General features: G+C 60.8%; 56 protein-coding genes and 11 pseudogenes (2 of these 67 running past the window's edge). 28 read left to right on the forward strand and 39 right to left on the reverse strand.

The window, feature by feature from the left end:
- Positions 1–198: the final stretch of an anti-sigma factor gene (locus tag PAF20_RS12710; RefSeq protein ID WP_271070996.1), read on the forward strand. Its footprint begins 495 nt before the window's first position; 198 of the gene's 693 nt are visible here — the last part of the coding sequence; its start codon lies beyond the left edge, outside the window; it ends in the stop codon at positions 196–198.
- A 2-nt stretch (positions 199–200) separates the two neighbouring features.
- Here the strand turns inward: PAF20_RS12710 and PAF20_RS18865 are convergent, their stop codons facing one another.
- The 6 genes from PAF20_RS18865 to PAF20_RS12735 all read right to left on the reverse strand — a co-directional run bounded on the left by PAF20_RS18865 (position 201) and on the right by PAF20_RS12735 (position 5962).
- Positions 201–434 carry an integrase core domain-containing protein gene (locus PAF20_RS18865; protein ID WP_353620591.1) on the reverse strand — a complete coding sequence of 78 codons (234 nt, stop codon included), beginning with the start codon at positions 432–434 and terminating at the stop codon, positions 201–203.
- Between the two features lie 112 nt (positions 435–546).
- Positions 547–972, reverse strand: a complete 426-nt coding sequence (locus tag PAF20_RS12715) for a hypothetical protein (RefSeq protein ID WP_271070997.1) — start codon at positions 970–972, stop codon at positions 547–549.
- Between the two features lie 93 nt (positions 973–1065).
- Positions 1066–1662 carry a hypothetical protein gene (locus PAF20_RS12720; RefSeq protein WP_271070998.1) on the reverse strand — a complete coding sequence of 199 codons (597 nt, stop codon included), beginning with the start codon at positions 1660–1662 and terminating at the stop codon, positions 1066–1068.
- Between the two features lie 482 nt (positions 1663–2144).
- Positions 2145–3377 (reverse strand): NAD(P)/FAD-dependent oxidoreductase, encoded by a 1233-nt coding sequence (locus PAF20_RS12725; RefSeq protein ID WP_271070999.1) that lies wholly within the window; start codon positions 3375–3377, stop codon positions 2145–2147.
- Between the two features lie 50 nt (positions 3378–3427).
- A complete protein-coding gene (locus tag PAF20_RS12730; protein WP_271070621.1) occupies positions 3428–5488 on the reverse strand; it encodes a catalase in 2061 nt (686 codons plus the stop codon).
- 159 nt (positions 5489–5647) lie between these two features.
- Positions 5648–5962 carry a pyridoxamine 5'-phosphate oxidase family protein gene (locus tag PAF20_RS12735; protein ID WP_271071000.1) on the reverse strand — a complete coding sequence of 105 codons (315 nt, stop codon included), beginning with the start codon at positions 5960–5962 and terminating at the stop codon, positions 5648–5650.
- Between the two features lie 346 nt (positions 5963–6308).
- Between PAF20_RS12735 and PAF20_RS12740 the strand changes: the two are divergent.
- The 4 pseudogenes from PAF20_RS12740 to PAF20_RS12755 all read left to right on the forward strand — a co-directional run.
- A pseudogene (locus tag PAF20_RS12740) lies at positions 6309–6751 on the forward strand (IS5 family transposase); the annotation flags it as partial.
- A gap of 88 nt (positions 6752–6839) precedes the next feature.
- A pseudogene (locus PAF20_RS12745) lies at positions 6840–7869 on the forward strand (IS110 family RNA-guided transposase).
- Positions 7870–8139: 270 nt separating this feature from the next.
- Positions 8140–8454: pseudogene (locus PAF20_RS12750) on the forward strand (transposase); the annotation flags it as partial.
- Between the two features lie 122 nt (positions 8455–8576).
- Positions 8577–9847 (forward strand): annotated as a pseudogene (locus PAF20_RS12755) (tyrosine-type recombinase/integrase).
- 27 nt (positions 9848–9874) lie between these two features.
- Here PAF20_RS12755 and PAF20_RS12760 read toward each other — a convergent pair.
- Positions 9875–10039 carry a hypothetical protein gene (locus PAF20_RS12760; RefSeq protein WP_271071001.1) on the reverse strand — a complete coding sequence of 55 codons (165 nt, stop codon included), beginning with the start codon at positions 10037–10039 and terminating at the stop codon, positions 9875–9877.
- A 207-nt stretch (positions 10040–10246) separates the two neighbouring features.
- On the opposite strand from PAF20_RS12760, the gene PAF20_RS12765 reads away from it, so the two are divergent.
- Positions 10247–10483 carry an SDR family oxidoreductase gene (locus PAF20_RS12765; RefSeq protein WP_271071002.1) on the forward strand — a complete coding sequence of 79 codons (237 nt, stop codon included), beginning with the start codon at positions 10247–10249 and terminating at the stop codon, positions 10481–10483.
- 93 nt (positions 10484–10576) lie between these two features.
- On the opposite strand, the gene PAF20_RS12770 is transcribed toward PAF20_RS12765, so the two are convergent.
- The 21 genes and pseudogenes from PAF20_RS12770 to PAF20_RS12870 all read right to left on the reverse strand — a co-directional run bounded on the left by PAF20_RS12770 (position 10577) and on the right by PAF20_RS12870 (position 28447).
- The gene (locus tag PAF20_RS12770) at positions 10577–11527 is read right to left on the reverse strand and encodes a YihY/virulence factor BrkB family protein (protein ID WP_271071003.1); all 951 of its coding nucleotides are present in this window, start codon (positions 11525–11527) and stop codon (positions 10577–10579) included.
- A gap of 53 nt (positions 11528–11580) precedes the next feature.
- Positions 11581–12825 carry a DUF3618 domain-containing protein gene (locus tag PAF20_RS12775; RefSeq protein WP_271071004.1) on the reverse strand — a complete coding sequence of 415 codons (1245 nt, stop codon included), beginning with the start codon at positions 12823–12825 and terminating at the stop codon, positions 11581–11583.
- Positions 12815–13213, reverse strand: a complete 399-nt coding sequence (locus PAF20_RS12780) for a phage holin family protein (RefSeq protein WP_271071005.1) — start codon at positions 13211–13213, stop codon at positions 12815–12817. The genes PAF20_RS12775 and PAF20_RS12780 overlap by 11 nt, the downstream gene beginning before the upstream one ends.
- Entirely contained in the window at positions 13210–13773 is a 564-nt protein-coding gene (locus PAF20_RS12785; RefSeq protein ID WP_271071006.1) for a hypothetical protein, read from the reverse strand. Before PAF20_RS12785 ends, PAF20_RS12780 begins: the two co-directional genes overlap by 4 nt.
- A gap of 202 nt (positions 13774–13975) precedes the next feature.
- Positions 13976–14461 carry a YciE/YciF ferroxidase family protein gene (locus PAF20_RS12790; RefSeq protein WP_271071007.1) on the reverse strand — a complete coding sequence of 162 codons (486 nt, stop codon included), beginning with the start codon at positions 14459–14461 and terminating at the stop codon, positions 13976–13978.
- A gap of 40 nt (positions 14462–14501) precedes the next feature.
- Positions 14502–15527 carry a glycosyltransferase family 2 protein gene (locus PAF20_RS12795; protein ID WP_271071008.1) on the reverse strand — a complete coding sequence of 342 codons (1026 nt, stop codon included), beginning with the start codon at positions 15525–15527 and terminating at the stop codon, positions 14502–14504.
- The gene (locus PAF20_RS12800) at positions 15524–16087 is read right to left on the reverse strand and encodes an SAM-dependent methyltransferase (RefSeq protein ID WP_271071009.1); all 564 of its coding nucleotides are present in this window, start codon (positions 16085–16087) and stop codon (positions 15524–15526) included. The genes PAF20_RS12795 and PAF20_RS12800 overlap by 4 nt, the downstream gene beginning before the upstream one ends.
- Entirely contained in the window at positions 16087–16803 is a 717-nt protein-coding gene (locus PAF20_RS12805; RefSeq protein ID WP_271071010.1) for a PIG-L deacetylase family protein, read from the reverse strand. The genes PAF20_RS12800 and PAF20_RS12805 overlap by 1 nt, the downstream gene beginning before the upstream one ends.
- Complete coding sequence (locus PAF20_RS12810) at positions 16785–17810, reverse strand: acyl-CoA dehydrogenase family protein (RefSeq protein ID WP_271071011.1); 1026 nt, start codon at positions 17808–17810, stop codon at positions 16785–16787. The genes PAF20_RS12805 and PAF20_RS12810 overlap by 19 nt, the downstream gene beginning before the upstream one ends.
- Before the next feature lie 62 nt (positions 17811–17872).
- Positions 17873–18925 carry a glycosyltransferase gene (locus tag PAF20_RS12815; protein WP_271071012.1) on the reverse strand — a complete coding sequence of 351 codons (1053 nt, stop codon included), beginning with the start codon at positions 18923–18925 and terminating at the stop codon, positions 17873–17875.
- The gene (locus PAF20_RS12820) at positions 18922–19887 is read right to left on the reverse strand and encodes a glycosyltransferase family 2 protein (RefSeq protein ID WP_271071013.1); all 966 of its coding nucleotides are present in this window, start codon (positions 19885–19887) and stop codon (positions 18922–18924) included. The genes PAF20_RS12815 and PAF20_RS12820 overlap by 4 nt, the downstream gene beginning before the upstream one ends.
- Complete coding sequence (locus PAF20_RS12825; RefSeq protein ID WP_271071014.1) at positions 19884–21347, reverse strand: glycosyltransferase family 2 protein; 1464 nt, start codon at positions 21345–21347, stop codon at positions 19884–19886. The genes PAF20_RS12820 and PAF20_RS12825 overlap by 4 nt, the downstream gene beginning before the upstream one ends.
- A 194-nt stretch (positions 21348–21541) precedes the next feature.
- Entirely contained in the window at positions 21542–22279 is a 738-nt protein-coding gene (locus PAF20_RS12830; RefSeq protein ID WP_271071015.1) for a Crp/Fnr family transcriptional regulator, read from the reverse strand.
- Between the two features lie 10 nt (positions 22280–22289).
- Positions 22290–22733, reverse strand: coding sequence for an MgtC/SapB family protein (locus PAF20_RS12835; protein ID WP_271071016.1), 444 nt, complete (start codon positions 22731–22733; stop codon positions 22290–22292).
- A gap of 82 nt (positions 22734–22815) precedes the next feature.
- Positions 22816–23046, reverse strand: a pseudogene (locus tag PAF20_RS12840) (integrase core domain-containing protein); the annotation flags it as partial.
- Positions 23047–23547: 501 nt separating this feature from the next.
- Positions 23548–24498 (reverse strand): annotated as a pseudogene (locus PAF20_RS12845) (IS1595 family transposase); the annotation flags it as partial.
- Between the two features lie 112 nt (positions 24499–24610).
- Complete coding sequence (gene tnpC, locus PAF20_RS12850; protein ID WP_271071017.1) at positions 24611–26167, reverse strand: IS66 family transposase; 1557 nt, start codon at positions 26165–26167, stop codon at positions 24611–24613.
- 54 nt (positions 26168–26221) lie between these two features.
- Entirely contained in the window at positions 26222–26575 is a 354-nt protein-coding gene (gene tnpB / locus PAF20_RS12855) for an IS66 family insertion sequence element accessory protein TnpB (protein ID WP_271071018.1), read from the reverse strand.
- Entirely contained in the window at positions 26572–27003 is a 432-nt protein-coding gene (gene tnpA / locus PAF20_RS12860) for an IS66-like element accessory protein TnpA (protein WP_271071019.1), read from the reverse strand. Before tnpA (PAF20_RS12860) ends, tnpB (PAF20_RS12855) begins: the two co-directional genes overlap by 4 nt.
- A gap of 478 nt (positions 27004–27481) precedes the next feature.
- Entirely contained in the window at positions 27482–28042 is a 561-nt protein-coding gene (locus tag PAF20_RS12865; protein WP_271071020.1) for a type 1 glutamine amidotransferase domain-containing protein, read from the reverse strand.
- Between the two features lie 138 nt (positions 28043–28180).
- Positions 28181–28447 carry a hypothetical protein gene (locus tag PAF20_RS12870; RefSeq protein WP_271071021.1) on the reverse strand — a complete coding sequence of 89 codons (267 nt, stop codon included), beginning with the start codon at positions 28445–28447 and terminating at the stop codon, positions 28181–28183.
- Between the two features lie 993 nt (positions 28448–29440).
- On the opposite strand from PAF20_RS12870, the gene PAF20_RS12875 reads away from it, so the two are divergent.
- The 3 genes from PAF20_RS12875 (at position 29441) to PAF20_RS12885 (ending at position 32334) form a co-directional block, all read left to right on the forward strand.
- A complete protein-coding gene (locus PAF20_RS12875) occupies positions 29441–30964 on the forward strand; it encodes a sodium:solute symporter family transporter (protein WP_271071022.1) in 1524 nt (507 codons plus the stop codon).
- Between the two features lie 12 nt (positions 30965–30976).
- Positions 30977–31108, forward strand: a complete 132-nt coding sequence (locus PAF20_RS12880; protein ID WP_271071023.1) for a putative transporter small subunit — start codon at positions 30977–30979, stop codon at positions 31106–31108.
- A 263-nt stretch (positions 31109–31371) separates the two neighbouring features.
- A complete protein-coding gene (locus PAF20_RS12885) occupies positions 31372–32334 on the forward strand; it encodes a DMT family transporter (protein ID WP_271071024.1) in 963 nt (320 codons plus the stop codon).
- Here PAF20_RS12885 and tnpC (PAF20_RS12890) read toward each other — a convergent pair.
- Positions 32297–33286 (reverse strand): annotated as a pseudogene (gene tnpC / locus PAF20_RS12890) (IS66 family transposase); the annotation flags it as partial. The gene PAF20_RS12885 and the pseudogene tnpC (PAF20_RS12890) overlap by 38 nt on opposite strands.
- Before the next feature lie 119 nt (positions 33287–33405).
- On the opposite strand from tnpC (PAF20_RS12890), the gene PAF20_RS12895 reads away from it, so the two are divergent.
- Complete coding sequence (locus PAF20_RS12895) at positions 33406–33771, forward strand: DUF983 domain-containing protein (RefSeq protein WP_271071025.1); 366 nt, start codon at positions 33406–33408, stop codon at positions 33769–33771.
- 105 nt (positions 33772–33876) lie between these two features.
- Here PAF20_RS12895 and PAF20_RS12900 read toward each other — a convergent pair.
- Positions 33877–34002, reverse strand: a pseudogene (locus tag PAF20_RS12900) (transposase); the annotation flags it as partial.
- A 284-nt stretch (positions 34003–34286) separates the two neighbouring features.
- On the opposite strand from PAF20_RS12900, the gene tnpA (PAF20_RS12905) reads away from it, so the two are divergent.
- From tnpA (PAF20_RS12905) to PAF20_RS12930, 6 genes and pseudogenes are all read left to right on the forward strand, one after another.
- The gene (tnpA, locus tag PAF20_RS12905) at positions 34287–34748 is read left to right on the forward strand and encodes an IS66-like element accessory protein TnpA (RefSeq protein WP_271071026.1); all 462 of its coding nucleotides are present in this window, start codon (positions 34287–34289) and stop codon (positions 34746–34748) included.
- The gene (gene tnpB, locus PAF20_RS12910) at positions 34745–35098 is read left to right on the forward strand and encodes an IS66 family insertion sequence element accessory protein TnpB (RefSeq protein WP_271071027.1); all 354 of its coding nucleotides are present in this window, start codon (positions 34745–34747) and stop codon (positions 35096–35098) included. The genes tnpA (PAF20_RS12905) and tnpB (PAF20_RS12910) overlap by 4 nt, the downstream gene beginning before the upstream one ends.
- Before the next feature lie 64 nt (positions 35099–35162).
- Positions 35163–36812 carry an IS66 family transposase gene (gene tnpC, locus PAF20_RS12915; RefSeq protein ID WP_271071028.1) on the forward strand — a complete coding sequence of 550 codons (1650 nt, stop codon included), beginning with the start codon at positions 35163–35165 and terminating at the stop codon, positions 36810–36812.
- Between the two features lie 899 nt (positions 36813–37711).
- Entirely contained in the window at positions 37712–37978 is a 267-nt protein-coding gene (locus PAF20_RS12920; RefSeq protein WP_271071021.1) for a hypothetical protein, read from the forward strand.
- A 138-nt stretch (positions 37979–38116) separates the two neighbouring features.
- Entirely contained in the window at positions 38117–38677 is a 561-nt protein-coding gene (locus tag PAF20_RS12925) for a type 1 glutamine amidotransferase domain-containing protein (protein ID WP_271071020.1), read from the forward strand.
- Between the two features lie 178 nt (positions 38678–38855).
- Positions 38856–39823: pseudogene (locus PAF20_RS12930) on the forward strand (IS5 family transposase).
- A gap of 57 nt (positions 39824–39880) precedes the next feature.
- Here PAF20_RS12930 and PAF20_RS12935 read toward each other — a convergent pair.
- Together PAF20_RS12935 and PAF20_RS12940 are read right to left on the reverse strand one after the other, a co-directional pair.
- Entirely contained in the window at positions 39881–40642 is a 762-nt protein-coding gene (locus tag PAF20_RS12935) for a glutaredoxin family protein (protein WP_271071029.1), read from the reverse strand.
- A gap of 11 nt (positions 40643–40653) precedes the next feature.
- The gene (locus PAF20_RS12940) at positions 40654–41478 is read right to left on the reverse strand and encodes a DUF305 domain-containing protein (protein ID WP_271071030.1); all 825 of its coding nucleotides are present in this window, start codon (positions 41476–41478) and stop codon (positions 40654–40656) included.
- Between the two features lie 170 nt (positions 41479–41648).
- Here PAF20_RS12940 and PAF20_RS12945 point away from each other — a divergent pair, with 170 nt between their 5' ends.
- Positions 41649–41957, forward strand: a complete 309-nt coding sequence (locus PAF20_RS12945) for a transposase (RefSeq protein WP_271071031.1) — start codon at positions 41649–41651, stop codon at positions 41955–41957.
- Complete coding sequence (locus tag PAF20_RS12950; RefSeq protein WP_271071032.1) at positions 41954–42163, forward strand: hypothetical protein; 210 nt, start codon at positions 41954–41956, stop codon at positions 42161–42163. Before PAF20_RS12945 ends, PAF20_RS12950 begins: the two co-directional genes overlap by 4 nt.
- Positions 42164–42268: 105 nt before the next feature.
- Here PAF20_RS12950 and PAF20_RS12955 read toward each other — a convergent pair.
- From PAF20_RS12955 to PAF20_RS12975, 5 genes and pseudogenes are all read right to left on the reverse strand, one after another.
- Positions 42269–43482, reverse strand: a pseudogene (locus tag PAF20_RS12955) (IS256 family transposase).
- Between the two features lie 125 nt (positions 43483–43607).
- On the reverse strand, positions 43608–43925 hold the full coding sequence (locus PAF20_RS12960) for a hypothetical protein (RefSeq protein WP_271071033.1): 318 nt from the start codon (positions 43923–43925) through the stop codon (positions 43608–43610).
- A gap of 72 nt (positions 43926–43997) precedes the next feature.
- Complete coding sequence (locus PAF20_RS12965) at positions 43998–44489, reverse strand: Hsp20/alpha crystallin family protein (RefSeq protein ID WP_271071034.1); 492 nt, start codon at positions 44487–44489, stop codon at positions 43998–44000.
- Between the two features lie 20 nt (positions 44490–44509).
- Positions 44510–44905: an Hsp20/alpha crystallin family protein gene (locus tag PAF20_RS12970; RefSeq protein ID WP_271071035.1), complete on the reverse strand. Its 396-nt coding sequence runs from the start codon at positions 44903–44905 to the stop codon at positions 44510–44512.
- Positions 44906–44919: 14 nt separating this feature from the next.
- The gene (locus PAF20_RS12975) at positions 44920–45345 is read right to left on the reverse strand and encodes an Hsp20/alpha crystallin family protein (protein ID WP_271071036.1); all 426 of its coding nucleotides are present in this window, start codon (positions 45343–45345) and stop codon (positions 44920–44922) included.
- Between the two features lie 319 nt (positions 45346–45664).
- Between PAF20_RS12975 and PAF20_RS12980 the strand changes: the two genes are divergently transcribed.
- From PAF20_RS12980 to PAF20_RS13005, 6 genes are all read left to right on the forward strand, one after another.
- Positions 45665–45925 carry a MarR family winged helix-turn-helix transcriptional regulator gene (locus PAF20_RS12980; protein ID WP_271071037.1) on the forward strand — a complete coding sequence of 87 codons (261 nt, stop codon included), beginning with the start codon at positions 45665–45667 and terminating at the stop codon, positions 45923–45925.
- A gap of 260 nt (positions 45926–46185) precedes the next feature.
- Positions 46186–49083: an ATP-dependent Clp protease ATP-binding subunit gene (locus tag PAF20_RS12985; RefSeq protein ID WP_271071038.1), complete on the forward strand. Its 2898-nt coding sequence runs from the start codon at positions 46186–46188 to the stop codon at positions 49081–49083.
- Between the two features lie 77 nt (positions 49084–49160).
- Complete coding sequence (locus PAF20_RS12990; protein WP_271071039.1) at positions 49161–50303, forward strand: sigma-70 family RNA polymerase sigma factor; 1143 nt, start codon at positions 49161–49163, stop codon at positions 50301–50303.
- Between the two features lie 59 nt (positions 50304–50362).
- Positions 50363–50977 (forward strand): HdeD family acid-resistance protein, encoded by a 615-nt coding sequence (locus tag PAF20_RS12995; RefSeq protein ID WP_271071040.1) that lies wholly within the window; start codon positions 50363–50365, stop codon positions 50975–50977.
- A gap of 331 nt (positions 50978–51308) precedes the next feature.
- On the forward strand, positions 51309–51809 hold the full coding sequence (locus PAF20_RS13000; protein WP_271071041.1) for a hypothetical protein: 501 nt from the start codon (positions 51309–51311) through the stop codon (positions 51807–51809).
- Position 51810: 1 nt separating this feature from the next.
- Complete coding sequence (locus PAF20_RS13005) at positions 51811–52371, forward strand: NADH dehydrogenase ubiquinone Fe-S protein 4 (protein ID WP_271071042.1); 561 nt, start codon at positions 51811–51813, stop codon at positions 52369–52371.
- Positions 52372–52458: 87 nt separating this feature from the next.
- On the opposite strand, the gene PAF20_RS13010 is transcribed toward PAF20_RS13005, so the two are convergent.
- Complete coding sequence (locus tag PAF20_RS13010; protein ID WP_271071043.1) at positions 52459–52659, reverse strand: hypothetical protein; 201 nt, start codon at positions 52657–52659, stop codon at positions 52459–52461.
- Here PAF20_RS13010 and PAF20_RS13015 point away from each other — a divergent pair.
- From PAF20_RS13015 to PAF20_RS13030, 4 genes and pseudogenes are all read left to right on the forward strand, one after another.
- Positions 52658–52888: a rhomboid family intramembrane serine protease gene (locus PAF20_RS13015; RefSeq protein WP_243700135.1), complete on the forward strand. Its 231-nt coding sequence runs from the start codon at positions 52658–52660 to the stop codon at positions 52886–52888. The genes PAF20_RS13010 and PAF20_RS13015 overlap by 2 nt on opposite strands.
- A gap of 52 nt (positions 52889–52940) precedes the next feature.
- Positions 52941–53363, forward strand: a complete 423-nt coding sequence (trxC, locus tag PAF20_RS13020) for a thioredoxin TrxC (RefSeq protein ID WP_271071044.1) — start codon at positions 52941–52943, stop codon at positions 53361–53363.
- 57 nt (positions 53364–53420) lie between these two features.
- Positions 53421–54566, forward strand: coding sequence for a cation:proton antiporter (locus tag PAF20_RS13025; protein WP_271071045.1), 1146 nt, complete (start codon positions 53421–53423; stop codon positions 54564–54566).
- A gap of 17 nt (positions 54567–54583) precedes the next feature.
- Positions 54584–55018, forward strand: a pseudogene (locus PAF20_RS13030) (IS6 family transposase); the annotation flags it as partial.
- Positions 55019–55222: 204 nt separating this feature from the next.
- Here the strand turns inward: PAF20_RS13030 and PAF20_RS13035 are convergent.
- Positions 55223–55233: the final stretch of a hypothetical protein gene (locus PAF20_RS13035; protein ID WP_271071046.1), read on the reverse strand. It continues 223 nt past the right edge of the window; the window shows 11 of its 234 coding nt (coding positions 224–234); its start codon lies beyond the right edge, outside the window — the gene reads right to left on this strand; the stop codon is at positions 55223–55225.

A 55233-nucleotide genomic window follows, 5' to 3' on the forward strand; every position in this document is an offset into this window, starting at 1 on the left:
CTGATTCAGGGCGACCGCGCGCCCATCTCGCTGGGTGTCATGCCGCATGAGGGGCAGGCAGCGATGCCGATCCCGGAGGATCTGCGAATTCTGGTCGCGAATGCCACCCTTGCCATCACCGACGAACCCGCCGGTGGCGCGCCGGCTGGAATTGCGACAGGACCCATCGTCGCGCAGGCCGAAATGCGCAGGATCTGACATCAGTTTGGCAAAAACGGGTATCCAAGCGATGAATGGGGCCGTGTGGTGTTGTAATCGCTCACCCAGGCATCGATCTGATCGCGGGCATGGCCGTCTTCTGCATCGGCTAATGTAATCCGAAGCGCGCGGGACCTATATTCCCAGCGGTCTTTCGAGGGCAGCCAATACATTGTGCGCGAACAGCGACAGGTCGCCGCACCGAGTTCGATCTCATCTGAAGCCCTCGGTTGCATGGCGCAAGGCTGCGGAGTCCACGACTCCGCGCTGCCGAGCTTGCATGGCACGGAAATAAACAGGCTCTGCCCGCTCACGCAGACAAAGCCCGGCCGCGTCGCGCTGATTTTCTCAGCGGCGGCGCGTAAGTCCCTTCCAGACACGACCCGCGTCGCGATCTGCGCCACCCTTGATCGCGCCCATCCATGCGGCCACCGCTGCAACCAAAGAGGACACTGCCAAGAAGAGCGCAGACCAGATTGCCGCGTGGCGGGCTTTCTCTGCCGCCGCAATGGCTTGATCCTTGGCCTCTTGCAACCGCTGTTCAGCTTCCGCCCGCAGTTCCTGTGCGCGCGTCTCAGCTGCGGCCATGGCCTCCTCGGCCTGCGCCCGTGCGTCCTCCAGCCGCTGCTCAGCCTCGGCACGCAAATCCTGCGCCTGCTGAACGGCCTGTTCAACGCGTGAGTCAATCTGGGCCGGGGTGAGTTCGGTCCGAGCGGCCAATGCACTCCGAAGATAGTCCAGATCATCCTCCGGCACCTCTCCGGTGCGCAGCACGGTGCCGAGAATATTCGCGACTTCGCCGCGGATCTGTTCGTTGGAAAACTGTTCGGGCGCAGCTTGCTCACTGCGCAGAAGCCGGTCCGTGACTCAATCCAGCGGATTGCCGCCCATGTTTCCGGCGCCATTTTCGCCGCCAATCGCGGAAGCCGCGCCACCGGCCAGCTGTCCGACCCCACTGATCGCGCCACCTGCGACCTGGCCTACGCCTCCGACAACGCCACCGGCCAGTTGACCCGCCCCTTGGGCGACACCGCCGACCGCAGAACCGGCTGCTTCGACCGCGGTCTCCGCCGCATTGCCCGCGACCCGCGCACCGCTTGAAATGGCACCCGCCGCCACGAAGCCGGTCAAAAGCGTACCGAGTGCCCACACGGTCAACCCGTGGATCCCGTCACGCGCTTCAACCTCGGCTTCCGCTGTTGCGCTGCGTCGACGCATGCGGCCAGCGACGTAGCCGCCCAAAGCATAAACAGCGACCATCGCCAGAAAGGCAAAAAGTCCGACCAGAATAGCCGCAAAGGTTCCCAATCCTTCGCCCTCTTCGGGCGAAACGGAACCCAAGCCTATTGCGGCGGTGAAGCTGGTGAAAACCACCCACGCGCCGGCTGCGATGGCAGCACCAGCAAAAATGGAAGCCCAATCCACATGCCCACGCCGATTGTCGTCTGCAATTATCTCGGTCATTATCCCCTTCTTAAAATACTAACCACGCGGTGGAAGGTGATCGGAAGCGTAGTCTCTTTTTCGCACATCAAACAACTTAACATTTTTCAAGACTAAGGCTTCGAAGGCCCAGCTGCGGTTGACCAGTTCTGCTCTTAACGCTCTCTCAGGATCGGACCTGCAACGCGACCGACTTGGGAATGCAGAAAGTCGACGTGCGCACCGCAGATATAAGCAGTCGCCGCAACCGACCCCTAAGAAGGGCGGGCCTATTGGTGCTAGTTCAAGCCATAGCGTCTGACGCTTCAGCTTGAGAGGAAGGGTAGCCGCGGCTGAGCGGGAGCGTGCACGGAAACTTCGCCGCGACATCGATGCCGGGTAGGAACTGCCCCGTATCGGGAAAAGGCACAATTTTGCCGTTTCCTCTTGGTCCTCTGGTCAGATCTTGAGATAACGGTGGCGGGCAAAATCTTGGAGTAACGCCTTGGCCCCACGGCGTCTCATCATCTCAGGCGGAAAAGCCGGTCGTCCGGGTCTTTCTTTCCAGCGATGCCAGCGGCCACAATCTGCGCGGCGATCATTGAGAAGGTGATCCCATTCCCGCCGAAACCCATCACGGCCCAGACCCGATCATGCCCCTTGACCCGGTCGATGATCGGCAGCCCGTCATCCGTGACGCTAAAGGGCGCGGACCAGGCAAACTCTGCCGGGCCGACACCCAGTCCGGTCAACTTTTCCAGCTTCGCGATGATGGTCTTCGATTTGCTGGCCAGCAGCTTCGGATCGCTGTTTCTCTCTGATGCATCCTCATCCTCGCCCCCCGCGATGATCCGCCCCGAGGGATCGCTGCGAAAATAAAGGTAGGGATCGGATGCTTCCCAGACGATGGTGTCTTTCAGCCAGCGGGGCATGTTAATGATCTTGCCTGTCGCAAGCGCCCAGGTCGATGTGACATGGTGCGATTTCGCCTGCATCTGGGGCAGGAATTCGTAACCTGTGCAGAAGGCCGCGTGATCCGCTGTCAGCACACGACCATCGCGGGTGGCGAGCGCCACGCCGCCCGGAAGTTCGGCCATGTCGGTAATTTCGACAGGTGCGGCAAGCAGCGCGCCGCGCTTGCGGCAGGCGCGCAACAATCCTGCTGTCAGCTGCGCAGGGTTTGCGCTTGCTGAATCCGGCGACAGGATCGCGGCTGCGCGCGACATGCCATAATCAGCGTTGAGCGTCGCGCGGTCGATCAGTTCGGCCTCGATGCCGATCTTTCGTCTGGCCGCGACCTCGTCTGCAAGGTCGTCAGCATCCATCTGTTTGCCCGCGAGATATAAAGCGGGCTTGCGCTGCATCTGGCAGTTGATCTTCAGCCTTTCGGTCAAGCCTGCCAGATCATTGACAGCCGCCACGGACCGACGCCACGCGGCGTTCGCCGCGCGCGCACCGCGCTGCGCCTGAAGTTTGGTCAGGGGCACGTCAATCTCATGCTGGATCATCGCGGTCGAGGCCGGGGTTGATCCACTGACCGGCGCGCGGCGATCCAGGATCAGGACCTTACGGCCCTGCCGCGTCAATGCCTCGGCTGCAAGGGCGCCACTGATACCGGCGCCCACGACGATCACGTCAAACCGGTCACGGCCCGGTTCGGCGCGGTGTCGCACGGAAATGCCGGGGGTGGTCAGCCAATATGGCTTGCCGGTCCGCAGATCATCCTTGCGCGTTTCGGCGTCCTTGCCGTCTGTCATCTTCGATTATCCAATAAAAAGGGGCCGCCTGAACCGGCGGCCCGTCAGGGTCAGGCAAGATCACGGACCTTCGGCTCTCGGTCCCAATAGCGCTTGCTTGCAGCGGCCACGAAATCCTCGTTCTTGACGACGCCTTCATCGGCTTCGATGTGGCAATGATCCAGCAATGCCTTGGAGCCTGGGCAATGGCCGATGGCTTTCAGATGGGCATAGGCGTCACTGACCCAAGCCTTTGCGGCCGCATCCTTTTTCAGCATTTCGACCTGCTCAGGCATCAACACCATGGCAACAGCGTCAAAGATGACCGAGGGGCTGCCCGCAAGCTGACCATCCGCGGCAAGCGTGCCACCCTTGACCTTCATCTCGCCCACCTTCGGGGCGACCAGCATCACGCTGCCGCCCTGCGCCTCGACATCGGATTTCAGCTTGTCGATCGTTGCCTTGTCCGACCCTTCGGCGAACAGAATGCCGATCTTGCGGCCTTTCAGCGTGTCCTTCCAGTTCTTCTGGATCGAAAGCGCGTCCGAGGGCGCAAGCTCGACCGGTTCGCGGAAGGGCTTGGCCGCCTTGGGAAGATCAATCCCCAGCCCATCGGCGACACGCTTGCCGAGATCAGGATGGATGTTCTGGATCACCGACAGCACGCGGTCGCGCACATGCGGCAGGCTGACCTTGGACAGCTCGAACGTGATCGCACTGGCGATATGGGCGCGTTCGTTGTCGGTCTGGCTCAGCCAGAACTGGCGCGGCTGGCTGTAGTGGTCCCCGAACGTCTCATCCCGCTTGCGCAGCTTTTCGGACGGCTCGTTGCCAAGTTCAGTGTTGTCCTCATAGGTGTGAAAGACGGTGCCGGTTTCGCGCGGGCCGGGATCCTCGCCCGCCTCATCAAGGCTGTTGGGTTCGTAATTCGCCCGGCCCTTGGGAATCATGGTCTGCATCATGCCGTCGCGCTGCATGTTCGCGAAGGGGCATTTCGGGGCGTTGACCGGGATCTGGTGGAAGTTCGTCGTCCCAAGCCGCGATTTCTGCGTGTCCAGATAGCTGAACAACCGCCCTTGCAGCAGCGGGTCGTTGGTAAAATCGATCCCCGGCACCACATTGGACGGCAGGAAGGCGGATTGTTCGGTCTCGGCAAAGAAATTGTCCGGCCAACGGTCCAGCACCATGCGGCCGATCACGCGCAGGGGGGCATCTTCCTCGGGGACGATCTTGGTCGCATCCAGCACCGAATAGGGCAGGCTTTCCGCCAGTTCGTCGCTGATGACCTGAATGGCCAGTTCCCATTCCGGGTAATCGCCTGCCTCGATTGCCTCGAACAGGTCGCGGCGATGAAAGTCGTTATCGGCACCCTGCAGCTTGGCGCTTTCGTCCCAAACCAGTGACTGAACGCCCAGCTTCGGCTTCCAATGAAACTTGACGAAGGTCGATCTGCGGTCCGCGTTGACCAGTCGGAAAGTATGAACGCCAAAGCCGTCCATCATGCGCAGGCTGCGCGGAATGGCGCGGTCGGACATGGCCCAGATCATGGTGTGCATCGTCTCGGGCATCAGCGAGATGAAGTCCCAGAACGTGTCATGCGCGGACGCGGCCTGCGGATAGCCGCGATCGGCCTCCATCTTCACGGAATGGATCAGGTCGGGGAACTTGATGGCGTCCTGAATGAAGAAAACGGGGATGTTGTTGCCGACCAGATCCCAGTTGCCTTCGTCGGTGTAAAATTTGACAGCAAAGCCACGGACGTCGCGCGGCGTATCAACGCTGCCAGCCCCGCCCGCAACGGTCGAGAAGCGGGTGAAAACAGGTGTACGCTTGCCCTTTTCGGCAAACAGGCTGGCAATGGACATATCCGGAATCGGGTCGGTGCATTCGAAATAGCCATGCGCGGCGCTGCCACGTGCGTGGACAATGCGTTCCGGGATCCGTTCGTGGTCGAAATGGAAGATCTTCTCGCGTAGGACAAAATCTTCAAGCAATGTCGGGCCGTTCGCACCCGCCTTCAGGCTGTTCTGGTTGTCCGATACCGGTACGCCATGATTGGTGGTCAGCCGCTGATCGTCGCCGGCGCGCTGATGCGTTTCACCTGCGTTTCCTGTCTGGGTTTTCTTGTCCATGGTAGCTCTCCGTTAGCTGGAATGTCTGATCACGGCTTCTGCCGCGGGTTCTGGCTAAAGTTCTGTCACTCGAAAAAGGGGAGGCCGATGTCGCTGCCGCACAGATGGATAAGCACGCGCGTCGGCTGTTCGTCCAATCTTCTTGTTAAGGCCGCGGCCTCACAATTCCACGACACCGTCACCCGGCATGCCCCAGCACTCCGCGCGGCTGGCAGCCACCTCGATCAAAGTCAGCCCGGGCGTGTCGATCCCCTGTTCGAACCACTGTTCAAGGTAGTCGGTCCAATGCTTCTTGAACAGTTCCTTGTCATCCTGATGAAGATTCGACTTCCCGGACAGCACGATCCAGGTATCCTTGCGCTGAAACGTCAGCTCGGTCGCCGGGTTTTCCCCGATTTCTTCAACCTTGCGCGTATCGCCATTGCTGAAAAACCAGTTGCTGCCATCCCATTCAACCTGAGAATTATTCGACATCGGACGCGACGACACGCCCCCCGCCCTTAGCAGCAGTGGACATGAAGCAAAGGTCCATGTCGCGCATCGCTTCGACAATCGTTTTCTTGTCCATGAATATTTCCTCCCATGATTTAGACAGCCCGTGGTTTTAACGCGTTCTCGCATCCCGCAGCGTTCAACCAGGATCAACACTTGTTAAAATGCTGCCTTTCGTCGGACATAAACGAAACCGAGCATCGCGGGTTCCGCCAGAACAGCCTTTGACTTGGCTGTTAAATTATGCCCCTACCGGCAAGCCTAGGGTCAGGATGGATTGATTTCTGTTGCGCTGCGTGATTCACGCCTCCGAAAACGGAGCGGTGACATGAGCGATCTCTTCTGGCTGACCGACGCGCAGATGGCGCGCCTGGCTCCCTTCTTTCCCAGGTCGCACGGGAAGCCCCGGGTTGATGACAGACGGGTGCTGAGCGGGATTATTTTCATCAATCGCAATGGCTTGCGTTGGTGCGATGCGCCCGCCGCGTATGGCCCACATAAGACGCTCTACAGCCGGTGGAAGCGTTGGAGCGAAAAGGGCATCTTCGCGCGGATGATGGCCGGGCTGGCGGCGGAACACGGTGAGAAGACGACCGTGATGATCGACGCGACATATCTCAAGGCTCACCGAACGGCGACCAGCATGGCGGCCAAAAAGGGGGGCGTGGTCGCCTGATCGGTCGAACCAAAGGCGGTATGAACACCAAGCTGCACGCTATCTGCGATAGCCAAGGGCGGCCGCTCAGCCTGTTCGTGACCGCAGGTCAGGTCAGATGGAGTGGTTGCCGCCCTCCCTAGACGGCATCGCAATGTGCCAAGGTCGTGGTTTTCAACGCCACGCGCAAAGGAGGACGGCGAGATGAAGAATATGATGATCGGGGTCGATCTGGCAAAGGCAGTTTTTCAAGTTCATGGTGCCTTTCGAACGGGGGAGGTCCAGTTCCGCAAAAAACTGACGCGAAAGCAATTCCCCGCGTTTATGGCGCAGCAAGAGCCTAGCATGGTGATTTTCGAAGCATGCGGCAGCGCACATTTTTGGGCCCGTGAGATGGAAGCTCTTGGGCACGAGGTACAGCTGATCGCACCGCAATATGTGCGCCCTTTTGTGAAGCGGCAGAAAAATGATGCGGCCGATGCTGAGGCGCTTGTCATTGCGGCACGCCAGCCTGAGATGCGTTTCGTGGAGCCCAAAACAGTCGAGCAGCAGTCTTGCGCGGCGGTCTTCCGGGGCCGGGAACGATTGGTTCATCAGCGCACTGCGGATGTGAACGCCTTGCGGGCGCTACTGTACGAACATGGCCACGTATTTTCCCGCGGGAATACGCTACCTCGACCGCATGGTAGCATTTGTGGAGGATGCGGCATCCGAACTGCCAGCATTGATCCGGGAGGAGTGCCAGGATCTGCTGGCGCAGATTGCAGAGAAAACGACGCGTATTGCCAAGCGCACCACGAAACTCAAAGTTCTGGCCTCCCAGTCGGACAGGGCGCGTCAGCTACAAACCATGCCGGGTGTTGGCCCCCTGACGGCTGTCGCCGTGGAAGCGTTCGGACCTGACATGGCACAGTTCAAGACTGGACGTGACTTTGCGGCTTGGTTGGGTTTGGTGCCAAGACAGCATTCCTCTGGAGGCAAAGAGCGTCTGGGTCGAATGACCAAGGCCGGTCAGGCCGATATCCGACGTCTCCTTATCATTGGCGCAATGTCACGGTTAAACTGGCTTGGGCAGCGCACCATTGTAGAAGGGAGCTGGCTTTCACGCTTGTTGGCACGCAAACCTAAGATGTTGGTCGCGATCGCTCTGGCCAACAAGATGGCCCGGCAGATTTGGGCGATGCTGACGAAGAACGAGAACTACAAGAATCCCGCGCTTGCAGTCACAGCATAATGTTCATGCCGAACTGTTAGCAACGGTGCCAAGGGGTGTGGGAAGACGACGACCTGAATGGGCAAAACGATCGAACAGATCTGGGTTGGGAAAACCAGTTAATCGCTACGAGCTAAGAGCTCGAAAGTCAGATTTGGACCTAATTCGCTGATCACCATCTCGGCCTGCGGCTTCTGGAATCGCCGCGTCATGAAGGCCTCACAGAAGTTCGCACTCGATCACACGCCAACAAGGTCAGAAACTTCTTGCGCTAAGGGCGGCAACCACAGAAGCGATTATATCGGCGCTCGGGCCCTGGTGAGTGGCCTGCCAAACGTCAAATGGCTACTCGGGGATCGTGGCTATGACGCTGACTGGTTCAGAGAAGCGTTTCAGGACAAGGGGATACGTGCCTGCATCCCAGGCCGGAAGAAACGCAAGACGCCGATCAAATACGATAAGCGGATATACAAGCGGCGTAACCGCATCGAGATCATGTTCGGCAGGCTCAAGGACTGGAGGCGCGTCGCGACCCGCTATGACCGATGCCCCAAAGTGTTCCTCTCAGCCATCGCCCTAGCGGATCTAGTCATCTATTGGTTATGAATCCTGACCCTAGCTCTGACTTCTGCCACCTTCCGCCTCCCTGCCGGTCTGGGCGCCGCTGTATGACTTGCCATGCGCGCGAGGCTGAGCCTCATGTGGGATGCAAGAAGGAGGCGCTGGGCATGGTGAAGCGATTGAGACTGAACGAGAAATCGGTGCGGGAGGCCGCGCCGGAACCGGGTCGGGACTATCAGATTTTTGATAGCGAGGTGCGGGGTTTCGCGATCTGCATCTACCGCTCCGGCAACCGGGCCTTCACGCTGGATTACCGCCATGCCGGACGGCAGCGGCGGATGACGCTGGGGCGCTGGCCGGAGTGGTCGACGGCGGCGGCGCGGGAACGCGCGAAGGAGCTGCGGCGCGACATCGATGCCGGGGGCGATCCGCTGGGGGCAGAGGAGAACGGGCGGGAAGCGCCACGTTCAAGGATCTGGTCGAGCGCTATACCGATGTGCATCTGCCGAATCTCGCGAAGACCAATGCTTCGGATCAGCGCTCCATGCTGACGAAGCTGGTCGGGCCGGAGTGGAACAACCGTCTCATGACCGAGATCACCCCCTATGATGTCGAAAAGCTGCTGAGCCGCATCGCCGAGGGCCGGTGTCGGCCCCACAAGGCAAAGCCGAACAACAGCGCCAGAAAGCTGCAGGGATCGAAGCCGACGCCGGTGCGTGCCAACCGCGTCGGCGAGGTGCTTCGAAAAATGTTCACCTATGCGCAAAGCTGGGGCTGGCGCGAGGACAATCCGGCCTCGGGCTTCCGCCGCCGCATCGAAAACCCGCGTGAACGCTTCCTGTCGCAGGAGGAAATTCGGAACCTGGCGGCGGCGCTGGACGTGGCAGAGGACCGGCGGGCGGCGGATATCATCCGGCTCTGCATGCTGACCGGAGCGCGGGTCGGCGAGGTCCGGCAGGCCCGGTTCGAGCATTTCAACCTCGAGCATCTCAGCTGGTCCAAGCCCGCCAGCATGACCAAGCAGCGCAAGATCCACCGGCTGCCGATCTCGGACGAGGCCGCTGCCATCGTCCGCCAGCGGCAACTGCTGGTGCCACGCGGCTGCCCGTTCCTGTTTCGGGGCGATGTGCCGGGCCAGCCGGTCAAGGAAATCCGCCGCTTCTGGCATCAGATCCAGAAGCAGGTCGGGATCGAGGATGTCCGGATCCACTACCTGCGCCACACCTTAGCCTCGCTGCTGGTCAGCGGCGGCGCGTCGCTAGAAATGATCGGCAAGTTGCTGGGTCACAGCCAGACGCAGACGACGGCGCGCTATGCCCACCTGATGGATTCGCCGCTGCGCGCTGGTGTCGATGCCGTCGCCAGCGCCTTCCGGCCGAAGCCCGTGCTTGTGCATGATGCCGGGGCGCAAGAGGATCAGGCGCGCAGAAGCGCCTGACCGATCGTCGACCTCTTGCAAGGGGCGCTACGGGGTTTCCCGCAGCGCCCGCCAGATCGGGGTTAGCCGCCTGCGGATCGTGCTTTCATCAGGTATCTCGCGGCCGGGCGAGGTTTTTGCGAACCAGTCCTGCACTTCCGCAACCCATTCACCCTGCGTTGCAGGCAGGCCATCCTCGTGCAGACGGACCATCTGCGAGATATAAAGACCTTCCCAGGTCAGGATGACCCCGACGGCGCGCGATCACACGGATGGGGCGACGACACTGGCGAATACGCCGGTGAACGGCCTCCTTGGCCCCCAAGTCCTCACGACGCCGATGGCTGGGCCAGATACCTGCGATCAGCGCCGGACGCTGAACCCGCTATTCGTCGAAGCGCTGATGGGCTGGCCAACCGGGTGGACAGGCTCCGCCTCTGCGGCAATGGCGTCGCGCCGGGCCCGATCTGGACGCCGCTGATCCCCGCATCGTTTCCTCCCGATAAGGTGGAGGATATTGGGAAGTCCGCGCCCCTCGGCCGCCCCGGCGAGCCGAACGAGGTAGCACCCTCGATGCTGTTTCTCGCCTGTGAGGATGTGTCCTACATGACCGGGCAGGTGCTCCATCCGAACGGCGGCGATCTGATTGGCGGGTGATCATCGAACGAGATTGTCAATCTGGGGCGTATAGACCTTTGCGGTTCTCGCTGCGGATCAGACCGCTGACCAATCTCACCAAATGACCGGCCGTCAGGATCGTCCTTCTGCCGGGCCCAGTCTGTCAGCCTTCTCGGCGTCCCTTTCACCCATCGGCTCGTCCGGCCCTACTGTCGTATCATGTGCTGTCTGCACTTCGATTTCCGCGTTCAGTTCCGCACCCATCAGGATGATGAATGCCGAAATCCACAGCCACATCAGCAGGATGATGACCCCTGCCATGCTGCCGAAGGTTTCGTTGTAGCTGCCGAAGTTGCTGACATAGATCGAAAAGCCCACCGATGCGATCACCCAGATCAGGCAGGCCGCAACGGCACCGGGGCTGAGCCATTTCCATTCCGCATCGTCGCGTGATGGGCCGTAGCGGTAGATCACAGCCAAGCCGAACACCGTCATCAAGGCGAGGATCACCCAACGTGCCAATCCCATCCCGGTCTCCAGCCAATCGGGCAGCGCAATGAGGTTTAAAACCGCCGGTAGCGCCAATGTCGCGAGCAGGCCAAGGACAAGCCCGAGGATCAGGAACACCGTAAGTCCGAGCGTCCAGAGGGTTTTCGAGATGAAGCCGCGCGTTTCCTCCTCGTCATAGGCGACGTTCAATCCTTCCATCAGGCTGCCCATGCCTTTGGACGCAGAGTATATCGCGAGCAATAAACCTACGATAAAGGCAAGCCCGAGCCCGCCTTCGCGCGAGCCGGCGACGGACACTGCCTGATCCAGAATGATCTGCGCCGCTTCCTGCGGCATTACGTTCGTCAGCTTGTCCAGTTGCGCCGTCACCTCGGAAGGTTCCAGCACCAGCCCGCCCAGGGCCATCAGGGCGGTAAGGGCAGGGAAGATCGCCAGCAACGCGTAAAATGCAACGCCGGCCGCGATGAGGCCGACATGATCGTCGGCCAGTTCCGATTTTACTCTGAGGGCAATGTCCTTCCATCCCTCCGCGGGAATGTCGGTAGGCGATTCCGCTTGTCTGCCACGTGCCATATAATTTTTGCTTTCGTAAAACCCGGCCCGCGGCTTTGCGGACCGGGCATGGGTCAGGAGGAGGATTTCGGCGACTTCTTCACGTCGCCCAGATCCTGCTGTTCGGCCTCCGTCCTGGCGGCATCGGCAACGCGCTTGCCCGCAGAGGTGGCCTTGTCCTTTGCCGTCTGAGCCACTTTCGATGCGGCTTCATCCGCTTCATCCTTAAGATCGCGTGCCGCCTTGCCGGCCTCGTCCTTTACCGCGTCGGCGACTTTGCCGAGCTTTTCCTTTTCCTCGGCAAAGATGCGCTCCGCCTCTTCGATCAAGTTATCGCTCTGCTCACCGAGATATTCATCCTCGATCTGGGTGCGCGGCAGCGCGGCTCCGAGAGCGGCACCAAGCGCCACGGCCAGGGCACCCGCGATCAGCGGCTGTTCCTCGAATATGTCGATGGCGCGATCGCGGCCCTTGCGGGCGTATTCGGCTGCCGCCTCGCGAGCCTCCACCGCGCGGTGTCGCGCGTCGATGACGCGCTTGCGTGCCTCCTCGGTCAGGTCTTCGGTCCCTTGCGCCAATCGGTCACGAAGGGCAGCGGCGCGGTCAGCGGCGGATGAGGACAGGTTCTGGACCGTTTCCGCAGTTGAACTGCCCGCATCCTTGGCAGACGCAGCGAGATCCTTAGCCTTATCGGCCACGCCTGATCCGGCAGAGCGCGCAGTTTCCGCAACACGAGAACCCGCGTCACTGGCGCTGGCGGAGATCCTGGATGTTGCATCCGAGACCGAACTGCGCGCCGAAGAGGCCGCCTGTCCAATGCGCTCGGTTACATCATTCTCATCGTCCACGTGGCGCGTCCGAGCCCAGGCAGGGGCGTCGTGCGTGCTGCCAAAGCGCCCCGAATAAAGATGCCGATTGGGGCTGCTCCATTGCTGTGAGCGGGATAGCCGATCGTCTCGATCATAAGAAGATCGGGCATCGTCGTGAGATCCTTCGTGGTCCAGGCGCGAGCGATAACGGCGGTAATCGTCCCGGCGATTATAGTCGTCGCGCCGATAAACATCATCCGAACGATTGCCCATCATCAACCAGGCGATGCCCACTCCGGTCAAGGCCAATGCAACTGGATTTCTCTTGACGGCATCGGAGACCGATCGTCCGATATCACCGCCATGTTCGCGGAATTGATCGGTGAATTGCCGCGCAATGGTCTCAACCGAGAACTTGTCCTGCAAGTCCCCGAGCGTATCACGCAGACCTGCGCGTTCGCGTTCGATATCGCGTTCGATCTCTTCGGGAGAGCGGGTATCACTTGTCATCGTATGCCTCCTTCACGGCTTGCGCATCGCGCTTCACGTTCTTCGCAGTCCGCGTCGGAGCCAGACTGTTGAGTTTCAGATCGTTCGTGCCCTTGTTCAACATCACATAGGCGATGATGCCAAAGATCACCCCGACGATTAGGGCGGACCAGCCGGCGGGGATGCCCGCCTCGGTCAGGGCTGCGACAAGCGCGGCCGAAAGGACGTTGAGCGCCGTCAGGGCCACGACGATTGCCCCAACGATCATGCCGATGGCGATCCCGGCGCTCTTGAGGTTCTCGTTCACCTCGGCGCGCGCCAGGTCGACCTCGTTGCGAACAAGCGAGCTCACATGGGAGAGCGCATCGCTCAGCAGACCGCCGGTGGACTTGTTCGGGTCGTGGGTCATGCTGCGCCTCCTTCCCGTGTTCTCGTGCTGGCAGGCGCCGAAGTGCTGCCAGTCGGCAGCACGGATGACGTTGTCGCCGGCGGATATGTGGACTGCCCGCTTTGCAAGCCGGATGTCTCCGCTCGGGGATAAGACGATCCGCCGCTCGCCTTGGCGAAACGGGTTGCGGCAAGACCGATCAGGGCCGCGCTTCCAAGAAAGAGCATGGGATTGCGCCGTGCGAAATCATTGATGGCACCGACCATCTCGCCCAGATCCTTGTCGCGCAACGCGTCGGAGGCTCCCGCCAGCGTGTCCGCAATCTGACCGAAGGTGCGCTCTTGCGGTGAGCCGCTGCGCAATTCGCTCGCGGCTGTCCTGAGCGCCGAGGCGACGTTCTTGACTTCGCCAGCCGCCGCATCCTTGGCCTGCCCTGCATAGTCCTTCGCTTCGGAAACGACCGTTCTGCTCAGATCCTGAGCATGTTCCTTCGCTGTCTCCGACACAGCCTCGGCAGCTTCCCTTGTCTTCTCGGAAATGGTCTTGCTGGCGTCCGGCTTTTCTTCGTTTTGGGCTGTCATTGTATCCTCCCTGGATCAGGTGACGAGATTGAGTATTGCGAGAACGACCACGATGAGTCCGATCAGATAAATTACCGCGTGCATTGAACCTCTCCGGAATTTCCGAAATATATACTTACTTAACCCAACCAACCTTCCGGCGTTCCCTTCGGGCAGATTGTCAGGATTACCGGACCGGCCCTCTGGCCGGCCCGGTTAAAGTTTACGCCGCATCGACATTGCGTGAACGTTCGGCCAGTTCGGTCATGAAGTCGTCGGACTCGTAGATGTTGTCGAGCGCGTCATCGAGCTTGCGTGCGGCATCGTCTTCGCCAAGAGCCTCGGCAAAGGCTTTGGTGGTGCCGAACCCGGCGATGCCGTAATGGCACATGCGCTGGTATTGCGCGATGATCGCAACATCCAGCGCGGCGCCGCTCATGTCGCTGTCGAGCGCGTGTTTCCGCGCCTCCTTCACCAGCCCTTCCATGCCCTTGCAGTGCTCCTTCTTCACCTCAGCATCGGCATCTTCCAGAAGGGATTTCAGCAGACGGGTGTGCTGGTCAATGCCGTCCTTTGCCGCGCTCAGCCGGTCGGCCAGCTTGCTGTCCGAGGCCTTGTCGGCCATGGCGGAGACCACTTCGGACATCTGGTCATTCGCGGACCAGAGATCCTGTAGTTCTTCGATATACAGATCTTTCAGTTTAGTCATTTCAGGCTCCTTTCAAGGTTGACCGTGCCGACGGTCGCGGTCAGGGGACGGCAGGAATAATCGCCGTCCTTCTTTCCGGTGCAGCGCCAATCACGTGGCATTTGGACAGCGATGCGGCCGGTGTTCTCGCGGCGGGCAGAACCCGCTCTGAGTTTTGGAAGGTCTCGAGTATTTCGATGTGGCGGGGGAGATCGCGCACGTTCAGCCTCAGCCGGGCAGGCACTAGCAACGGCCATGGGCCCAGGCACTCGCACCCGGCCTGCCGGATCAGCCAGTCCGCGGGTGGCAGGCCATCGTCGATCAGATAGTCTGCCGCGCCCGTGCGCTCCTTCAGCGCATCGGACATTCCGCCGGGCGCACGCCCGGTCAGGCGGCACGATGCCTGCACGGTGACGTCATCGACATGGCGCACCCTTGCCCCGGCCCGGCGCAAGGCGCGGACGAGGCGGCGGTCCTCGCCGCATCTGACGGAGACGAAACCGCCCGCCATCAGATAGGCTGCCCGCGTAAGAGCGAGACTCGCCCCGGCGGCTTCGCCATGGGTGCCTGCAATTTCCGCGTGGCCCGGAACGTGGCAGGCAAAGAAATCTTGCACCAGTCGGCGATAGGTAGCTTCCAGCATGCCGAGCTGCGCATCTATCCCGACAAGGATCTCGGTTTCGGACGCCATTGGTTCGATCCTGCCACAGACCGCGTCAGCCTCGTCCAAGTGCGCGAGGTTTCGCGCGATCCAGTCCGGTGCCACGATGCAATCGGCATCCGTCGTCAGAAGGCTGCGCAGGCCCTGCATGTTGCGCAGCGCGTGATCGCAACCCATCCTGCGCGCGGTGCCGACGCCTTCGTGCGCGGCCAATGTACATTCCAGCACCGACAGGTTGATCCCGTTCCCGCTGGCGACCTTGCGGGCCAAACCGGCAGTGCCGTCCGTGGTGTTGTTGACCACAAGGATCACCCTTACTCGCTCGCTGACTTGTCCGGCCAGTGCAGTCAGGCAATCGGCAATCCGCGCAGCCTCGTTGCGAGCTGGGATAACGATAGCGATATCCGGGGGTTGGGGCCTGGTCATGACGCATCCTCCGGCACTCCGCGGTCGATGCGATACCCTTCGGTCCGTGTGACTGCTTCGAACGCATGTGTGTCGAGCGCGGCGGTGAAGATCTGCAGCGCCTCCTGTCCCTGCAGCCCGTGGCCGGTCTGACCCAAGTAGGTCACGCAGATCACCTCGGCCCGGGACCAGAACGTGGCGATGTCGCGGGCAAGGGTTTTTAAAGCACTGGGGTCAAGGAAGTATAAAATCTCGGACAGGATCAGCAGGTCGAAGGCGTATTTCGGCAAGGCGCAGGGGTAGAAGCCTTGTAGGAAACACGCCTGTGGAAGTGTGCGCCGAGCGGTCTCCACGGCGACTTCCACGGCGTCCATGCCGGTATAAGTGTCGCAAAGCGGCGCGAGGCGACGCGCAAGCTGGCCATTCCCGCAGCCCAGCTCAAAAGCACCCTCATAGCGCGGACGCGACAGCGCTGCGCGGGTCGCGGTGAACTTGTCCTGTTCGTAATTGCTCTCCGCGAAATTCCACGGGTCCGCATTATCGGCATAAAGCGCGTTCAGATGTTCCAGGCCTACGCCCATCACGGCATCCTCCAGAAGATCTCGTCTTCGCTGGCGAAGCGTTCGATGAAACCCGACGGAAGCACGAAGCCCAAAGGATCGTCCGCGACCACCTGACCCAGCTGGGAACGGTGTGCGGCGATGGCGGTGCGCTTGCGCGCCTCATGCTCCTCCGGCGCCAAGAAGATCGGCGCATAGGGTGCGATGCTGTTTGCAAAATCCGGGTCGTCCCATCTGGACCAAACAGGATAGCTATGAAATATCCAATCAGGCCTCTTCGTGCGAAGCGCTGTCGCGAAGGCAGCGGTAGCCTGATGATCCTCATGGTGATCTTCACGCGCTGGCACGAAGACATGCCTTGCGCCTGTCCGTGCGATTGTCTTTTCAAGTCGTGCCGTGACGTCCTGCGGATCGACGCGATAAAGAGCCGCGTCGGGCAAGCCCATCCAAGTCAGGTTGCGCGCTGTGCCGCCGAGGCATTCGATGGCGCGAGTAAGCTCGGCGCAACGAAGAACGCCTAGCCGCTCAGGGGGCCACGCGCGAGACCCGGGATGGCTGGCGCTGCCATTCGTCAGGCATATTACATGCGCACCCGCACCCGCAAAGGCGCGCGCCAGCAGCGCCCCACAGGCCAGCGATTCATCGTCGGGGTGCGGTGCCAGCACTACGAATTTCTCGCGGCCTTCGAACACGGCTTGGTCAGGATGGTCGGCGACATTCATCCGAAGACCCCCCATGCCCGATCGTCCTGCCCCAACGCCTGCCGGGCTGTCCGTTGCAGAAAGGCGTCGCGCGCGGCCTGACGCATATAGACCGCAAGGTCGCGGGCCATGCGTCCAGTTTCGGCACCGGACTCGAAATGGCGCAGCCCGATCGACTGCTCGCTCGCGCGGATGGCATCAAGCCCAACTTCTTCAGTAAAGAGCCGCGCCGCGATGGAGGTGGCGACAATCTGCTCAGCCTCGAGAGAGCAATCAACCGAGGCCTGCGCGGCGCGTTCTGCCAGCGCGGCGCCGGCCCAAGCCCGGGTCAACACGGTCATCAGGCGCGCCTGCTGCGCCTCGGTCTGCATCCGGTCCATGGCGCGCAGATCGGTCGCGGCCTGGTCCAGCAAACCGATGGCTGCCCCCGCCTGCAACGCAGCAATTCGCCAGACACCGCCCACAAAATTCGGCTCCTTCAGGTAATCGTCTGGGCCGCCGATCCAGTCCTGCACTTTCAGCCCGGAAAAATCGTAATTGCCCGAGGCTGACGCCCGCATTCCTTGCATGTTCCAGCAAGAGGTGTCGGCACGGTCGGGGTCACGCACATCGACCAGCGCCAGCCGAACGCCGACATCGCCGCCCACGCTCACGAGCGCATGGCTGACCGTGCCAAGGCCTGAGGTAAAACGCTTGGCCCCCTGCAGCCGCGTGCCGCTGGCGTCTAGTGTGACGGGCACAGGCCCGTCCGCACCCCAAACGCCGAGCACGGCGCCCTCGGCGATCAGGGCGTCCACATTGAGCTTCAATGCGGCTGACCCGTAAAGATGGATCAGCCGAAGTGCATTCACATGCCCCTCCCAGAGCCGGCCAACACTGAGGTTCGCAGCTCCGACCTGCATCAGCGCCCGCGCGGTGCAGATAGGGTCGGCGCTGCCGTCATCGCCGAGCAGGCCGGCATTACTCAGCAGCGCGATCGAACGGGAAACAGGGCGCTCGCCGCACTCCTCGGCGTCAGCTGCGGCCCGCAGACCATCCGTCACGTGCGGGGGCAGGGATGGACCATTCAAATTCGGTATTTGCCAAGATGCGAAGGGGCCCGTTTTCATGGCTGCACCTCACGAGCCTTGCCCTGAACGGCTGCCCCAGACCGCAGAAGCCGCGCCCACTGCCGGGCAACTTCGCTAAGGCGGAAAGCCGGATTACCTCTCACCTCCGGCGGCGACTGACGCCATGCGTCAATGCGCTGTAAAATCTCGCTCGGGTCGTCGCCATTCACCCATTGCCGCGCATCCGAGACGATCTCCTCATTGGCGCCGAGACCCCGATGCACGAGGACCGGGGTTCCGACCGCATTCGCCTCGGCCAGCACCAAGCCGAAGGTCTCGGCAAAAGCGGTTTGGGGATAGAACAAGCACGAGGCGCGGCGCATGTGGCGGACCAGCTCCGGGTGGGGTAGCGCGCCGAGGAAGACGACACCCTCCGGCACCGGGCCGGTCTCCCATCGTAGATAGCCCGGATCGGCGACCGCGAGAGTTAGCTTCGGACGGTGTTTACGCAGCGCCGCAAATTGCGCGAAGACCTGCGCCAGCCCTTTATGCGGAGAGCTGGCAAAAAGCAGCCGGTTGGGGTCGCGCGGCGTCGCGTCAGGCCGCAGATCGTTGTCTAGCGGGTTGTAGATCACGTGGAGCGGCGGTGTGGCTTCGTCGCCCAGAAACGCCTGCAACTGGCAGGCATGGGTGTGCGATACGCAGATGACGAGAATACCCGCCTCTTTCAGGGCCGCGCCCATCTTGCGGTTGTGGCGACCCGGATAGACATGCAGCCACAGGAAGATGGCTGTTTCGGGATATCGCTTGCGCAGCTTCAGCGCGACTTTCCAGCGGTTGATCACAATCATGGTCTCGAAGCTGCCGGTCGCGTCCAGATCGGACAGCGGGCAGAGCAGACCGGCGTGCGAAAGCTGCATTTTGGTGCGACCGCTCTGGAAATGGGTGATGTCGAACCGGGTGTGCAAACCGCTGGCAACGCGCAGTACCGTGGCCTCGGTGCCGCCGAGCCCGCCGGTGTCGATATCGGGCAAATCGTAGCCAGCCGCGCTGCACGGGTCGACGATGGCAATCCGCGCTGGCGCGGTTTCATGCCGGATCGATTTCATTGCATTGCCACCTGTTCCGCAGGGCCGGAGAAAATGTTTGTAACCCACGCTGCCGTCGCCTCTGTCATCGGGATGTCGCGGAGGTTTAGGCAAGCGAGGCGACTGATCTGCGCAATCTCAAGGTTAGGGATATCCACCGGCACGGGGTTGACCCTTCTGCCGGCCCGCCATGCCTCGACCTTTGCCCAGACATTTGCCCGGTCCATCCGGCGGCGCGCGCTGTCATAATCGGATGCCGCGGACTGTGTCAGGCTGTCGGGCGTCTCGATCTTCGTCAGGAGCAGTTCCGGCACAATCCAGATGACCTCACCTTCGAGAATCAATCGGTTGCGAAACTCGCGGTCCTCCTCGATGCAATCCGCGAAACCGCCAAGGCGCCGGAACACGTCGGTGCGAAAGAGGCCCGAATTGATATGCGTCCATTCGCCTGGGACCTGCGAACCCATCTGGAGGTTCGGGAACACATCATCGAGCAGCGACAGGTCGCGCCGGATCTCAACCCGCCGACCGTCTGGCAGGATCAGTTCATGATGGGTCAGGACGGCACTCACCTCCAGCTTTTGGCCACCCTGCTTGCCCGCAAGACGCCAGTTCAGGCATTCGTTGGCGCGCACGTCCTGCGCGGTCAGCACGCGAACCTGGTGCAGCACCTTGTCGCGATGCGGGATGTCATCTGAATCGTGGAAGGTGACCGCATCGCCGTCGGTCAACAACAGGCCTACGTTCTTGGCTTGTGCCGTGCCGACGTTTCGCGCGAGCCGGACGTAGTTGAACTTCTGATGCTCAAGGTAGGGCGCCACCGCCTCCGCGGTGACATCCGTGCTGGCATCGTCAATCACCGTTACACGGATGTTCCACCAGCTTTGATCCAGCGCGGCGCGGATGGCGCTGTCGATTAGATGCGCGCGGTTGTAGGTGGGAATTATGATGTCGACGAGTGGGGCGAGCGGATTGGATTTCATGCCATAGCCTCTTGTGTTTGCGCCTTCACAGCGTCGCGATAAGCGCGCAAGCTGTTGCCGGTGAGAACTGCTGCCGGAAGCGGCAGCATCAGTGCCGTAAGCGCGGTAAGCACGATCGGATCCGGCGGTTGCGCGATAGCAAGCAACAGAACGCCGATGATGAAGATCAGCAGTGTGCAGGGAGACAGCGCGCTCACAGCAGGGGTTCTGCTGCCGGTCTTGTCAGTCACGATGAATTTCAGCCGACAGCCGGTCAGTGCATCAAACGTCGCCTTCGCCGATTGTGGGGCCAAGGCAATGCGGCAGGCAAGGGCGCGTAACGCGATCCCCGGAGCCAACCGGTCCCGCCAGCCCCGCGCTAAAACGCGGATGATGATGTCACAAAGGCTCAGGACGATGGCAACGCCTGCCAGCGTCGCGGGAGCCGTGTGGTCCTGTCCGGTCAGCAGCCACGCCATCAGGAGTAGGGACGGTACCAACGCCAGGTTGACCCATGCGGTCAGCTGGGACAAGATCGCGATCCGCTTGGCCAGCGTAAGCGAACCGGCAAGGCCGAAGACGATAGCGGCATGGCGCATCAGCGTCTGAACATTGCCACTGCACCAGCGATAACGCTGTTTTTCGAGGTCGCACAGCGAGAGCGGCAGCAGGCCCTTGCCGACCACCTGATTGATGAAGCGGCCCGAGAAGCCAGCATTGCAAAGCCGCACGCCCAGTTCCGCATCCTCTGTTGTGGCCGCGCCTGACCATCCGCCCGCGGCAACAAGGGCCGCACGCGAGATCACGCAAAGCGTGCCGGTCAAAAGCACAGCCTCGGCGTCGTCGGCACTGGCGGCGTTGGTACGGAAATATTCCTCAAGCTCGGCATCCACGCCCGGCGCTACGAGAGCGGTGCCCATGTAGGATTGAGGAAACTGGACGTAATCTGCGCCAGTCCGCTGCAGGACGACGGCAGCGCGCCCCAGGAAATCGGGCGCGACAACGTAGTCGGCATCCACGGTCACGATATGGGTGGTGCGCGTGTCAGTATGCGCAAGCGCAATGTTAAGCGCCCCGGCCTTGGCACCCTTCACGCCGGTTCGGTGCAGGAACCTGATTCGCCCGGAATGGGTGGCACAGAACCGTTCTACGGGCTTCCAAAGCGCGGGATTGGCGGTGTTGTTGTCCATCACGATGATTTCGTAACCTTCTGTCGGCCACTGCTGATCCAGCAGGGCGCGCAGCGTGGCGATAACAATGCGGGGCGGTTCGCAATGGGTGGCGATGTGAACCGAAAACCAGGGAGTGGCAGGATCCCGCGGCACAGGAGAGGGATGAACGGACAGACAGGCGCCTAATGGCCGAAGCGCCAGGAGGGCGACCTGAACTGCAATGGTGGCACCGCAGATCGCGGCGCCGATTACGGGAATCGCTGCCGCAAGGACAAGCACGCTCAAAGCTATGAAAAGCCGTAGCTCCACCGTTCACCCCCGGGCGTTAAATAGAGATATTAGATTCCAGAAATCAGTGCCTTACAGGATTATTAGAAGCCTCCACGGCAACGCTTCTGGTGCTTTTAAGTTCCCACATGCAGGCGCATTACACGCTCAGACGCAGGACAAGCCTGCCTGAGAAGACGAGGTCCGGCTTTCAACTGGATTGAAAGGCCGTCTGATCAGTCCTGTGGAAACCAGGATGTGTCCATCTCGGCATAGCGATCATGGAAATCGGTAAGCTCGATCATCTCGCTCTCTTTCAGGATGCGAACCTGATCCTGATCGCGCTGGATGAAACCTTCGCGCTCAAGGCGGAGGAAAGTCTTGCTGATATAGACGTTGGTCAGCCCCAGATAGTCTGCGATCTGGCTCTGGGTCATTGGCAGGCGAAAGGTATCGGTCATTCTGCGGTTGGTGATCCGCAGGCGCGCCAGCAGGTCGAGCAGCATGTAGCTGATCCGTTCTTGCGCACTCATCCGGCCCATGGCGCGCAGCACGTCGATCAGCACCACATGGTCTCTCAGCGCGATCGAGATGAGCAACGCGGAAAGCCGTGGCGATTTCCTCAGAATTTCGTCGAGAGAGGATTTCGGGAACGGGCACAGCCACACGTTCTCCACCGTGCGCAGGGTTGTCGTCGCGTGTTTCAGAGCGACATCCGGAAACCCTATGATATCACCCGGATGATGAATCTTGACAATTTGGCGCCGACCATCGGGCAGATCCGTATAGCTGAAAGCCCAGCCGTGCTTGACCACATAGAGGTTCCTATTCTCTTCACCCCCCTGATATATCTCCTGTCCCGCAGGGAAAGTGCGCTGGGACTTTTCCAGCCTCGCAAGCCGCTCTTTGTCCAGATCGGACAGCGGCATGTAGTGAGAAAGTTTGGTAACCAGGCAACTGGATGCTTCGGGCACGACAGAGCTCCTATTCCTGACCTCGAATATGCAGCCAATCGAAGATGTTGAGAACCACGAAAATCAACGCCGTGATGAAAGCCGCTTCTTTAAGATAGCCGAGACCGCAGGCAATTCCGATCGAGCCCACAGCCCAGATGGCGGCTCCGCTGCGGATGCCCTTGAGGCGACCGTTATCGCCCGGCGACATGATCGCGCCGGCACCAAGGAAACCGATACCGCCCACGATACCCTGTATGAAGCGGGTCGGATCGACGGTCATGGCCTCATCCTCCGCCACTCCGCTCAGCGCGAAGTTCAGCGTGACGACCATCAGCGCGGCCGAGCCGATCGCGACAAGCACGTAGGTCCCGGCCCCGAGTGGTTTTCCCTTGATCTCACGGTCCAGGCCGACGACCAGCCCGCCCCCTCCCGCGAAGAGGACGCGCATAATGAATTCGCTGAAATCAATCATTTTCCAACGTGCTCCATGAAGGTTGCCGTAAGCTTGGTTAACAGGTTTAGGGAGCCTGACCTACCCTCTGCTGGTCCCTCATTCATAACGAGAATCTGCAGGTTGGATCTGGGTATTCGGCTTCCCCGTCTGACGCAAGCGCGCCGGGCGCGGAGCCCTCAAATTGCTCAAGCGTCCGGCGCGCTTGCTGTGGCGTCTGGTTGGCGAGGGACGAGTGCGGCCTGACCGTGTTGTAGTCGTAACGCCAGAGGGCCAGCTTGCGCCGTGCATCATCCAGGCTGTCGAATATCTCCTCGTTCAGCAGTTCGGTCTTAGCTAGCAAATGCACCAAATTGCCGACTGGATCGGGGGCGTGAGGTTTGATCCAATGTCGGCATGTCGGAACCTTTGGTAGTCCAGACGTTGGCGCAGAAACGCGCCGAGATCCTCGGCCGGATCAAGGCCTATGAGGCGCAGATAGCTCCAGGCCAAACACGACCTGGCACATGTGAATGCGACGATCGAACTGTTCGCCGCTCCTGAGCGACAGAGGGCGCCTTACATGGTCAGCCATGGCTTCTTCAAAAAGGGCGAGATCGCCGACATCTGCGTCCGCCATCTCGACGTCGACGGGGAGATGACGACCCGCGAACTCGCCAAGTGGGTCATGGCCGAACGGGATCTGGAGATCTCGGATGCCGCCCTGAGGAACTCGGTGGTGTTCAAGGTGGTCCAGGCGTTGCGCCACGCCAAGCGCCGAAAGCTCGTCCGTATGGTGGAGAAGCGTAAAGGGATGTGCTTGTGGGCCGCCGGAGACGCTGTCACGGCTCACGCGTCGTTGCCAGTATCCCTTCCACGCCCGGCTGACCGGCACGGCAAGCGCCCCGCCGATCAGGCGATCGGCCAGACATCCGTTGCTTTCGTCCCGATGATCCTCGAGCCAGGCAGCATGGGTTGCGCAGGCATCGAGATGCCGCCCTTCAACCCTCAGATGCTGGCCGCCGATCATCCGCCTCAGCCGCGAGAAGTAGCTCTCGGCACCATTTGTGTGAGTATCATTCAGACTGTAAGCTTCTTAATGATTGATCCTTTGCATGTCGAAATCGGGCTCCAGAAGGTCCCAGTGCGTGCCCTCATCGGCCGGAACGACCGTGCCGGAAGCGATCTGCTCCCTTACGAAATCAACACTCTGGCCCTCACGCAGGAAGGTCCGTGTGACAGTCCGCCCGTCGCGCTGGCGCAGCACGACCACCACGCGGCGCTTGCCGCTGCGGTTGCCGAGCAGCCGCCGATCAACACGATCCTCCCGCAAGTTGGCGGGCCGGACATGTCCACCAAAGGCAGCTCCGCCCACCTCCACCTCGCCCGCCAGGCGTATATCCCGGGTCTTGGCCGCCATCGCCTCGCGAAGCTTGTGCATCAGCACGAACGCCGTCTTGTGCTGCACGTCCAGATCGCGTGAGAGTTGGACTGCCGACAGCCCCTTGGCCGCGTTCACGAAAAGGCAGATCGCGCCGAGCAGGTCGACGAAGGATAGCTTCCGCGACGCAAAGATGGTGCCGGAGGTCACGCTGAACTGGCGATGGCAGGCCGCACATTTGAAACGCCGGCGGGTCGTCAGATCGTAGATATCCACGCACCCGCAGGCCGGACAAACCGGCGCACCGTTGGTCTCTTGCCAACGCAGCCGGCAGAACCGGCGATAGGCGGCCTCCTCGCCATCGGAGAAGATCACCTTGAGCGAAAGTGTTCGTGCCGCCGCGGAGAGAAGAAAGTGCTGCGTCATGGAGACCTCCAGAGCCATTATGTTCACATAATGTTCTTAAGTACTCGCTCCGTCAATGTCTTGGTGCATTTGATACCTAAGACGTAAGCGTTCGCAGGACATCACGGTCGGCTTAGCTTGACGGTTTGAAGTTCCATGGCAGCAGGTCGTCGATGCGGCTTTGCGGGTGGCCGTTGGCGATGGCTGTCAGGGTTGCCTTGAGATAAGCGAAGGGCTCGATGCGATTGATCTTGCAGGTCTCGATCAGCGAGGCAATGCGGCCCCAGGCGATGCCGCCTTCGTCGTGGCCGGCGAAGAGGGCATTCTTGCGATTGAGGGCAATGGGACGGATCAGGTTCTCGACCCTGTTGGAGTCGATCTCGACACGGCCATCGGTCAGGAAGGTTTGCAGCCCGTCCCAGTGGTTATGGATATAGGCCAGTTTTTCGCCCAAGCGGGATTTGGCGGAGGTCTTGCGGCGCTGCGCCTGCAGCCAGTCGCCGAAGGTGGCCACCAGCGGCGCGGTGCGGGCTTGGCGGGCTGAGAGGCGCTGGCCGGAGGAGACGCCGCGGATATCGGCCTCGACGGCATAGAATTCGGCAATGCGGCGCAGGCCCTCGGCGGCGATCGCTGATCCGTCGCGGTCGAAGACCTCCTTCAGTTTGCGGCGCGCATGCGCCCAGCAATGCGCCACGCGAATGGGCGCGCCGCCCTTGCGCGAGGGTTTGGTCAGTCGATTGTAGCCGGTATCGCCGTCGACCTGCAGAATGCCGTCGAAGCCGGTCAGGAAGGTTTCAGCACATTCGCCCGCGCGGCCGGGGGCGTAGAAGTAGACCACGCCGGGCGGGTCCTCGCCGCCCCAGGATCGGTTATCGCGGGCGAGTGCCCAGAGATATCCGGTTTTTGTTGCTCCGCGCCCCGGATCCAGCACCGGGGCGGTGGTTTCATCCATGAACAGCTTGCCGGATCGCTTCAGATTCTCGGCCAACCGGTCGACGACGGGCTTCAGATGGAATGCAGCCTTGCCGACCCAATCGGCCAGCACGGCACGGTGCAGATCAAGCCCCGCCCGCGCCAGGATCTGGCTCTGGCGATACAGTGGCAGGTGATCGGCATATTTGCTGATCAGGACATGAGCGATGGCACCTTCGGTTGGTAGCCCGCCCGCGATCAGATGTGAGGGTGCCGGGGCCTGCGTCACGCCGTCGGTGCAGGTCCGACAGGCATATTTCGGGCGCACGGTGACGATGACGCGCAACTGGGCCGGCACGATGTCCAGACGCTCACTGCGGTCTTCACCGATCCGATGCATGACACCGCAGCCGCAGGGGCAGATCAGGCTGTCAGGCTCGATTACCTCTTCAATGCGCGGAAGGGCGGCAGGCAGATTGCCAATGGTGCGCTTGGGCGCGGACTTGGTCGTCCCGCCCCCTGCTTTGGGGGCACGGATTTCCTTTTCCGCCTCAACCTCGGCCAGCGCGATGGACAGATCCTCGAACGCGAGCTGCCGCTCGTCCTCGGACGGCTTTTCCGAACGCTTGCCATGCAAGGCCCGGTTCAATTCGGCGATCAGATGCTCTTGCCGCCGGGTGATATCCTTGAGCGCCGCGACCTCTTCCAACAGCGCTTGCACCGCCGCGCGTTGCGCGGACGGGATGGCGGAAAGATCAAGGATTGCTGCGGTCTGCATGCTCGAGAACTATCAGAAACGCTTGACAAAAACACGCAAAACCAAGCGGCTGATTCACTCTGCCGCAGCCGGTGGACGGGTTTCCAGCGCTTTGACGCGGCGCCAGTCCAGACCGGAAAGCAGCGCCTCGAACTGGGCATGGTTCAGCGCCATCATCCCGTCCTTGATGGCGGGCCAGGTAAAACTCGCATCCTCCAGCCGCTTATAGGCCATCACCAGACCCGTGCCGTCCCAATACAAGAGCTTCAACCTGTCCGCCCGGCGCGAGCGGAACACAAAGACCGTGCCGGTAAACGGATCCTTGCGCAGCACCGATGACACCAGTGCCGCCAAACCATCATGGCCCTTCCTGAAGTCGACGGGCTGTGTCGAGACCAGAACCCGCACACGATTGGAGGGAAACATCATGACCGCAATCCGATCGCCAACATGATCTCGGCAATGCGTGCGGCAGGCGTGGCGCTATCCAGCCGGATGGTCATCTGGCCTACAGCAATCTCGATGGCTCCAGTATCTAGCGCTTCGGACTTGCCCGACGGACCTGAAAGAACCGGAACAGGGGCGGAAAGGCCCCGGTCAGGCAGCACGATCGGCGCAAAACAAAGGCCGTCATCCTCGTCTGCAGGCAAAACCAAGCGGCCATCCCGCGCCCGACTGCGCCATTCCGACAGATGGTTCGCCCGAAGCCCATATCGCGCCGCGACCGCGTTAACCGTCGCCCCCGGATTCAAGCTCTCGGCCACGATCCGCGCCTTGATCTCATCCGGCCAGCGCCGCTGCCCGTTCGGTCGGATGTCTACCCCATAGTCCCTGAGAAACTCCAACGTAGTCGCCATCGCGAAACTCCCGCACAATCTCCGTCAGGCGCGAAATCTCAGACCGTGTGAAAACAAGGAAGGTGGGGCACAGGCGCCGCTTACGGAGAACCCGACCAGCGCCGCATCCGTCGCGTCCGTTCCCGTCATTGCTGCCACAAGATTATCTGTCATGGTGTCATCATCATAGCACCCGCCCGCATGTTCGGAATGACCGAAGCCCCGGCGACACGGGGCGATCACGCGAAAACCCGCCTCAGTCAGCGCGGCCGTCTGCTATTTCTACATGTCATGTCCCAGTGGCCGACGCTGCATCACCACAACGTCCGTGCCGTCGCCTTCGACGCGAATGAGCAGCTCCGTTCCGGCTGCTACGCTAACGTGCGAAATCGGACATTGTCCGGCCTGCAGGGTCGCTCAGGCGTTAGTTAGGTCAACGCACCATGGAAAACCGGGGTAGTACGCGCGAGATCGTGCGAACGAACTGTAGCGCCGGATATCAGGTGGAACTGCGCTCATGACGGCCCTCTTTCACTTCCTCGATGATCTTGCCACAAAAGGCATCGAGATCGCCGGGATTGCGCGACGTGATGAGCCCCTGATCGGTGACGACCTCGCTGTCTTCCCACTTGCCGCCCGCGTTTTTCACATCGGTTTGGATCGACGTGTAGGAGGTAACATTGCGACCCTCGATCACACCCGCCTCGACCAGCAGCCAGGGCGCATGGCAAATCGCGGCCAGCGTCTTGCCGCTGTTGAAAAAGTCGCGCACGAAGGCAACGGCCTTCTCATTGGTGCGCAGGATGTCGGGGTTAATCTGTCCGCCGGGCAGCACAAGCGCGTCGAAATCCTCGACCCGCGCATCGTCGAGGGCAAGATCGACGTCGATGCTTTGGCCCCAGTCATCTTCGTCCCATCCCCTGATGGAGCCGCTTTCGGGGGAAATTACGGTGATCGTCGCGCCCGCCTCTTCCAGCTGCCGTTTCGGTTCGAACAGTTCTGACTGCTCGAACCCATTGGTGGACAGAATTGCAATTTTTGCGTCTTTGATGTCGGTCATGTCGAATTTCTCCGTTCGGTTTCGATACGTGATTCCGACATCCACACCGCACGGGGCGTCGGTGTCGCAGTATCAAAATGATCGTTCCAAATATAGAACCGTGTCGATATTGCTCTGGTTCCGAACGGCCGGAAAAAATCAGTCGAGCAGGGCTTCGCCGGTCTTCAGCAGCGTACCGGCTTCTGCCTTGTCCATGCCTGATTTGCGCATAAGCGTTGCGCCATAGGCCAGCGACACCAGCGCACGCGCCTTGGCGCGGATAGCGGGATTCGCTCGTTCGCCACACTTCTGAAAAGCTTTCGATCCAATCGCTCTGGTCTTGGGCGATGGCGCGCACATCCGCGTCGTGGGGCGCAAGTTCGGTGATGCAGTTGGCGAGAAGGCAGCCGTTTTCGCCCCCGCCATTCGCGATCAGCATCAGCATAGCGTGAATAGCCTCGCGCGGGGACCCGGCAGCTTCGGCGATCCCGGCCATCTTCTCCCGGTTGATTTCGCAGTAGTGACTGACAGCTGCCATCAGCAGATCCCGCTTCGAGCCGAACGCATCGGAAAAGCTCGACCGGCTTAGACCTGTCGCCTCCAGCAGATCCCGACCGAAGTCGCTTCAAAGCCGTTCTTCCAGAAAACTTCTATCGCGGCATCCAGCGCCGTCGCGCTGTCAAAACCTTTTGGACGGCCCCGTCGCGCCGACCCGATTGCCCTATCATCGTCGTGTGAAATCAATTTTTTATCCATGCAGCTGCAGTCGATACCGCCTGGTCAAATTACCGCATCTAGAACTGCATAGCGATGACCCGTTTCGACCGCTTAACCCAGACGGTCGGTCAGGCAGGCGCAACCGAGGTCAGCTTTGTTCGCGGTTCGGTCGCTGCTCCTAAGGGTTTTGCTGCGCGGCATGCGAACGACCGAACCCGCAGCTGCGATGCGGCATGAAAACTTGCGGCGCCACAGCGAATATTCCGCTGCTAGCGCGCGCAGCAAGAATTTGACGCTTCTGCAACGGGCTCCTTCCGGACGTTCTCCGCAGCGCAGTATGGGCCCAAACCCGTACGTTTTTGTCACCGGCGCTTACCACCGTTTTTGACCGAAATCTCACGTTTGTAATCTGGGAAGTAAATGTCTAAAGACTTCTGCGGCCTCGGCAGCCGGGACGCAAACGTTACTTGATGGGTCTTTTTCAGACTTCAACATCATGTCGCCCGCACATTCTTACCTGTTGTCGCAACGCGCACAGCAACAGCGCCGTGGCCGGAAAATGATGGAAACGACGCAAAGGTAGAAATGCAACTCAATAGCTTAAGTACGTCACTCATCCTTCTTTTGATGTTGATATTTTTCGGGGGCACCTTCCTGCTCTCGCTTTCGATCGGACGTAAGAAAGAAAATGCCGACGACTACATGACTGCAGGCAACCAAGTCGGGTTCGGTATTTCAGCTGCATCCATGACAGCCACCTGGATTTGGGCCTCGTCGCTCTACGCTTCAGCAACATCCGGCTACACCTACGGAATATCCGGTCCCATCCACTACGGTCTCTGGGGTGCTCTGATGATCTTGTTCATCTATCCCTTCGGCCGCCGTATTCGCAGTCTAGCCCCGCATGCGCATACGCTGGCTGAAATCCTGCATGCCCGTCATGGCCGCTCAAGCCAACTCATCCTTGCGGGGTCGAACCTTCTGGGCAGCCTTCTCAGCCTTACGTCGAATTTCATCGCAGGGGGTGCGCTGATCTCGATGCTATCGCCTCTATCGTTCAGCGCGGGTATATTGATGATCGGGACAGGCGTTCTGCTCTACACCCTCTGGTCCGGTGTGCGCGCGTCTATCCTGACCGACTTTATCCAGGTTTGCGCCATGCTCGGTGCTGTCGTGGTGATTGTACCGGTCGTGTTTTTCTCAGCCGGTGGCCCCGCTATCTTTGCGGAAAACAGTATCAATCTGACCGCGGCGCAGCAGAGCTTCTTCTCCTCTGAAGCGTTCTTCAATCAGGGAGCCCCCTATATCGCGGCCGTTCTGGCCTATGCGATCGGCAACCAGACAATCGCACAGCGCCTGTTCGCGGTGCGCGAGGACAAGATCAAGCAGACCTTCATTACAGCGACGGTCGGCTACGGAGCCACGGTGATCGGGGTCGGCATCCTGGGCGTTCTGGCTCTTTATATAGGTGTCGATCCGATGAACGGTGACACCAATAACCTGATCCCGCAACTGGCGTCGATCTATCTCGGGCCCGTCCTGCTGTGCGTGTTCTTCGTAATGGTCATCGGGTCCCTTGCATCGACCGCGGATTCCGACCTTGCGGCCATGTCCTCGATCGTGATGACCGACATCTATGGTCGCAACATCGCAGCAGACGGTGAAGCCGATCCGCGCAAGATGCTGCTGATCGGGCGTTTGACGATGATAGCCGCGACGGCGGCCGCGCTTTTCTTTGCCAGCGTCCAATTCAACATTCTGGAACTGCTGGTTCTGGTTGGGGCGATCTGGGGCGCGCTGGTCTTTCCGGTCATTGCCAGCTTCTACTGGAACAAGGTCACCAACCGTGCCTTCACCATATCAGTGCTGGCGGCGCTGGCCTGCTTCTTTCCCGTCCGCTTCGGCTGGGTGCCGCTTGAAGGCAGCGTCACCATCGTCACGGACCTCTTGGCGATCGTCGGGATCGGCGTAATCGCCGGACTGATGTTCTTCGGCTTCCTCGGAAGCCGAGCCGGGATTGCTGCGGGCGTCATCGCAAGCCTTGCCGTCCTGCCCTTTGGCATGGGGTTCCTGCATATCTATCCGATCCTGACTGCGTCGCTTATCGCGTATGCCGTCAGCATGATCCTCTGTGTCGCCTTGTCTTGGAACAATCGAAACTCGTTCGACTTTGCAAGAATTCGCCATGAGGCCGGAAGTTTTGACGATACCCCTGCAACAACCTGAATGGAGAAGATCATGTCCCCCACCATTCTGACGATCTACACCTTGATCTGGCCCCTCATCGTCGCAGGCGTCCTCTTTGTACTGGTCAGCGCATTCTGGAAGGAATGGCGCAAAGGCCGCAGCAAGGGCCGCAGTTTGATTTAGAAAAAGGCCGGCGACATCCAGCTCGCCGGCCAGTCCAACAGGGAAGAGGTCAGTCATGAACAACAACCGCCCCGTTCAGACATGGCCAGAGGCCGCGTCGTGTTAACCAGAAGATAAGATATGCCGCTCACGCCGTTGACAGTGGCCTCTTATCTCCCTTAAGCAGACAGTCTGCTTGCGATGGCGTCGCGAAGCACTTCCATCATTCAGTCCTGCACGCCCGGATCTTGAGCCGTAGCAAAGCTACGGCGAGGGAGTTCGAGATGTCTGTTATCGTTCAGGCGCCGCTGCGCCAGTCCTCCCCCCCTCTGCTCGGCATGATCACCATGTCACTTGCAATGCTTCTTCTACCGGCAGGTGATGCCATCACAAAATCCCTGACGAGCACTCTGCCACCGTCACAGATTGCGGCGCTCCGAGCCCTTGTGCAGGCTGGCTTTCTAGCTGGGGCTTTTATGCTGATGCGTCATCGCCTCTCAGGGCGTCCTTTCTCGATATGGTCGTTTCTCTCAGGCCAATGTGTTTCGGTTATCAGCCTGAGCCTGATTGCAGCCTTCAAAACCATGCCCATTGCGACGGCTATCGCAATTTTCTTCATCGAGCCGTTGCTCTTAACACTTCTCGCAGGATTTCTGCTCGGAGAAAAACCCGGACCGCATCGCTATGCTGCGATCGGAATCGGGATGTTAGGTGTTCTTCTGATCCTGCGACCAAATTTTGCAACCTTTGGTCTAACAGTTTTTCTGCCAGTTGCCGCCGCAGTCGCCTATGCGCTGAACATGATCATCACACGTAGGGCGACGCGAACTGCCTCCGCACTGACGTTCCAACTCGGGTCCGCTGCTTATGCTTGCATCACGCTGGTGTTGCTCATGCTGATGACCTCGGATCTACATAAGATGCTCAGCCGCCTGAACCCGCAGATTGCGTTGAGTCTCGCCGGGGCTGGCGTTCTGGCAGCGACCACCTTCCTGTTGATCGCGTATGCCTTCAGCCGGGCCGAAGCCAGCGTTTTGGCACCCTTTCAGTATCTCGAAATTCTTGGAGCGACGTTCATCGGTCTTTTCGCCTTCGGCGATGTTCCGGATGAAGTGACGGTTTTTGGAACGCTCGTGATCCTTGGCTCCGGCATGTATGTTTTCCACCGGGAGAGGCAGGCAAACCTACCTGTGCGGCGCAGCCATACCCGCGCCATTTCCAAGGCAGCAGGTCATCAACCTTTGTGATCTTGTAATCAGGGATACGTGCCAGAGTGTCGGCGAGCCAGGAGTGGGGATCGATGGCGTTGAGCTTGGCCGTTTCGATCAGCGTGTAGGCGATGGCGGCGGCCTTGCCGCCCGCCTCCGAACCGACGAAGAGGTAGTTATTGCGGCCGAGGGCGATGGCGCGCATGCCGCGTTCGGCGGCGTTGTTGTCGAGTTCGAGGATGCCGTGGTCGAGATAGGGGCGCAGGCGTTCCATGCGGGTCAGGGCATGGCGGATGGCGGCCGCGAGCGGGGATTTGCCAGAGATCGTGGTGAGTTGCAGGGCCAGCCAGACCTCCAGATTGTCGAAGATCGGGGCCGCATGTGCCTTGCGAAGTTCGACCCGGACATCCGGTGGCGACCCTCGGGCTTCCTTCTCGACGGCGTAGAGTTGCGCGATCCGGCCGATGGCCTCTTCGGCGATCGGGGAACCCTGCGATCGGTGGATGTCGACGAACTTGCGCCTGACATGGGCCATGCAGGCGACCTCGCGGATCGCTCCGGTCCGATACAAGTCCTCGAACCCGGCATAGCCGTCGGCATGCATCCATCCTCAGAAGCGGGCGAGATGGTCCTTCGGGTGCTGGCCCTTGCGGTCGCCGGAGAACCGATACCAGGCGGCCGGTGGGGCCTGCCCGCCCCACGGTCGTTCGTCGCGGGCATAGGTCCAGAGCCGTGCCGTCTGGGTCTTCCCGGTGCCGGGGGCAAGCATGCTCGCGGGCGTGTCGTCGGCGAAGATCGCCTCGGCCGACAGGACATAGCGGCCGATGGCGTCAGCGAGGGGTTCAAGCAAGGCAGTAGACTTGCCGACCCAGTCGGCCAGGGTCGATCTGTCGATGTCGAGCCCCTCACGGTCGAAGATCTGGCTCTGGCGATATAACGGAAGATGGTCGGCGTATTTGCCGACCAACACATGAGCCAGCCCACCGGCCCCCGAAAGCCTCATCCCAATGGACCAAAGGCCGGTCATACACTAACAATCAAACTGGACCACTCAGGTGGGGCTGATCAGCAGGACATGACCCGAATGTCCGCATGAAAGGAAAGACAATTATGAGCGAAGAACGAGACAGAAAGACCGCAATCTGGCGGGGCACGTTCAACCGCTGTCCCAATTGCGGAGAAGGCCGCCTGTTCACGGGCTACTTGCAGGTGGTGCCCGAATGCGGACATTGCCATGAGCCGCTTGGGACCTACCGGGCGGCGGATGGGCCGGCCTTCTTCACCATGACGATCGTCATGCTGCTGCTGATCCCCGCCATCGGCTTTGGCTGGGTGCTGTTCAAGCCCGATCCGCTGACCTTCTTTGTGGTCCTCACCGTTCTGATTTCCGTTCTGACGCTGGTCTTGCTTCGCTTCGTCAAGGGGGCTTTTGTCGCCTATCTCTGGGCGCATAATGAGCGCGACCGTGGCGCCTGACTTCGGGCCATCCGGGCGGCTTGTCCGGGCCGGACATTAGCCATACACTGAACGCAAATTGCAAGTTTTTCTGCATACAAAGGGTGAAAATATGTGGAAGCCCCGGATCCACTTGCCGAGCGTCGAAAGCCCAACCCCTAGATCAGACGCAACCTGACGCCGTGTCAGGCCGCTGGTGAGTGCAATGCGAACCGCATCCCGTTTGAATTCCGCGCTGTGTGTCGCTGCCATATCCTGTCTCCTTTGGTGAGAGCATCGCTCTCAGAAGACCGGAACGAAACCGCGACAGGTCCAAACCTCGTAGCGTACTTCGAGAGGGGGATTGCCGTCACGCCAATTCAGTCCGGCTAACAGAGCCGGTCGAGTGCAGCTTGATCAGCGTATTCCAGAGCCAGATGACCAGCCCGCCGACTTCCAGGTACACTGTAAGCGGCGGCCACGCCCCATTGAATTGATGTGTTTCTGACGCCTGACGCGCCTGCGATAGGGTCTGCTTGAGCAGATGGAGGTTGCGCATGGCGGATGGTGGTGATGGGTTCATGGGCCGGTGCGAGGTTGTCGAACCGCGGCGACGAGGCAAGCGGCGGTGGCCAGCTGAGTTGAAGGCACGGATTGTTGCCGAGAGCCTTCTGCCGGGTGTCCGGGTTGTCGATGTGGCAGCGCGCTATGACATTCTGCCCCATCACCTGTCAGATTGGCGTCGCCATGCCCGGCAGGGTCGGCTGGCACTCCCTGGTGACCTGATGGACGGGCTGACCACATCCTCAGGCTCGGCGGTGGCAGAACCTGCCTTCGTGCCGCTGTCGATTTTGCCTGAAGCTTCCGATCAGCCGGTGCCCTCAAGAGGCGTTGATGCACAGGGTTGTTCCGGGGTGATGGTGATTGAGGTCGGACGCGATCTGTTGCTGCGGATTCCCGGCGATGTTGCAGTGGAACGCGCGGCCGCACTGGTGCAGGCGTTGCGAGGGGCGTCGTGATTGTCGCTGGCGGGCGGCTGCCGATCCTGATCGCGACACGCCCGGTGGACTTTCGCTGCGGGCATAATGCTCTGGCACTGATGGTGCAGACCGAATTGAAGCTGGATCCGTATTCGGGTGTGACGGTGGTGTTCCGCTCGAAGCGCGGGGACAGGCTGAAGATCCTGGTCTGGGATGGCACCGGCATGGTGCTGATTTACAAAGTATTGGAACATGGCAGCTTCGCCTGGCCGAAGGTTCAGGATGGGGTGATGCGGGCGTCTCGGGCGCAGGCGGAAGCCATGTTCGAAGGCTTGGATTGGCGCCGGACGGTTGCGCGTCGGGTGCAGGCCCCGACTGCGGCAGGATGACTCACCGGGTGAGTTTTGGTGTTGTTTTGTTGGGCTTTCTGTCCCCGATCGGGTAGAAATGCGTATGTCGCAGACCTTCGATCTCAGTCAATTCCCGGACCTGCCGCCCGAGGTGGTGAAGGCCTTTGCGGCGGTTCAGTTCGAGCTTTCGGTCGAACGTGCGGCGCGCCAGCATCAACAGGCGGTGGTGGCCGAGAAGGAGGCCTTCATCACCGAGCTCAAGGAGCTGATCGAGAAGCTGGAAGGCCAGGTTCAGGATTACCGGCGCGCGAAGTTCGGACCGAAATCGGAAAAGCTGGACCCCGCGCAGCTGGAACTGGCGCTGGAAGACCTGGAAACCGCGATTGCCGAGACGCAGGCGCAAATCGCCGCTGTCGAAGAGAAGATCGCGGCCAGCGAACGTGATCCCGAGAAGCGCAAGCCGCGCGCCCCTCGCAAGGCACGGGCGCTGCCCGAAAGCCTGCCGCGTATCGAGCGCGTGGTCGAACCCGACAGCATTGCCTGCCCCTGCGGCTGCGGCGACATGGTCCGGATCGGCGAAGACCGTAGCGAACGGCTGGATTACATCCCCGCGCGCTATCAGGTCATCGTCACGGTGCGACCCCGATATGCCTGCCCCAAGGGGCGCACAGGTGTGGTGCAGGCCAAAGCCCCCGCGCATCTGCTGGAAGGCAGTTGGCCGACCGAAGCGCTTCTGGCGCAGATTGCCGTCTCCAAGCATTCGGAACACATGCCGTTGAACCGGCAAGCCGTGGTCATGGCCCGGCACGGGGTGCCGATCGATCGGTCGGTTCTGGCCAACTGGATGGGCCGGACTGGGGCGCTGATCGCCCCCATAGTCGATCACATGGCCAAGCAGTTGATGACCGACAGCACGCACCTCTATGTCGATGAAACCACCGCCCCGGTGCTGGATCCAGGTAAGGGCAGGACAAAGACAGGTTATCTCTGGGCGGTGCTGCGCGATGATCGTGGCTGGAACGGCCCCGCGCCGCCCGGCGTGGTGTTCCATTACCGGCCCGGGCGAAAGGGCGAATACGCCGCTGAAATCCTCAACGGCTTCAATGGCACGATCCAGGTCGATGCCTATGGCGCCTATACCCATCTGGCCACGCCGAAACGCACGGGCGGCGATCCGCTGCGGCTGGCATTCTGTTGGGCGCACGGTCGGCGCAAGCTGATCAAGGCCATACCGAAGAAGGGATCACCCATCGTCGATGAGGCGCTCTTGCGGATCGCCGCCCTCTACAAGATCGAGGAGGCCATCCGTGGCTCAGACCCGGATCGTCGCATAGCCGTGCGTCAGGAACTGTCCCGCCCGCTGGTCGATGAGTTCTTCGCCTGGCTGGCGGCCCAGGCCGCACGGGTCTCGCACAAATCCGACCTCGGCGAGGCCATGGCCTACATGCTGAAACGTCAGGATGGCTTCCGGCTGTTTCTCGACGACGGCCGCGTCGACATCGACTCCAACCTCGTCGAAAACGCCATCCGCAGCCCCGCCATGAACCGTCGCAACGCGCTATTCGCCGGCCACGATGAGGGCGGAAAAAACTGGGCCCGCTTCGCCAGCCTGATCGGCTCGTGCAAGATGAATGGTGTCGAACCCTATGCCTACCTGCGCGATCTGTTCACGAAACTGGCCAATGGCCATCTCGACAAGGACATCGATGCCCTGATGCCGTGGGCTTACGCCCAGCAGGGCTGGGATGCATAGGGACCTCGTCTCGTAGTCCCTGACGAGCTACCGACCGTCATCCGCTTCATCCCACCGCGACACCGCGCAAGGGCAAAATCAATGGGGCGTGACCGCCGACTTCCAGGTACACTTAATCCGAGGTCAACCGACTGTCGGGCGAAGGGGCAGCACATTCTCCTTCGCACGCACCATGGGAGGCTGCTTCGGTTCCTAGCGGCCCTCTATTCGTTCGCTCTTGCCACAAACGGTGGTAAGCGCCGGTGACAAAAACGTACGGGTTTGGGCCCATACTGCGCTGCGGAGAACGTCCGGAAGGAGCCCGTTGCAGAAGCGTCAAATTCTTGCTGCGCGCGCTAGCAGCGGAATATTCGCTGTGGCGCCGCAAGTTTTCATGCCGCATCGCAGCTGCGGGTTCGGTCGTTCGCATGCCGCGCAGCAAAACCCTTAGGAGCAGCGACCGAACCGCGAACAAAGCTGACCTCGGTTGCGCCTGCCTGACCGACCGTCTGGGTTAAGCGGTCGAAACGGGTCATCGCTATGCAGTTCTAGATGCGGTAATTTGACCAGGCGGTATCGACTGCAGCTGCATGGATAAAAAATTGATTTCACACGACGATGATAGGGCAATCGGGTCGGCGCGACGGGGCCGTCCAAAAGGTTTTGACAGCGCGACGGCGCTGGATGCCGCGATAGAAGTTTTCTGGAAGAACGGCTTTGAAGCGACTTCGGTCGGGATCTGCTGGAGGCGACAGGTCTAAGCCGGTCGAGCTTTTCCGATGCGTTCGGCTCGAAGCGGGATCTGCTGATGGCAGCTGTCAGTCACTACTGCGAAATCAACCGGGAGAAGATGGCCGGGATCGCCGAAGCTGCCGGGTCCCCGCGCGAGGCTATTCACGCTATGCTGATGCTGATCGCGAATGGCGGGGGCGAAAACGGCTGCCTTCTCGCCAACTGCATCACCGAACTTGCGCCCCACGACGCGGATGTGCGCGCCATCGCCCAAGACCAGAGCGATTGGATCGAAAGCTTTTCAGAAGTGTGGCGAACGAGCGAATCCCGCTATCCGCGCCAAGGCGCGTGCGCTGGTGTCGCTGGCCTATGGCGCAACGCTTATGCGCAAATCAGGCATGGACAAGGCAGAAGCCGGTACGCTGCTGAAGACCGGCGAAGCCCTGCTCGACTGATTTTTTCCGGCCGTTCGGAACCAGAGCAATATCGACACGGTTCTATATTTGGAACGATCATTTTGATACTGCGACACCGACGCCCCGTGCGGTGTGGATGTCGGAATCACGTATCGAAACCGAACGGAGAAATTCGACATGACCGACATCAAAGACGCAAAAATTGCAATTCTGTCCACCAATGGGTTCGAGCAGTCAGAACTGTTCGAACCGAAACGGCAGCTGGAAGAGGCGGGCGCGACGATCACCGTAATTTCCCCCGAAAGCGGCTCCATCAGGGGATGGGACGAAGATGACTGGGGCCAAAGCATCGACGTCGATCTTGCCCTCGACGATGCGCGGGTCGAGGATTTCGACGCGCTTGTGCTGCCCGGCGGACAGATTAACCCCGACATCCTGCGCACCAATGAGAAGGCCGTTGCCTTCGTGCGCGACTTTTTCAACAGCGGCAAGACGCTGGCCGCGATTTGCCATGCGCCCTGGCTGCTGGTCGAGGCGGGTGTGATCGAGGGTCGCAATGTTACCTCCTACACGTCGATCCAAACCGATGTGAAAAACGCGGGCGGCAAGTGGGAAGACAGCGAGGTCGTCACCGATCAGGGGCTCATCACGTCGCGCAATCCCGGCGATCTCGATGCCTTTTGTGGCAAGATCATCGAGGAAGTGAAAGAGGGCCGTCATGAGCGCAGTTCCACCTGATATCCGGCGCTACAGTTCGTTCGCACGATCTCGCGCGTACTACCCCGGTTTTCCATGGTGCGTTGACCTAACTCACGCCCGAGTGACCCTGTAGACAGGATGATGTCCGATGTCCGGCCTTGTTGCGCAAATGCGGCGGGGGATTCACTGCGCGAATCCAGCATGATAGCTGGCGGCCATGAGCAGACCGGCGAAAACCCCGTACAAGACCACCAACTGGCATAGCTACAATCAAGCGCTGAGGCGGCGCGGATCGCTGACCGTCTGGTTCGATCCCTCGATGCAATGGGAAGCGGCGCCTTCCGGGCGTCGCGGCCGCCAGCAGGCATACGGCGACGCGGCGATCCAGGCCTGTCTTACCATCATAGTCTTGCTCGGCCTGCCACTCCGGCAAACGACCGGTTTCGTGGCGAGCCTACTGGAGCTGTCCGGACTCGGATGGGCGGTGCCGGACTTCAGCACCCTGTCCCGGCGTCAGAAGACCTTGGACGTGACCATCCCATATCGCGGCTCCAAGGGGGCGATTCACCTGCTCGTCGATATCACCGGCATCAAGGTGGAAGGTGAAGGCGAGTGGCACGCGCGCAAGCATGGCGGCTCCAAGCGGCGCGTATGGCGCAAGATCCACCTTGGAATTGATGAGGAAACGCTGGAGATCCGGGCGGTCAAGGTCACCTCAAGCAATGTCGGCGACGCCCCGATGCTGCCGAACCTTCTCGCCCGGATCTCGGCGAACGAGGACATCGCCACTGTCACGGCTGACGGTGCCTACGACACACGCGCCTGCCACGATGCCATTGCGGCCCGTGGAGCAGCAACGTTCGGGCACTCACTCGGACCGATGGCGTTCATGCCCTCACTCCACCCCGTCGAAACGCCCGGCCTTGGGAGCCGGACACGGCAGGAGCTCGCGCACGCAACGAGATCCTGCGAGCATCGAAGCACCTGGGCCGGGCACTCGGGCGGAACTGGAGCGGGTACCACCGGCGCAGCAGGGTCGAGACGAAAATGAACTGCGTGAAGCTGCTCGGCCAGCGGCTGATGTCCCGGGAATTCGACCGCCAGGTGGCGGAGGTCCAGATCCGGGTGGCGGTCCTCAACCGCTTCACGGCACTCGGCATCCCGGTGACCGTGGCCGCAGGATAAGTGTGCCCGGGGAAAGGGGGATTGCGCTCGCCAGCTGATTTATCCAACAGCGCCATCTCAGACCCCAAGCGCGCGCAGGCCCATCCAGAGGCCCATCACGATCATCATCAGGTTCTCGGTCAGGGAAATAAAGCCAAGCGGCACGTTGGAGTTCCCGCCGACGCAGGCACATTTCAATTCGCGCTTGTCGATGTAAACCGCCTTGAACACGCTGACCGCCCCAATGGTCCCGATGAACAGGGCAACCGGCGCGGAGATCCATGTCAGGACGCCCGCAGTCATCAGGATGCCAGCCAACGCCTCGCCGTAGGGGTAGATCTTGCCGTAGGGCACCCAACGTTTCGCCAGCAGGTCGTAGTTCAGGAACATTGTCGAGAACTGCTCGACGTCCTGAAGCTTCTGGATCGCAAGCACGGTCATGGACAACGAGATGAACCACTGGAAGCTCTGCCAAGTCAGGATCGTCCCATACTGATGCCACGCCAGCCCGAGTGCTAGCAGGGCACAAACTGAAAAAATTGCGATGACAGGGCGGTAGGTCGTGTCGCTCTGTTCTTCCTTAGGCGGGTCGATCCCGAGGAAAATGCGCAGGTCGTCATGACCCCCGATCCGTTCCCCGTCGATGAAGGTCTGCGGCGTCGTCTTGACGTCATGCTCGCGCTTGAAGGCTTCGGTCTCGTCCTTGGTCTTCAGGTGGTGATCTTCCACGGTGTAGCCTTTGCGCTCCAGCAGATCTTTGGATTTCAGACCAAAGGGGCATGTGTGCTCAGGCATGACCATGCGGTAGAGAACGGCGGTTTTCTCGGTATCTTTTGGCATGATCATATTCCTCAATTCGTGCAGGTGTACTGACCGCGGAAACCGGCCTCGTAGTCAGGGCCCGCGCTGATGACGAAATCCTGAAGATTGTCATCCTCCGTATCGCGCACCTGAATCGTGATCGGGTCAGCCGCGAAGCTGTCTTCCCCGCCATCGAGTTGCACAAGATCACCGCTGATCTTGACCAGGGCGGTGCCGTTTCCGGACACGAACACGGACGGGCTCGTTTCAGTGTAGGTGAAGCTGCATGCGGCCCCATCCGGGAAGACCTGGGCAATATCTGCCTGCGTCAGGAACTCCGGATCGACCTTGGAAACGACCTCGCTGGACAGGGCGTCCTGAGCGGGTTTCAGTTCGGCTGCCGGTTCCTCCCCTGCGGGGGTTGCCTCTCCATTCGCCGATATGTCTGCGATCAGATAGCGCATCTCAGCGATTTCCTTATCTTGGGCGTAGATGATGTCATCCGCCAAAGTGCGCACCCTTGGATCGGTGATTTCTGCACGGGACGACGTCATGATGGCGATTGAATGGTGCGGGATCATCGCCCGCATGTAAGCCCGGTCCTGCACCGTCACCTGACTGCGCTCCAGCCAGAACGCCCCTGCGAAAACAATGATGGAGCCCGCGAAGATCGCGATGTTGAGCGTGCGGTTCTTGTACATGCCGAGCATGAAGACCAGCATGACAAAGGCCATGACCGCCCCCATGACGATGGCCATATAGTCGCGTGTTTCCGACCAGAAGATATGGCTGATCAGATAGGTGTTTAGGTACATCAACCCGAACATCAGGACCGTAGACACGGTAATCATCAGGAAAAAGCGGGAATAGGCCATCGTCACCTCAAAGTGCGGTTAAGGGAACAACAACCTTCCAGTGGGTGGATGTTCCCTAAAAGTTGACTTTTTTCGGCCTACTCCTGATGGGTTCTTTCAAGTTGATAGAGGTGGTCGCGAGATTTCGGACCAGTTGCTAAGCTGTAGCGACTGACGAAGGAATACCCCAGATGACGAAGTGGAAACGCTATTCGGCGGAGTTCAAGGCCAAGGTTGCTCTTGAGGCCATCCGTGAATTGTTGACGACGGCCGAGCTGGCCAAGAAATACGGCGTCCATCCCACAATGATCAGCGGCTGGAAGAGAACGGCGATTGAGAACATGGCATCGGCGTTTGGCGGTGCCACATCGGCCGAGCCGGTGATTTCCGAGAAGGATGTCGAGAAGCTGCACGCCAAGATCGGCCAGCTGGTCGTGGAACGGGATTTTTTATCGGAATCCTCCAGTCTCATCCTCGGCACTGGAGGCAGAAAGCGTTGAAGCGGGACCATTTCGATCTCAGTGTCCGTCGCCAGTGCAGCCTGCTGTCGCTGGCGCGCTCCAGCCTCTACTATCACCCGCGCGGGGAAAGCGCCGAGAATCTGGCCTTCATGGAAATCATCGACCGGCAGTTCCTTGAAACGCCCTGGTACGGCTCGCGGCAAATGGCCCGCCACATGCAGCGAGAGGGGTACAGATGCGGGTGATCAGCCCCACCTGAGTGGTCCAGTTTGATTGTTAGTGTATGACCGGCCTTGGGAGTGTCTGAAACTCTGTGTATCTGATCGGGGCCACACGGTTATCAGATACGGTCAGGCGTCGAAACGCCCAGTGAACATTATGGCCAGCTGATTGCGGGCCGCAACCCATTCCCGAACAGCGCGGCCGCCCTTTTCGAAGTTGCGGATAGCCAGAAAGATCAGCTTCGTGGCGGCCTCCTCGGTCGGGAAAGAACCCTTGGTCTTCAGCGTTTTCGGCAGCACACGGTTCGGCGATTCTACGGCATTTGTGGTGTAGATGATCTTCCGGATCGCGGCGCTGAAGGCGTAGAACGGCGTGACCTCGGCCCAGGCCCGACGCCAGGCGGGGCGATGGATGGGTATTTCCCGGCCCACTTTTTCTCGAAGGCATCCAGCTGGCGGGCAGCCTCCTCTGCGGTCGGGGCCTCGTAAATGGGGCGCAGGTCAGCCGCCACGGCCTTGCGATCCTTCCAGCTGCAGAGGTTCATCGAATGCCGGATCAGATGCACGATGCAGGTCTAGACCATGGTCTCTGGGAAGGCCGCAATGATCGCCTCGGGAAAGCCCTTCAGCCCGTCAACGACAGCTATCAGGATGTCCTGAACGCCCCGGTTCTTGAGCTCGTTCATCACCGACAGCCAAAACTTCGCGCCCTCGTTCTCGGCGATCCAAAGGCCGAGGACCTCGCGGCTGCCGTCGCGGGTGACGCCGAGGGCCACGTAAACGGCCTTGTTCTTGACCGTCCGGCTGTCGGCGTCCCGGATCTTCACCCGCAGCGCATCGAAGATCACAATGGGATACATCCGGTCCAGCGCCCGGCTCTGCCATTCCCGGACCTCGTCCAGCACAGCATCGGTGACGCGGCTGATCAGGTCGGGCGAAACCTTCAGGCCATAGACGTCTTCAAGGTGGGCGCGGATATCCCGGACCGTCAGCCCGCCGGCGTAGAGCCCGACAATCTTGTCATCCATCCCGTCGATCCGGGTTTGGCCCTTCTTCACCAACTCGGGCTCGAAGCTGCTGTCCCGGTCCCGCGGGATCGCCACTGGCAATTCCCCGTCCTGTCCCATCAGCACCTTGGCCGATGTGCCGTTGCGACGGTTGCTCTGTCCGGCAGGGGCGTCCTTGCCCTCTTCATAGCCAAGATGCGCTGTCAGCTCCGCGCCCAGCATCCGTTCCATGAGCTTGATCTTCAGCTCTTTCATCAGCCCGGCATCGCCGAGCAGATCTTCAGGGCGATCCACGCCCTTCAGCAATTCGTCCAGGATTTCTTTCGAGATGCTCATTCATGCTTCCTTTCGGTGAAGCATGAACCGGATCAGTCATACACAAAAGGTCGGACACTCTCGTTATGGCCGCCTGCTGCGCAATTTTGGTGGCTGCGCAGGCGGCCATAACCTTCAACGGCGCGCTATTCCCAACATGCTACGGTCTCGAGCTTCCCCGTGGCCAACGCGAGCGCAGCAATCGCCGCATCTGTATCGCCCTTCTCGATCGCGGCGATCGCAGCGTTCGTTTCATCGAGCGCGTCGACCGCCTCCTGGATCAGGGCGGTGCGTTTATCGGCGAATTGTGAATCGGTTTCGGCGGTCACGCTCTCTTCGACTTGCTCCCGGTTGACCGCCTGCGCTTCAGCTTCCGCCTGAGACGTATCCTGAGACCAGGAAGGGCCGGCGCTGACAATCAGCAGGGCCAAAGCTGTTCCCGCGCAAAGACTCCTGAGTTTCATCAGTCTGTTCCTTTCGGCTGTGATTGGTTCTACGGCGGTTTCGCCGCAGAGTTGGCACGATCAATGCCCGGCTCAGCCCTCCTTGACCGCGATTTTCCTGACCTTGGCTTGGGCTTCGGGCGTTTGCGGCAGCTTGATCGTCAGAACCCCGTTCTTGAAGGATGCCTGCGCCTTTTCGCCGTCCACACCGGGGGGGAGCGGGACTGTCCGGTAGATCGCGCCGTAGCTGCGCTCGGACAGGTAATACCCCTTTTTCTCCTCTTGGCGCTCGATCTTCTTCTCCCCCTTCACAGTCAACATGTCATCGTTGACCGTCACCTCGATGTCTTTCATCTCCATGCCCGGCAGCTCGATCGATACTTCGATCGCCTTGTCGGTCTCGACCACGTCGGATTTCGCTTCGCCGCTGCCAAAGGGCCATTCGAAATGACCGACCCGGTTCCAGAAGTTCTCGAACACATGGTTCATTTCGCGCTGGAGTGTCGCGATCGGGTTGTCTTCGCTGCTCTTGGCGTCTGGCGCGCCGTCCTTGCGCGCCCAGGGAATGAGTTCTTTGATCTGCATGATATGGTCTCCTTCGGTTTTCAGGCGCCTTTGACGGGGATCCTTTTTGGCTGCGCTTCAGGGGCTCGGGGGAGCGTCAAAGTGAGGACGCCTCCGCGCATCTCGGCCTCGATCCTGTCGGGGTCGAAATCCTCGGAAAGCGTGAAGGCCCTCTCGAAATCACCCTCGCCATATTGGGCATAGGCAAGTTCCAGGTTTTCTGGCCGCATCGGCTCAACCTTGCCGCGGCTCGTCAGCACGCGGTTTTCGAGTTTGATTTCGACGGCATCGGCGGCGACGCCAGGCATTTCGAGCATCATGGAGACACCCTGATCGGTCTCGACAATATCGATCAGCGGGCGGTAGATGCGGCCGCCGGAGGTCTCCGGCGCGTCGGTCGGCGTCTTTTCGGTGGCTTGCGTGAAGTCGGTGCTCATCGTTCCAACTCCTCTCAGGCTGCCCTGATCTCGATTTTCTTTGGCTTTTCTTCCTCGGGCCGGGAGATGACGATCCGCAGTACGCCGTTCGCCATCTTCGCCTCCACCTTGTCATCCGAGGCCGTGAATGGCAGGCGGATAGCCCGGGAAAACTTGCCATAACCGCGTTCGTTGCGGTGCCAGCGCGCACCTTCGGGAACCTCGGGCAGCTTGCCTTCGCCCGACAGCGTCAGGACGTTGTCCTTGAACGAAATTTCAATGTCGCCCGGTTCGATGCCGGGAAGTTCAGCGGCGATGGCAACGGCCTCAGGGCCTTGCCCGTCATTCACCGCCGGGAACGCCGCGCGGGACGGCGGCCAGAAACTGCGGTCGAGATCGCGCATCATGGAGCGCATCAGCGCAAAGGGATCGCTGCGGCGCAGATATGTCGGATAGAGCATTGCTGGCCTCCTGTGGCTCAACGACGTCGTGCAGGAAAATACTGCTTTCGCGGTTCGATCGCCACGGCAAGAGATATCGATCCCGAAACCTTTTCAATTCTACGCTCACAAGGATACCACGCAGGCATAATTTATGCTAGCATTTCAATCTATATTGGCGTCTGATGGAGCTTCGCGACGGCCTACAGATCCTTGGAGGTCAAATGATGATTGCATCCGACCATGCGTTGATCAGGACGACGATCCATCGGGTCGCCCAGCACATCCAGCAGCGGATCGACGATGAAAGTCGTGAGACCGGTCTGACGAGACAGTCTGGATGGCAGCCGCCCATGTGGACGAGTGCCCGGGTCTCGCGATCGGCGACATCGCGGCGCGGCTGGAAGTCGGCAGTGCGACAGCCGGGCAACTCGTGGACCGCATGGTGCGCGGCGGCTGGGTTGAGCGTTCGCCGTCACCGAATGATCGGCGGTCGCAGATCGTTGTGCCGACGAGAAAGACGCAAAAAAATCTTGCGAGACCTAGATCCCCGACGAGCGGCGTTGAAGGAAGACATCTTACAGGACCTATCAGTCGATGAGAGGCGCGTTCTTCTCGCACTTCTCGAACGCATAGATGCGCGGCTTTCACGCTAGAGGGGGCGAATCGGTATGGAGAGGAAGACTGGATCTTCTCGAGCAATCGGTGCAAGATCTCCTGCAACGAGAGACACTGGGCGAGCCCGATCTTGTGGCAATTGGGTCCAAGGTGAAAGAACGGAAGCGGTCGCTGCGTGACACTGTCACTTGCGCAGATGATCGGCGAACAACCCTGACTGGATAATGAAAACGGAGAAGACGAATGGCAAACGGAGCTTGCGATATTTGCGGTCGCCCGGCGACGGCGCGCGTGCGCGCCTCGGTGAACGGCAGGGTTCAGAACATGGAGCTGTGCGATCAGCACTACAGCGAAATAGCGCGCCGGTCGGGTCGCAGCGCCTCGCCGCTGGAGTCCCTGTTCGGGCGGCGTTCCCTTCTTGACGAATTCTTCGGCGAGAGCGGTTTCGGCAGCCTCTTTGGTGACAGTCCGCTGCGAGGCGGCACGCTCGGCTCTGTGGGTGATGGCGATAACGCTGTCGTCGACGCCACTGTCGGCGAGGGCGCGCCGCGGCGTGGATCGCGGCGCGGCGGCGGCGGGCAGACGATCGCCGACCGGCTGAGCGAACAGGGCAACAAGCTGCTGCAGGATGCCGCACAGAAGGCCGGGGAATTCGGGCGCAGCGAGGTCGATACCGAACATCTGCTTCTGGCATTGACCTCGTCTGACGTCGTCAAGACGATCCTGGAACAGTTCAAGGTCGATGTGGACGATCTGCGGCGCCAGATCGAGAAGGAAGCGAAGCGTGGAGACGCCAAGACAGAAGGCGAAATCGGTGTCAGCCCGCGTCTCAAGGACGCGCTGAACCGGGCCTTCATCGCCTCGAACGAGCTTGGCCATTCCTATGTCGGGCCGGAACATCTGCTGATCGGGCTCGCCGAAGAGGGCGAAGGCCTCGCGGCGGCGATGCTGCGCAAGCTGGGGTTGACGCCGCAGGCGCTGCGTCAGCAGGTGACGAAGGTGGTCGGCAAGGGTGTCGAGGAAGGCCGCGTCGAGACTCCGTCGAACACCCCCGATCTCGACCAGTTCAGCCGTGATCTCACCAAGGCCGCGCGCGAGGGCAAGCTCGACCCTGTGATCGGTCGCGCCCGCGAGATCGAAACGACGATCGAGGTCCTCGCGCGGCGCAAGAAGAACAACCCCGTGCTGATCGGCGAGCCCGGCGTCGGCAAGACCGCCATCGTCGAGGGACTTGCACAACGGATCGTCGCGGGCGAAGTGCCCGAGGCGCTGCGCGACAAGCGGCTGGTCGAGCTCAACATCAACTCGATGGTGGCCGGGTCGAAGTATCGCGGCGAGTTCGAGGAGCGAGTCCAGAAGATCCTCAAGGAGATCACCGAGGAAAAGGACAGCCTCATTCTCTTCATCGACGAGATGCACACCATCGTCGGCGCCGGCCAGGGCGGTGGCGAAGGTGGTCTCGACATCGCCAACACCTTCAAGCCGGCGCTGGCGCGGGGCGAGCTGAACCTGATCGGCGCGACGACGCTCAACGAGTACCAGAAATACATCGAGAAGGACGCGGCGCTCGAGCGACGGTTCCAGCCGGTTTATGTGGACGAGCCCACGGTCGCACAGACGATCATGATTCTGCGCGGGCTGCGCGACACGCTCGAAAGCCACCACAAGGTGACGATCACCGACGAGGCGATCATCGCCGCCGCGGAGCTTTCGGATCGCTATATCACCGGTCGCTTCATGCCCGACAAGGCGATCGACCTGATCGACCAGGCCGCGGCGCGGGTGAAGATCTCGGCCACTGCGCGGCCCGTGGACGTGCAGGAGCTCGAAGCCGAGGTCGCGCAGATCAAGCGCGAACAGGACTATGCCGCCGCGCGCAAGCAATTCGACCGAGCAGCAGAACTGAAGAAGGAGCTGGAGCAGAAGCAGAAGGAACTGGACGAGCTTCTGGAAATCTGGAAGCGCGACCAGGCTTCGGCGACCGCCGAGGTGCGCGCCGATCACGTCGCGCAGATCGTCTCCAAGATCACCGGCGTTCCGGTCACGGAGCTGACCACCGAGGAGAAGGACAAGCTCCTCAAGCTCGAGGAGAAGCTGCACGAGCGCGTCATCGGCCAGGAAGAAGCGATCCGCGCCGTGGCCGATGCGGTGCGCCTGGCGCGTGCGGGTCTGCGCGAAGGTTCCGGTCCGACTGCGACCTTCCTCTTTCTCGGGCCGACCGGCGTCGGCAAGACGGAACTGGCCAAGACGCTGGCCGAGGTGATCTTCGGCGACCAGGATGCGCTGATCCGTATCGACATGTCGGAGTATGGCGAGCGCCACTCGGTTGCCCGGTTGGTTGGCGCACCTCCGGGCTACGTCGGATACGACGAAGGCGGGCAGCTGACGGAGAAGGTGCGCCGTCGGCCCTACTCGGTCGTGCTCCTCGACGAGATCGAAAAGGCGCATCCCGATGTCTACAACATCCTGCTTCAGGTGTTCGACGATGGCCGCCTGACAGATGGCAAGGGCCGCGTGGTGGACTTCACTAACACCATCATCATCGCCACCTCGAACCTCGGTTCGGACATCATCCAGCGGAACCTCACGAAACGCGGCAGCAGTGAGTTCGACGAGGCCAAGCAGAAATCCGAACTGATGGAGGTGTTGCGCGGTCATTTCCGGCCAGAGTTCATCAACCGGATCGACGAGATCATCGTCTTTCATTCGCTGAATAAGTCGGAGATCCGCCAGATCGTCGAGTTGCAGCTCAACCGGGTGAAGCGGACCGCCCTTACCCAGGGCGTCGAACTCGAACTCGATGTGAGCGTCGTGGATCACTTCGGCACGGTCGGCTTCCGTCCCGAATTCGGTGCCCGCGAGCTGCGCCGGCTGATCCGGTCGGAGCTGGAGACCGAGTTGGCTCGCGAACTGCTCTCGGGGCGGATCGAGGACGGCGACAAGGTCCGCGTCGCCTGGTCGGAAGACGAACAGAGGGTCGTGTTCGAAAAGATCGTAAAGGACACCGGTGACGACAGCCCGGACGATCAGGCCAAGGCCGGGATCGAGGAGCCCAGCGAAGTTGCCGAAAACAAGACGGACGTTCCGAAGCCCAGCGGTGGGGATGAGGTGCAGTCCAAGGACGACAAGTCCGCCGAGTGACAGCGCAAAAGACTGGCCCGGCGCGATATCGGTCGCGCCGGGCCATCTCTTCGGAGAGTTATAGGAAGGTCCAAGGCATGAACGTCATTAGATCATTCCGCAATCTCGACCGGCACGGCCAACAGCGCGCGCCTGAGGTCATCGAGGAAGAGGTGCGGCAACTTGAACCGCACCTTGCGCGCTTTCGCGAGGATCTGGTCCGGCTCGAAGTCGTTGCCTCGCAAACGAGGGGCAAGAAGCGCATCAAAGTCAGCCTGCGCCTGCAACTGCCGTCGGGCGTGATCGCGGCGCGGGAAGAGGGATTCGAGATCGAGCCTGTCCTGCGCAAGGCCTTTGCCGACCTGCGCCACCAGGTCGATCGGCATGTGGCGCGCCTCAAGCACGAGCCTGAATACAAGCGTCCCGCCCGCCGGCGCCGGATCGGCGCCCCGCTGTCGCCCGCGCGGGATGCGGCGGAAGCGGACCGGCGCCAGCTCTTCTTTGACCTGATCGAGGATCATCTCGATACGGTCTACGATACCGTCAGGCGCGAGTTGACCTATCTCGAGTGTAGCGGGTCTGTGCCGGCTGGCTACCTGAGCGTTCGCGATATCGTAGATGCGACGATCCTCAAGGGGCTGGCCCGCTTCGAGGATCGGCCTTCGGAGTTTTCCGTCGGCGACTGGCTGAAACGGCTGGCTTTTGAGACCATCGAGGAAGAATCCCGCGCCGCCCGCCGCGCCGTGCCTGAGGATGCCGCCTCCATCGAGGCGGAACCCGAGGCCCCGGCGGAGGATCCGACCGAGGCGGATCAGGCGATGTTCGAGTTCTACCAGCCGGACGAAGTGCTGATGCTGGAGGACCTCATCGCCGACGACGGCGGCACAGACCTCGAGACCGAAGTGGATCGTCATAAGATCGCCATGGCATTGCACCGGGCTATCGCAGATCTTGCTCCGGTCGAGCGCCGCGTCCTGTATCGGATGTACCTGGAAGACGCCACGATCGCGGAGACGGCAGACCTTTTCGGCCTGACCGAGACAGAGGTCGCTGAGATCGCAGAAAATGCGGGCGCGACACTACGCGCGAGGCTTGCCAAAGCCGGGTTGGTCAGAGATCCATCAGGCCGCGCGCCCATCGAACGGGAAATCGCTCACACGCAGCGTCTGCCTCAGCCGATCGAGGATCGCCGCCGCGTGGCCGCCGCCCTAACCGGCGAGGAGGCCGGCTACGACACCTGACATGGAACTGAATAGGAGATCGACCAATGACCACAGCCTCTGAAAACCCGACCGACAAGATGCAGGACATGCTGTGCAGCCTGTCCCGGAATTGGTGGGCATTCGTGTTACGCGGCGTGCTCGCATTGATCATCGCAGTGCTAGCCTTCGTCATGCCTGCGGAAGCGCTTCTGGCGCTCACGCTGGTCTTCGGCGCGTTCGCCTTTGCCGACGGCGTGTTCGGCCTCGTCGCCGCGATACGTAACATCCGCAAGGGCGAACGCTGGGGCTGGCTGATGTTCAGCGGCATTCTTGGCATCGCCACGGGCGTCGTCGTGGTTGTTTCGCCTTTTGTCGCGACGCTTGTGCTTGCGACATTCCTCTGGGCCAGCATCGCATTCTGGTCCGTGTTCTCGGGTGCCCTCGAGATCGCGGCAGCGATCCGCCTGCGCAAGGAAATCGAGGGCGAGATCTGGCTGATCCTGAGCGGCCTCGTCTCGGTCGTTCTCGGTGTCGTCGTGACCTGGATGCTGCTGACGCGCCCGCTCGAAAGCTTCCTCGCGCTCGGCTGGCTGATCGGCTTCTACGCCGCGTTCTTCGGGGTGATGATGATCCTCCTCGGGCTGCGGCTGCGCAAGGCGGATCGCCCGAAGGACGGCACCATCGCCGGCCAGCCCCGGTCGGCGCAGATGTGATGTGCGCTGTGGCAGATGACCGGCGACTTGCCGGCGAGGAGCACGATTTCACCCGATGGGACGAAACGATCTTCGACCGTTGCCTGAGCACCGGCTTCAATCCGTTCGGCAGCGGTCCGACGCCAATCTTCCTGCGGCACCGGGACGCAGAGGCGCCGGACGCCGATGCAAGGCCGTGCATGCCACCTGACACCGAAAATGCGAGGTGCTGATGTCGAAACGCCTGCCTGACTTGGCATTTGCTGCTGCGGCCGCTGCCTTGGGCATCGGAATCCTTTTCGTTTTTCGTTCGATGTATCTTGCCGAAGACATACTGCCTTTCGCGCAGGAGATGACGCTCATCTTCCTCGGCGCTGTCGTGACGATCATTCTGACCGCGGCGCTTCTCAATCGCCAGACCGATCTCGAGCTTCGCAAGGAAGGAAGGGTCATCATCCTCCAGCAGCAATGCGACATTTACATGGCCTGTATCGAGAAGGTCGCAGAGATCGTGGAAGCCGCAAGGCACGATGCGAAGCTGATCGATGAACTGCGTGTTCTCAGCCACAAGCTGGCTGTAGTCGCGAGTGCAGGGGTCGTGTCCAGCTTCGAGCAGGTACTGGAGAGATTGCAGTCCGGTTTTGCTGACGGCACGCTCTCGGACGGGGACGGAGAGGGCGTGATGAATGCCGTCGCCGATCTCACGATAGCGATGCGGTCGGACGTCCTGCACGCTGCTGCCTTTCCTTCGCAGAACACCGAACGCGCCGTTCGCCTGAATTCGAGGCGAATGGAAAAACTCGACGATCTCGAACGTCACCTTCTCGTATCCACCAACACCCGGGAGAACTGATATGCGCGGCCATAATCGCCCACCATTCCCGCCGAAAATTCCCGGAACCGATCTGCCATCCTGGGACGTGCCGACGGCAATCATCTACCGTCCTGCCCGTTCCGCGATGACATCGGCGCCTCGGCCCAACTACTGGGTCCTCGAGTTCGAGCCGTCCCGGCCGCCGCAGATCGAGCCGCTGATGGGATACACGTCCACCGGCGATCCCTATCGTCCGATTCGGCTGAAGTTTCCGGATCGCGACAGCGCCGTGGACTTCGCAGAGCGGCAGGACTGGCATTATGTCGTGCGCGAGGACGCTGGGGGAGCCCGGATGGCCAACCCTTGGGCGGGTGAGACGCGCCACCGGCTGCACAGGGGCGTCGATGCCCCGGGAGCCTTCCGGGTCGCGTTCCGCCCCGATCGCCGCCTCTCAAGAGGCGTTCAGCATGAGAGCACGGCCGACCCGTCTACCAGCGACAGGGAGAGTTTCGATCCGGTCCTCGAAGCCTCGCTCGAATCCTTCCCCGCCTCTGATCCTCCGGCGTGGGCGGGTGTGACAATTGCAAGAAAGACGACGTGATGACGGCCAGCTGCATGCGCTCGGGGAAATGAGATGTTTCCATGGGCCGATACCGTTGCTCGCAGATACCCCCCCGTGGCCGTCTGGTCAGTCGTCGGGATCAGCCTTCTCGCTTTCCTCTACCAGAGCGGCCTGCCGCCGCGTGCGCTCAACCGGTTCCTGTTCGACTTCGCGCTGGTGCCGTCGCGCGTCTTCGGTCAGCTCCGCCTCGTCGCCCCGTCCTACTGGACCCCGTTCCTGACCAAAATCTTCCTGCACGGGGGGCTGGCTGCATCTCATCTTGAACATGTGGACGCTCTGGATCTTCGGCCCCGCCGTCGAAGATCGGCTCGGACCGGGTAGATTCACACTGTTCTATCTGTTCTGTGGTGTGGCGGCCGGACTGGCTCACGCGCTGGCGAACCCCCACTCAGTCGTTCCCGCGCTTGGCGCATCGGGGGCCATCGCGGGCGTGATCGGTTGCTACCTACCCGCACCGCGGCAGCGAGAGGCCCGCCGCGCCATATCCACGCGCTGAACGCTTGCATCAGCCGGCCGCCAAGACCGGCTCGTCAACGAAAGGATACAGGATGCCCACGGTCGCTTGTCGGCAGTGCAATTCCACCAACAGAGTGCCGCAAGTGCGCCTGACCGACAATCCCAATTGCGGACGCTGCGGCGCGCCTCTCTTTCAAGGCAGGCCCGTCACGCTTACAGCGGCTAATTTTGACCGTCATGCGAATGCCGAACTGCCCTTGCTTGTCGATTTCTGGGCCGAGTGGTGCGGGCCATGCAAGATGATGGCGCCCCAGTTCGAGGCGGCGGCGCGCTCGCTCGAACCCCATGTCCGCCTGGGCAAGCTCGACACCGAGGCCGAACAGCAGATTGCGGGCCGCTACGGGATCCGCGGCATTCCCACCATGATCCTGTTCAGTAGCGGGAAGGAAATCGCGAGAACGAGCGGTGCGATGCCTGCCGCGCAGATAGCGCAGTGGGCGCGGTCGCACGTCTAGATTTTACAGGTATTGGCCTTACCTGCGCCATGCCATCAGGAGAAGAAGGAGAAGAACATGCATGGCGTGACCGGATTTGTTGAAAGTGCGGCCTTGTTGGTCTTTGCCGCGTTCGTGCTCGTGACGATATGTTCACGGATCGGCGTGCCCAGTATCGTCGGTTACATTCTTGCCGGCATAGTCATCGGACCTGCCGGCCTCGGCCTGATTGCTGAGAGCGCTGCCCTGAGCAGCATTGGCGAGATCGGAGTGTTACTCCTGCTGTTCGCGCTTGGCCTGGAATTCTCGTTCGAGAAGCTCGTAACGCTCAGGAAGCATGTCTTCGGTCTTGGAGCCGCGCAGGTTGCAGTCACGACGATAACGGTATCGTTGGTAGCGAATCTGATCTTCGATCTCGCGCCCGTCCCCGCTATCCTCATCGGCGGGGCCGTTGCCATGTCATCGACGGCCATGTGCCTCAAGGTGCTCGCAAGCGCGAACGCTCTGGGATCGGCCCAAGGGCGTCTGGCCATTGCAGTGCTTCTGTTTCAAGACTTGGCAGCTGTCGCATTCCTGCTTCTGCACGATTCGATGAGCGGAGCCGCCGAGGGACATGGCGTGATAACGGTCATCGCCAGTTCTACGGCATTGGTTGCAGCTCTGTCCATTGCCCGTGGCCCGTTGCAGTTGCTGGCCCGTTGGGTCGCATCGCGTGGCGATCCGGAACTTGCCCAACTCCTCGCGCTCACTATTGCGCTCGGGTCTGCAATTGTCGCGGCCACCGCCGGCCTTTCTCCGGCACTCGCCGCATTCGCGGCCGGCATGATCATCGGCGAGGGAGACGCGCGCCATGCTGTCGAGAACGAGATACGGCCTTTTCGCGATTTGTTTGTCGGGATTTTCTTTGTCGGCATCGGAACGCAATTGCCACTTTGGATCATCCCGTATGCGTGGCCAGTTGTGCTGAGCTGGCTCGCGATCATTTTCGCGGGCAAGACGCTGATTGTTTTGGTCGTCGCCCGAATATTCGGCGAGTCGCTTCAGACCGCATGGAGGACTGGGATCATTCTGGCCCACGGAGGAGAATTCAGCCTGATGCTGCTGTCGGCTTCCTCGACATCGGGCATTGTTGCGGAGGAATTCGCTGGTCCTCTACTCCTCGCGATTGGCATGAGCATGCTGGCCGGGAGTGTCATGGTCAGATGGGCGGGGCTAAAGGTTTAGTAGGCGCTGACGGGGGACAGGGCGAATGGGTCTACCAGTACCGGGCAGTCGACAAATTTGGCAAAACCCTTGATTTTATGCTGTCGAAGCGGCGCAATAAGAAGGCCGCCACCCGGTTCTTCGCCCGTGCCCTTGAGGTTAACGGATTGCCCCGAAAAATCGTGATCGACAATAGCGGGGCGAATACTGCCGGCATCACCGAGATCAAGCGCATGCTGAAGCGTTTTGGCTGTCCGATTGTGATAGAGATGCTGAGGATCAAGTATCTCAATAACATGATCGAACAGGATCATCGTTCGATCAAGAAGCGGATCCTGCCCATGCTCGGCTTAAAGTCATTCACACCAGCGTCCGCCAGACTCGAGGGCATCGAAGTGGCCAATATGATCCGCAAAGGCCAGATGACGCCCGGGCTCTGCCCTTTTGCCCAATTCGCGGCACTGGCAGCATAAGAAAATGAGAACAACGGCTTCGTTTCATCATCGTTAAAGTTTGTGACAGAGCCCCGCTACATACACTAGATTATTAGCTCAAAGGTCGCTTTATCCGCATAAAAATCATGTTATGCGGCCTACATGACGCTACAATATGATTTGCAATCACATCCGATAAGTCCCGCTTATCAGGACTCTTGGCTTCCGGCGAAAATCGCGCCCTCATTGCCCGC

The sequence above is a fragment of the Paracoccus albus genome (assembly GCF_027913035.1).
GTDB lineage: Bacteria > Pseudomonadota > Alphaproteobacteria > Rhodobacterales > Rhodobacteraceae > Paracoccus > Paracoccus albus.

Coding starts and splice junctions, on each gene's coding strand:
- PAF20_RS18865 (WP_353620591.1), bottom strand. CDS start 434: ATGCAACCGAGGGCTTCAGATGAGATCGAACTCGGTGCGGCGACCTGT.
- PAF20_RS12720 (WP_271070998.1), bottom strand. CDS start 1,662: ATGACCGAGATAATTGCAGACGACAATCGGCGTGGGCATGTGGATTGG.
- PAF20_RS12725 (WP_271070999.1), bottom strand. CDS start 3,377: ATGACAGACGGCAAGGACGCCGAAACGCGCAAGGATGATCTGCGGACC.
- PAF20_RS12730 (WP_271070621.1), bottom strand. CDS start 5,488: ATGGACAAGAAAACCCAGACAGGAAACGCAGGTGAAACGCATCAGCGC.
- PAF20_RS12735 (WP_271071000.1), bottom strand. CDS start 5,962: ATGTCGAATAATTCTCAGGTTGAATGGGATGGCAGCAACTGGTTTTTC.
- PAF20_RS12760 (WP_271071001.1), bottom strand. CDS start 10,039: ATGGTCCGTCTGCACGAGGATGGCCTGCCTGCAACGCAGGGTGAATGG.
- PAF20_RS12770 (WP_271071003.1), bottom strand. CDS start 11,527: ATGGCACGTGGCAGACAAGCGGAATCGCCTACCGACATTCCCGCGGAG.
- PAF20_RS12775 (WP_271071004.1), bottom strand. CDS start 12,825: ATGACAAGTGATACCCGCTCTCCCGAAGAGATCGAACGCGATATCGAA.
- PAF20_RS12780 (WP_271071005.1), bottom strand. CDS start 13,213: ATGACCCACGACCCGAACAAGTCCACCGGCGGTCTGCTGAGCGATGCG.
- PAF20_RS12785 (WP_271071006.1), bottom strand. CDS start 13,773: ATGACAGCCCAAAACGAAGAAAAGCCGGACGCCAGCAAGACCATTTCC.
- PAF20_RS12790 (WP_271071007.1), bottom strand. CDS start 14,461: ATGACTAAACTGAAAGATCTGTATATCGAAGAACTACAGGATCTCTGG.
- PAF20_RS12795 (WP_271071008.1), bottom strand. CDS start 15,527: ATGACCAGGCCCCAACCCCCGGATATCGCTATCGTTATCCCAGCTCGC.
- PAF20_RS12800 (WP_271071009.1), bottom strand. CDS start 16,087: ATGGGCGTAGGCCTGGAACATCTGAACGCGCTTTATGCCGATAATGCG.
- PAF20_RS12805 (WP_271071010.1), bottom strand. CDS start 16,803: ATGGGGGGTCTTCGGATGAATGTCGCCGACCATCCTGACCAAGCCGTG.
- PAF20_RS12815 (WP_271071012.1), bottom strand. CDS start 18,925: ATGAAATCGATCCGGCATGAAACCGCGCCAGCGCGGATTGCCATCGTC.
- PAF20_RS12820 (WP_271071013.1), bottom strand. CDS start 19,887: ATGAAATCCAATCCGCTCGCCCCACTCGTCGACATCATAATTCCCACC.
- PAF20_RS12835 (WP_271071016.1), bottom strand. CDS start 22,733: ATGATTGATTTCAGCGAATTCATTATGCGCGTCCTCTTCGCGGGAGGG.
- tnpC (WP_271071017.1), bottom strand. CDS start 26,167: ATGCAGACCGCAGCAATCCTTGATCTTTCCGCCATCCCGTCCGCGCAA.
- tnpB (WP_271071018.1), bottom strand. CDS start 26,575: ATGATGTTTCCCTCCAATCGTGTGCGGGTTCTGGTCTCGACACAGCCC.
- tnpA (WP_271071019.1), bottom strand. CDS start 27,003: ATGGCGACTACGTTGGAGTTTCTCAGGGACTATGGGGTAGACATCCGA.
- PAF20_RS12865 (WP_271071020.1), bottom strand. CDS start 28,042: ATGACCGACATCAAAGACGCAAAAATTGCAATTCTGTCCACCAATGGG.
- PAF20_RS12870 (WP_271071021.1), bottom strand. CDS start 28,447: ATGGCGGGGGCGAAAACGGCTGCCTTCTCGCCAACTGCATCACCGAAC.
- PAF20_RS12875 (WP_271071022.1), top strand. CDS start 29,441: ATGACTGCAGGCAACCAAGTCGGGTTCGGTATTTCAGCTGCATCCATG.
- PAF20_RS12880 (WP_271071023.1), top strand. CDS start 30,977: ATGTCCCCCACCATTCTGACGATCTACACCTTGATCTGGCCCCTCATC.
- PAF20_RS12885 (WP_271071024.1), top strand. CDS start 31,372: ATGTCTGTTATCGTTCAGGCGCCGCTGCGCCAGTCCTCCCCCCCTCTG.
- PAF20_RS12895 (WP_271071025.1), top strand. CDS start 33,406: ATGAGCGAAGAACGAGACAGAAAGACCGCAATCTGGCGGGGCACGTTC.
- tnpA (WP_271071026.1), top strand. CDS start 34,287: ATGGCGGATGGTGGTGATGGGTTCATGGGCCGGTGCGAGGTTGTCGAA.
- tnpC (WP_271071028.1), top strand. CDS start 35,163: ATGTCGCAGACCTTCGATCTCAGTCAATTCCCGGACCTGCCGCCCGAG.
- PAF20_RS12920 (WP_271071021.1), top strand. CDS start 37,712: ATGGCGGGGGCGAAAACGGCTGCCTTCTCGCCAACTGCATCACCGAAC.
- PAF20_RS12925 (WP_271071020.1), top strand. CDS start 38,117: ATGACCGACATCAAAGACGCAAAAATTGCAATTCTGTCCACCAATGGG.
- PAF20_RS12935 (WP_271071029.1), bottom strand. CDS start 40,642: ATGCCAAAAGATACCGAGAAAACCGCCGTTCTCTACCGCATGGTCATG.
- PAF20_RS12940 (WP_271071030.1), bottom strand. CDS start 41,478: ATGGCCTATTCCCGCTTTTTCCTGATGATTACCGTGTCTACGGTCCTG.
- PAF20_RS12945 (WP_271071031.1), top strand. CDS start 41,649: ATGACGAAGTGGAAACGCTATTCGGCGGAGTTCAAGGCCAAGGTTGCT.
- PAF20_RS12960 (WP_271071033.1), bottom strand. CDS start 43,925: ATGAAACTCAGGAGTCTTTGCGCGGGAACAGCTTTGGCCCTGCTGATT.
- PAF20_RS12965 (WP_271071034.1), bottom strand. CDS start 44,489: ATGCAGATCAAAGAACTCATTCCCTGGGCGCGCAAGGACGGCGCGCCA.
- PAF20_RS12970 (WP_271071035.1), bottom strand. CDS start 44,905: ATGAGCACCGACTTCACGCAAGCCACCGAAAAGACGCCGACCGACGCG.
- PAF20_RS12975 (WP_271071036.1), bottom strand. CDS start 45,345: ATGCTCTATCCGACATATCTGCGCCGCAGCGATCCCTTTGCGCTGATG.
- PAF20_RS12980 (WP_271071037.1), top strand. CDS start 45,665: ATGGCAGCCGCCCATGTGGACGAGTGCCCGGGTCTCGCGATCGGCGAC.
- PAF20_RS12985 (WP_271071038.1), top strand. CDS start 46,186: ATGGCAAACGGAGCTTGCGATATTTGCGGTCGCCCGGCGACGGCGCGC.
- PAF20_RS12990 (WP_271071039.1), top strand. CDS start 49,161: ATGAACGTCATTAGATCATTCCGCAATCTCGACCGGCACGGCCAACAG.
- PAF20_RS12995 (WP_271071040.1), top strand. CDS start 50,363: ATGCAGGACATGCTGTGCAGCCTGTCCCGGAATTGGTGGGCATTCGTG.
- PAF20_RS13000 (WP_271071041.1), top strand. CDS start 51,309: ATGACGCTCATCTTCCTCGGCGCTGTCGTGACGATCATTCTGACCGCG.
- PAF20_RS13005 (WP_271071042.1), top strand. CDS start 51,811: ATGCGCGGCCATAATCGCCCACCATTCCCGCCGAAAATTCCCGGAACC.
- PAF20_RS13015 (WP_243700135.1), top strand. CDS start 52,658: ATGTGGACGCTCTGGATCTTCGGCCCCGCCGTCGAAGATCGGCTCGGA.
- PAF20_RS13010 (WP_271071043.1), bottom strand. CDS start 52,659: ATGTTCAAGATGAGATGCAGCCAGCCCCCCGTGCAGGAAGATTTTGGT.
- trxC (WP_271071044.1), top strand. CDS start 52,941: ATGCCCACGGTCGCTTGTCGGCAGTGCAATTCCACCAACAGAGTGCCG.
- PAF20_RS13025 (WP_271071045.1), top strand. CDS start 53,421: ATGCATGGCGTGACCGGATTTGTTGAAAGTGCGGCCTTGTTGGTCTTT.